The sequence below is a fragment of the Nonomuraea sp. NPDC050786 genome, assembly GCF_040654115.1.
Taxonomy (GTDB): domain Bacteria; phylum Actinomycetota; class Actinomycetes; order Streptosporangiales; family Streptosporangiaceae; genus Nonomuraea.
Window position 1 is genome coordinate 56,947 of record NZ_JBFAHJ010000004.1, and the last position, 55,853, is coordinate 112,799.

55 protein-coding genes (2 of these 55 only partly in view) are annotated in these 55,853 nt (G+C 70.8%); 29 read left to right on the forward strand and 26 right to left on the reverse strand.

The window, feature by feature from the left end; translation table 11 throughout:
- Window positions 1-20, reverse strand: partial view of a ferritin-like fold-containing protein gene (locus AB0H84_RS10215; RefSeq protein ID WP_357601129.1) — the 5' portion only. It extends 619 nt beyond the left edge of the window; 20 of the gene's 639 nt are visible here — the first part of the coding sequence; the start codon lies at window positions 18-20; its stop codon lies off the left edge, out of view.
- Between the two features lie 350 nt (window positions 21-370).
- Here AB0H84_RS10215 and AB0H84_RS10220 point away from each other — a divergent pair, with 350 nt between their 5' ends.
- The 3 genes from AB0H84_RS10220 (at window position 371) to AB0H84_RS10230 (ending at window position 4,231) form a co-directional block, all read left to right on the forward strand.
- Window positions 371-2,311, forward strand: coding sequence for a DEAD/DEAH box helicase (locus AB0H84_RS10220; RefSeq protein ID WP_357601132.1), 1,941 nt, complete (start codon window positions 371-373; stop codon window positions 2,309-2,311).
- A 104-nt stretch (window positions 2,312-2,415) separates the two neighbouring features.
- The gene (locus AB0H84_RS10225; protein ID WP_357601135.1) at window positions 2,416-3,306 is read left to right on the forward strand and encodes an alpha/beta hydrolase; all 891 of its coding nucleotides are present in this window, start codon (window positions 2,416-2,418) and stop codon (window positions 3,304-3,306) included.
- A gap of 13 nt (window positions 3,307-3,319) precedes the next feature.
- The gene (locus AB0H84_RS10230; RefSeq protein WP_357601138.1) at window positions 3,320-4,231 is read left to right on the forward strand and encodes an oxygenase MpaB family protein; all 912 of its coding nucleotides are present in this window, start codon (window positions 3,320-3,322) and stop codon (window positions 4,229-4,231) included.
- Here AB0H84_RS10230 and AB0H84_RS10235 read toward each other — a convergent pair.
- From AB0H84_RS10235 to AB0H84_RS10250, 4 genes are all read right to left on the reverse strand, one after another.
- A complete protein-coding gene (locus tag AB0H84_RS10235; protein WP_357601141.1) occupies window positions 4,182-5,357 on the reverse strand; it encodes an MFS transporter in 1,176 nt (391 codons plus the stop codon). The genes AB0H84_RS10230 and AB0H84_RS10235 overlap by 50 nt on opposite strands.
- A 171-nt stretch (window positions 5,358-5,528) precedes the next feature.
- Complete coding sequence (locus AB0H84_RS10240; RefSeq protein WP_357601144.1) at window positions 5,529-6,455, reverse strand: PD-(D/E)XK nuclease family protein; 927 nt, start codon at window positions 6,453-6,455, stop codon at window positions 5,529-5,531.
- 1 nt (window position 6,456) lies between these two features.
- A complete protein-coding gene (locus AB0H84_RS10245; RefSeq protein ID WP_357601147.1) occupies window positions 6,457-7,173 on the reverse strand; it encodes an MBL fold metallo-hydrolase in 717 nt (238 codons plus the stop codon).
- Window positions 7,174-7,216: 43 nt separating this feature from the next.
- Window positions 7,217-7,870, reverse strand: a complete 654-nt coding sequence (locus tag AB0H84_RS10250) for a DUF6758 family protein (protein ID WP_357601150.1) — start codon at window positions 7,868-7,870, stop codon at window positions 7,217-7,219.
- Between the two features lie 47 nt (window positions 7,871-7,917).
- On the opposite strand from AB0H84_RS10250, the gene AB0H84_RS10255 reads away from it, so the two are divergent.
- Window positions 7,918-8,313, forward strand: a complete 396-nt coding sequence (locus AB0H84_RS10255) for an NUDIX hydrolase (protein WP_357601153.1) — start codon at window positions 7,918-7,920, stop codon at window positions 8,311-8,313.
- Here the strand turns inward: AB0H84_RS10255 and AB0H84_RS10260 are convergent, their stop codons facing one another.
- Entirely contained in the window at window positions 8,314-11,235 is a 2,922-nt protein-coding gene (locus AB0H84_RS10260) for a hypothetical protein (protein ID WP_357601156.1), read from the reverse strand.
- Window positions 11,236-11,553: 318 nt separating this feature from the next.
- Entirely contained in the window at window positions 11,554-12,555 is a 1,002-nt protein-coding gene (locus AB0H84_RS10265; RefSeq protein WP_357601158.1) for a CPBP family intramembrane glutamic endopeptidase, read from the reverse strand.
- Between the two features lie 100 nt (window positions 12,556-12,655).
- Here AB0H84_RS10265 and AB0H84_RS10270 point away from each other — a divergent pair, with 100 nt between their 5' ends.
- Both AB0H84_RS10270 and AB0H84_RS10275 read left to right on the forward strand, forming a co-directional pair.
- Window positions 12,656-13,360, forward strand: coding sequence for a hypothetical protein (locus tag AB0H84_RS10270; RefSeq protein WP_357601161.1), 705 nt, complete (start codon window positions 12,656-12,658; stop codon window positions 13,358-13,360).
- Window positions 13,357-13,899, forward strand: a complete 543-nt coding sequence (locus AB0H84_RS10275) for a DUF6529 family protein (protein WP_357601164.1) — start codon at window positions 13,357-13,359, stop codon at window positions 13,897-13,899. Before AB0H84_RS10270 ends, AB0H84_RS10275 begins: the two co-directional genes overlap by 4 nt.
- On the opposite strand, the gene AB0H84_RS10280 is transcribed toward AB0H84_RS10275, so the two are convergent.
- Window positions 13,889-14,821, reverse strand: a complete 933-nt coding sequence (locus AB0H84_RS10280) for a CoA ester lyase (protein ID WP_357601167.1) — start codon at window positions 14,819-14,821, stop codon at window positions 13,889-13,891. The two genes, AB0H84_RS10275 and AB0H84_RS10280, sit on opposite strands and share 11 nt — an antisense overlap.
- 48 nt (window positions 14,822-14,869) lie before the next feature.
- On the opposite strand from AB0H84_RS10280, the gene AB0H84_RS10285 reads away from it, so the two are divergent.
- Window positions 14,870-15,238: a hypothetical protein gene (locus tag AB0H84_RS10285; RefSeq protein ID WP_357601170.1), complete on the forward strand. Its 369-nt coding sequence runs from the start codon at window positions 14,870-14,872 to the stop codon at window positions 15,236-15,238.
- On the opposite strand, the gene AB0H84_RS10290 is transcribed toward AB0H84_RS10285, so the two are convergent.
- The gene (locus AB0H84_RS10290; RefSeq protein WP_357601172.1) at window positions 15,222-16,181 is read right to left on the reverse strand and encodes an EamA family transporter; all 960 of its coding nucleotides are present in this window, start codon (window positions 16,179-16,181) and stop codon (window positions 15,222-15,224) included. The two genes, AB0H84_RS10285 and AB0H84_RS10290, sit on opposite strands and share 17 nt — an antisense overlap.
- Window positions 16,182-16,277: 96 nt before the next feature.
- On the opposite strand from AB0H84_RS10290, the gene AB0H84_RS10295 reads away from it, so the two are divergent.
- On the forward strand, window positions 16,278-17,489 hold the full coding sequence (locus AB0H84_RS10295) for a CBS domain-containing protein (RefSeq protein WP_357601175.1): 1,212 nt from the start codon (window positions 16,278-16,280) through the stop codon (window positions 17,487-17,489).
- A complete protein-coding gene (locus AB0H84_RS10300) occupies window positions 17,479-17,946 on the forward strand; it encodes a DUF1003 domain-containing protein (protein ID WP_357601178.1) in 468 nt (155 codons plus the stop codon). Before AB0H84_RS10295 ends, AB0H84_RS10300 begins: the two co-directional genes overlap by 11 nt.
- Here AB0H84_RS10300 and AB0H84_RS10305 read toward each other — a convergent pair.
- Window positions 17,930-18,391, reverse strand: coding sequence for a MarR family transcriptional regulator (locus AB0H84_RS10305; RefSeq protein WP_357601181.1), 462 nt, complete (start codon window positions 18,389-18,391; stop codon window positions 17,930-17,932). The genes AB0H84_RS10300 and AB0H84_RS10305 overlap by 17 nt on opposite strands.
- A 157-nt stretch (window positions 18,392-18,548) precedes the next feature.
- On the opposite strand from AB0H84_RS10305, the gene AB0H84_RS10310 reads away from it, so the two are divergent.
- A complete protein-coding gene (locus AB0H84_RS10310; protein WP_357601184.1) occupies window positions 18,549-19,682 on the forward strand; it encodes an Mrp/NBP35 family ATP-binding protein in 1,134 nt (377 codons plus the stop codon).
- 120 nt (window positions 19,683-19,802) lie between these two features.
- On the opposite strand, the gene AB0H84_RS10315 is transcribed toward AB0H84_RS10310, so the two are convergent.
- The 4 genes from AB0H84_RS10315 to sigE all read right to left on the reverse strand — a co-directional run bounded on the left by AB0H84_RS10315 (window position 19,803) and on the right by sigE (window position 23,420).
- Window positions 19,803-20,171: a sec-independent translocase gene (locus AB0H84_RS10315; RefSeq protein WP_357601187.1), complete on the reverse strand. Its 369-nt coding sequence runs from the start codon at window positions 20,169-20,171 to the stop codon at window positions 19,803-19,805.
- A gap of 212 nt (window positions 20,172-20,383) precedes the next feature.
- A complete protein-coding gene (locus tag AB0H84_RS10320) occupies window positions 20,384-22,099 on the reverse strand; it encodes a trypsin-like peptidase domain-containing protein (RefSeq protein ID WP_357601190.1) in 1,716 nt (571 codons plus the stop codon).
- A 167-nt stretch (window positions 22,100-22,266) separates the two neighbouring features.
- Window positions 22,267-22,788, reverse strand: a complete 522-nt coding sequence (locus tag AB0H84_RS10325) for a zf-HC2 domain-containing protein (protein WP_357601192.1) — start codon at window positions 22,786-22,788, stop codon at window positions 22,267-22,269.
- Window positions 22,788-23,420 (reverse strand): RNA polymerase sigma factor SigE, encoded by a 633-nt coding sequence (sigE, locus tag AB0H84_RS10330; RefSeq protein ID WP_185068462.1) that lies wholly within the window; start codon window positions 23,418-23,420, stop codon window positions 22,788-22,790. The genes AB0H84_RS10325 and sigE overlap by 1 nt, the downstream gene beginning before the upstream one ends.
- A 171-nt stretch (window positions 23,421-23,591) precedes the next feature.
- On the opposite strand from sigE, the gene AB0H84_RS10335 reads away from it, so the two are divergent.
- On the forward strand, window positions 23,592-24,230 hold the full coding sequence (locus tag AB0H84_RS10335) for an O-methyltransferase (protein ID WP_357601195.1): 639 nt from the start codon (window positions 23,592-23,594) through the stop codon (window positions 24,228-24,230).
- Here AB0H84_RS10335 and AB0H84_RS10340 read toward each other — a convergent pair.
- Both AB0H84_RS10340 and AB0H84_RS10345 read right to left on the reverse strand, forming a co-directional pair.
- Entirely contained in the window at window positions 24,227-25,630 is a 1,404-nt protein-coding gene (locus AB0H84_RS10340; protein WP_357601198.1) for a leucyl aminopeptidase, read from the reverse strand. The genes AB0H84_RS10335 and AB0H84_RS10340 overlap by 4 nt on opposite strands.
- A gap of 77 nt (window positions 25,631-25,707) precedes the next feature.
- Window positions 25,708-25,875 (reverse strand): DUF3117 domain-containing protein, encoded by a 168-nt coding sequence (locus tag AB0H84_RS10345; protein WP_020545024.1) that lies wholly within the window; start codon window positions 25,873-25,875, stop codon window positions 25,708-25,710.
- Between the two features lie 160 nt (window positions 25,876-26,035).
- Here AB0H84_RS10345 and AB0H84_RS10350 point away from each other — a divergent pair, with 160 nt between their 5' ends.
- Both AB0H84_RS10350 and AB0H84_RS10355 read left to right on the forward strand, forming a co-directional pair.
- The gene (locus AB0H84_RS10350) at window positions 26,036-26,833 is read left to right on the forward strand and encodes a PaaX family transcriptional regulator C-terminal domain-containing protein (RefSeq protein ID WP_357601201.1); all 798 of its coding nucleotides are present in this window, start codon (window positions 26,036-26,038) and stop codon (window positions 26,831-26,833) included.
- On the forward strand, window positions 26,830-27,606 hold the full coding sequence (locus tag AB0H84_RS10355) for an enoyl-CoA hydratase-related protein (protein WP_357601204.1): 777 nt from the start codon (window positions 26,830-26,832) through the stop codon (window positions 27,604-27,606). Before AB0H84_RS10350 ends, AB0H84_RS10355 begins: the two co-directional genes overlap by 4 nt.
- A 21-nt stretch (window positions 27,607-27,627) precedes the next feature.
- Here AB0H84_RS10355 and AB0H84_RS10360 read toward each other — a convergent pair whose 3' ends face one another.
- The 6 genes from AB0H84_RS10360 to AB0H84_RS10385 form a co-directional block, all read right to left on the reverse strand.
- Entirely contained in the window at window positions 27,628-28,182 is a 555-nt protein-coding gene (locus tag AB0H84_RS10360) for a DNA-3-methyladenine glycosylase I (RefSeq protein ID WP_357601207.1), read from the reverse strand.
- Window positions 28,179-29,027: a hypothetical protein gene (locus AB0H84_RS10365; RefSeq protein ID WP_357601210.1), complete on the reverse strand. Its 849-nt coding sequence runs from the start codon at window positions 29,025-29,027 to the stop codon at window positions 28,179-28,181. The genes AB0H84_RS10360 and AB0H84_RS10365 overlap by 4 nt, the downstream gene beginning before the upstream one ends.
- Window positions 29,028-29,097: 70 nt before the next feature.
- A complete protein-coding gene (locus AB0H84_RS10370; RefSeq protein ID WP_357601212.1) occupies window positions 29,098-29,682 on the reverse strand; it encodes a TIGR00730 family Rossman fold protein in 585 nt (194 codons plus the stop codon).
- An 11-nt stretch (window positions 29,683-29,693) separates the two neighbouring features.
- Window positions 29,694-30,491, reverse strand: a complete 798-nt coding sequence (locus AB0H84_RS10375; protein ID WP_357601215.1) for a TIGR00730 family Rossman fold protein — start codon at window positions 30,489-30,491, stop codon at window positions 29,694-29,696.
- Window positions 30,492-30,689: 198 nt separating this feature from the next.
- Entirely contained in the window at window positions 30,690-31,745 is a 1,056-nt protein-coding gene (dapE, locus tag AB0H84_RS10380; protein WP_357601218.1) for a succinyl-diaminopimelate desuccinylase, read from the reverse strand.
- Window positions 31,745-32,578 (reverse strand): 2,3,4,5-tetrahydropyridine-2,6-dicarboxylate N-succinyltransferase, encoded by an 834-nt coding sequence (locus tag AB0H84_RS10385; RefSeq protein ID WP_357601220.1) that lies wholly within the window; start codon window positions 32,576-32,578, stop codon window positions 31,745-31,747. Before AB0H84_RS10385 ends, dapE begins: the two co-directional genes overlap by 1 nt.
- A 38-nt stretch (window positions 32,579-32,616) precedes the next feature.
- Between AB0H84_RS10385 and AB0H84_RS10390 the strand changes: the two genes are divergently transcribed.
- The gene (locus AB0H84_RS10390; RefSeq protein ID WP_357601223.1) at window positions 32,617-33,435 is read left to right on the forward strand and encodes a hypothetical protein; all 819 of its coding nucleotides are present in this window, start codon (window positions 32,617-32,619) and stop codon (window positions 33,433-33,435) included.
- Between the two features lie 18 nt (window positions 33,436-33,453).
- Here the strand turns inward: AB0H84_RS10390 and AB0H84_RS10395 are convergent, their stop codons facing one another.
- The 3 genes from AB0H84_RS10395 to fdxA all read right to left on the reverse strand — a co-directional run bounded on the left by AB0H84_RS10395 (window position 33,454) and on the right by fdxA (window position 35,693).
- On the reverse strand, window positions 33,454-34,110 hold the full coding sequence (locus tag AB0H84_RS10395) for a DUF4178 domain-containing protein (RefSeq protein WP_357601226.1): 657 nt from the start codon (window positions 34,108-34,110) through the stop codon (window positions 33,454-33,456).
- A 93-nt stretch (window positions 34,111-34,203) separates the two neighbouring features.
- Window positions 34,204-35,274, reverse strand: a complete 1,071-nt coding sequence (gene dapC / locus AB0H84_RS10400; protein WP_357601229.1) for a succinyldiaminopimelate transaminase — start codon at window positions 35,272-35,274, stop codon at window positions 34,204-34,206.
- A 92-nt stretch (window positions 35,275-35,366) separates the two neighbouring features.
- Complete coding sequence (fdxA, locus tag AB0H84_RS10405) at window positions 35,367-35,693, reverse strand: ferredoxin (protein ID WP_357602017.1); 327 nt, start codon at window positions 35,691-35,693, stop codon at window positions 35,367-35,369.
- A 199-nt stretch (window positions 35,694-35,892) separates the two neighbouring features.
- Between fdxA and AB0H84_RS10410 the strand changes: the two genes are divergently transcribed.
- From AB0H84_RS10410 to AB0H84_RS10470, 13 genes are all read left to right on the forward strand, one after another.
- Window positions 35,893-36,030, forward strand: coding sequence for a hypothetical protein (locus tag AB0H84_RS10410; protein WP_357601232.1), 138 nt, complete (start codon window positions 35,893-35,895; stop codon window positions 36,028-36,030).
- A gap of 17 nt (window positions 36,031-36,047) precedes the next feature.
- Window positions 36,048-37,118, forward strand: a complete 1,071-nt coding sequence (locus tag AB0H84_RS10415; protein ID WP_357601235.1) for an ABC transporter substrate-binding protein — start codon at window positions 36,048-36,050, stop codon at window positions 37,116-37,118.
- Window positions 37,119-37,221: 103 nt separating this feature from the next.
- Entirely contained in the window at window positions 37,222-37,998 is a 777-nt protein-coding gene (locus tag AB0H84_RS10420) for a methyltransferase domain-containing protein (protein ID WP_357601238.1), read from the forward strand.
- Between the two features lie 112 nt (window positions 37,999-38,110).
- Entirely contained in the window at window positions 38,111-40,555 is a 2,445-nt protein-coding gene (locus AB0H84_RS10425; RefSeq protein WP_357601240.1) for a hypothetical protein, read from the forward strand.
- A gap of 4 nt (window positions 40,556-40,559) precedes the next feature.
- Window positions 40,560-42,377 carry a UvrD-helicase domain-containing protein gene (locus AB0H84_RS10430; protein ID WP_357601242.1) on the forward strand — a complete coding sequence of 606 codons (1,818 nt, stop codon included), beginning with the start codon at window positions 40,560-40,562 and terminating at the stop codon, window positions 42,375-42,377.
- A gap of 50 nt (window positions 42,378-42,427) precedes the next feature.
- On the forward strand, window positions 42,428-44,278 hold the full coding sequence (locus AB0H84_RS10435) for a sigma factor-like helix-turn-helix DNA-binding protein (RefSeq protein WP_357601245.1): 1,851 nt from the start codon (window positions 42,428-42,430) through the stop codon (window positions 44,276-44,278).
- Window positions 44,279-44,325: 47 nt separating this feature from the next.
- A complete protein-coding gene (gene cysS, locus AB0H84_RS10440; RefSeq protein ID WP_357601248.1) occupies window positions 44,326-45,681 on the forward strand; it encodes a cysteine--tRNA ligase in 1,356 nt (451 codons plus the stop codon).
- A 189-nt stretch (window positions 45,682-45,870) separates the two neighbouring features.
- A complete protein-coding gene (locus AB0H84_RS10445) occupies window positions 45,871-48,357 on the forward strand; it encodes a penicillin acylase family protein (protein ID WP_357602019.1) in 2,487 nt (828 codons plus the stop codon).
- Window positions 48,358-48,384: 27 nt separating this feature from the next.
- Window positions 48,385-49,215, forward strand: coding sequence for an NAD(P)H-binding protein (locus AB0H84_RS10450; RefSeq protein WP_357601250.1), 831 nt, complete (start codon window positions 48,385-48,387; stop codon window positions 49,213-49,215).
- Window positions 49,216-49,314: 99 nt separating this feature from the next.
- Window positions 49,315-50,181: a hypothetical protein gene (locus AB0H84_RS10455; protein ID WP_357601253.1), complete on the forward strand. Its 867-nt coding sequence runs from the start codon at window positions 49,315-49,317 to the stop codon at window positions 50,179-50,181.
- Window positions 50,182-50,254: 73 nt separating this feature from the next.
- Entirely contained in the window at window positions 50,255-51,160 is a 906-nt protein-coding gene (mshB, locus tag AB0H84_RS10460) for an N-acetyl-1-D-myo-inositol-2-amino-2-deoxy-alpha-D-glucopyranoside deacetylase (protein WP_357601255.1), read from the forward strand.
- 11 nt (window positions 51,161-51,171) lie between these two features.
- Window positions 51,172-51,594: a DUF6113 family protein gene (locus AB0H84_RS10465; protein ID WP_357601258.1), complete on the forward strand. Its 423-nt coding sequence runs from the start codon at window positions 51,172-51,174 to the stop codon at window positions 51,592-51,594.
- A gap of 18 nt (window positions 51,595-51,612) precedes the next feature.
- Window positions 51,613-52,107 (forward strand): flavin reductase family protein, encoded by a 495-nt coding sequence (locus AB0H84_RS10470; RefSeq protein WP_357601261.1) that lies wholly within the window; start codon window positions 51,613-51,615, stop codon window positions 52,105-52,107.
- Window positions 52,108-52,301: 194 nt separating this feature from the next.
- On the opposite strand, the gene AB0H84_RS10475 is transcribed toward AB0H84_RS10470, so the two are convergent.
- Window positions 52,302-53,297, reverse strand: coding sequence for a hypothetical protein (locus tag AB0H84_RS10475; protein ID WP_357601264.1), 996 nt, complete (start codon window positions 53,295-53,297; stop codon window positions 52,302-52,304).
- A 75-nt stretch (window positions 53,298-53,372) separates the two neighbouring features.
- On the opposite strand from AB0H84_RS10475, the gene AB0H84_RS10480 reads away from it, so the two are divergent.
- Window positions 53,373-53,795: a hypothetical protein gene (locus tag AB0H84_RS10480; RefSeq protein WP_357601267.1), complete on the forward strand. Its 423-nt coding sequence runs from the start codon at window positions 53,373-53,375 to the stop codon at window positions 53,793-53,795.
- Between the two features lie 95 nt (window positions 53,796-53,890).
- A protein-coding gene (locus tag AB0H84_RS10485; protein ID WP_357601269.1) for a prolyl oligopeptidase family serine peptidase crosses the window boundary here: on the forward strand, window positions 53,891-55,853 show its 5' portion. It continues 101 nt past the right edge of the window; 1,963 of the gene's 2,064 nt are visible here — the first part of the coding sequence; it begins with the start codon at window positions 53,891-53,893; its stop codon lies beyond the right edge, outside the window.

The window sequence follows — 55,853 nt, forward strand, 5'->3', positions numbered from 1 at the left end:
ACTCCTGGAGACTCCTTCATAGAAGGCAGCGTACTTCGGGGAATCTGCGGGAACATACGTAAGCTCGGCCAGCGTTGTGGTATCGAGTACACTGCTCTGTGAAAGTGCGACCGCACTGTGTAAATTCGAGGGTTTCCCCCGATTACCCCCACTTCCGGGTGCGCGGTCGCTGATGACGCGAGAGGGCTGGCTCTACCGCGAGGACCCACACAACGGGGGCTGTTTTCCGCCCGTCGGTCCCGGCAGGCCCGCCTTCATTTGAGAACTGAGGCAGGCCACGCTGACGACTTTCCGAGACCTCGGAGTCACACCAGAGATCGCCGATGCCCTCGAGACCGAGGGCATCGTCACACCGTTCCCCATCCAAGAGATGGCTCTCCCGCTCGCCCTGAGCGGCCAGGACCTGATCGGTCAGGCGCGCACGGGCACGGGCAAGACCTACGCGTTCGGCATCGCCATGCTGCAGAGCATCGGCAAGCCGCGCAAGAACCGCAAGAAGCCCCGCGGGCTCGTCGTCGTGCCCACCCGCGAGCTGGCCGTACAGGTCAGCGAGGACCTCGTCACGGCCGCGGGCAAGCTCGGCTCCCGGGTCCTGACCGTCTACGGCGGGCGCGCGTACGAGCCGCAGATCGAGGCGCTGAAGGCCGGCGTCGACGTCATCGTCGGCACCCCGGGCCGCCTGCTCGACCTGGTCAAGCAGAAGCACCTCGACCTGAGCCAGGTCACGACCCTCGTGCTCGACGAGGCCGACCGGATGCTCGACCTGGGCTTTCTTCCCGACATCGAGCGGATCTTCAAGCTGATCCCCACGGAGCGGCAGACGATGCTGTTCTCGGCGACCATGCCGGGCGAGATCGTCGCGCTGTCGCGCAAGTACCTCAACCGTCCGACCCACGTGCGCGCCGAGCACGAGAGCGGCGAGGGTGAGACCACGCCGCAGGTTCGCCAGATCGTGTGGCGCGCGCACCGGATGGACAAGATCGAGATCGTCGCGCGACTGCTGCAGGCCGAGGGCCGCGGGCTCACCATGGTCTTCTGCGAGACCAAGCGGGCCTGCGACATGGTCGCCGAGCAGCTCGACACCCGCGGCTTCGCGGTCGCGGCCGTCCACGGCGACCTCGGCCAGGGCCAGCGCGAGCAGGCCCTGCGCGCGTTCCGCAACGGCAAGATCGACGTGCTGGTGGCCACCGACGTGGCGGCCCGCGGCATCGACATCGACGACGTCACCCACGTGGTCAACTACGACTGCCCCACGGACGACAAGACGTACGTGCACCGCATCGGCCGCACCGGCCGGGCCGGGCGCACGGGCATCTCGGTCACGTTCGTGGAGTGGGAGGAGCTGACCCGCTGGAAGATGATCAACCAGATGCTCGGGCTCGACTTCGCCGAGCCCGAGGAGACCTACTCCACCTCGCCCCACGTCTACTCCGAGCTGAACATCCCCGAGGGCACCAAGGGCGTCCTGCCGCACGCGAACCGCTCGCGTGCCGGGCTGTCCGCGGAGCGCATCGAGGACCTCGGAGAGACCGGCAGGCCCCGCGGTCGTGGCGGCCGTCGCCGCGACGAGCGCGAGGAGCGCCCTGCCCGCACGCCGCGCCAGCGCCGCCGCACCCGTGGCGGCAAGGAGCTGGCGGAGACCGCAGCCGTCGAGACTCCGGAGGTCGAGCTCGTGGATGCCAAGGCGGAGGAGACCCCCGCGATCATCTCAACGGACGAGATCCAGGCGGCCACCGAGCCGAAGCGGACGCGTACGCGGAGGGGGGCTGCCTCCTCCGCCATCGAGCAGGCGCTCGCCGAAGCCCCTGAAGCGCCCGTCAAGGCCACGAGGTCGCGCCGGAGCGCCGACGCCGACGCCGACGCCCCTGAGGCGCCGGTCAAGGCGACCAGGTCGCGCCGGAGCGCCGATGTCGCTCCCGGGGCCGCTCCCGAGGCCGGCGCGCCGGCGGCGACCGAGGAGGCACCGGTGAAGAGCACCCGCTCCCGCCGTGCCGCCGCCAAGGCCGACGCCGTCACCGTCGCCGAGCCCCGGACCGCCGCCGAGCCCGTGGCCGCCACGGAGCGGGAGCCGGAGCCGTCCTTCCTCGCGAAGCCGGAGCCGGAGCCGGAGCCGTCCTTCCTCGCGACGCCGCCCCCGCCGGTGCGCAAGGAGCCGGAGCGGATCGTCCCGCCGAACCCGTTCACGGTGATCTTCCAGTCACCCGATCTGGCCACGGACGACGACGACATCGCCCCGTCCGCCGCCACCGAGCGCAAGCAGCAGCGCCGCCAGTCCCGGGGCGGAGGCGGCAACCGCCGCCGCACGGGCTGAGCACTGTATGGGATGGCGCGCACCCCGGCGGGGTGCGCGCCCTTTCACCCATGTAGTCCCCTCGACGGTGTCGAGCCGCTGACCTCTGGGTATTGTTGCCCCACGTGAGTACGCCGCGATTCCTCGATCTGCCTCCTGGCGTCACACCACAGAAGATCGAAACCCCGCAGGGCACGTTCGCCGCCCTGGACGCGCGACCGGTCAGTGGTGTGATTGAGCGCTGGCCCGCGCTCCTGGTCCCCGGCCTGACGGGCAGCAAGGAGGACTTCATCGCGGTCCTGATGACCCTGGCCCAGTCGGGGCGCAGGGTGGTGGCCGTCGACCTGCGCGGCCAGTACGAGACGCCGGGCCCCGACGATCCGGCCGCCTACACCTGCCCCGCGCTCGGCGCCGACGTCGACGCGCTGGCCCAGATCATCGGCGGTGGAGACCCCGTTCACCTGGTGGGCCACTCGTTCGGCGGGCTGGTGGCCAGGGAGGCGGTGATCGACGGGCGCACGCATTTCGCGTCGTTCACGCTGATGGGGTCGGGTCCCGCGGCCATCGAGGGCCGGCGGGCGATCAACGGCAAGAAGCTCATGGAAGAGGTACGGGAGTTCGGTCTGGAGCACGTGTGGCACCAGCGGCTCGAGCCCGAGGCGATGGCCGGCGACGTGTCGGACGAGATCCTGGCGTTCCTGCGCAAGCGCCTGCTCACCAACTCGCCGACCGGGCTGACGTGCATGGCCCAGCAGGTGCTGAGCATGCACGACCGTACCGACGAGCTGCGTCAGATCGAGGTGCCCACGCTCGTGCTGTACGGCGAGCACGACGACGGGTGGCCGCCGGAGATGCAGGCGGAGATGGCGGCCAGGCTCGAGGCCGAGTGCATGGTCGTGCCCGGCGCCGTCCACTCCCCCAACGTCGAGGCGCCGGAGACGACCGCGGCGGCGCTGGTCCGGTTCTGGAACGCGGCGGAGAAGCACTACTTGGACACGAAGTCCAATATTCTGTAATTATCCACTTACTATGGCGAACATCGAAGACATCGTCGTCCAGCCGCCGCAGAGCGCGACCTGGCAGGTCCATCTCGACCGTTCGATGTGGGTGGGCGGCGTCCGCGGTCTCATGCTGCAGGCGCTGCACCCGCTGGCCATGCGCGGCGTCTGGCAGAACTCCAACTTCCAGGAGGACCCGTTCGGGCGGCTGCGCCGCACGGCGGACTTCGTGGGCCGGGTGACGTTCGGCAGCCCGGAGGAGGCCGACGAGATCGGCCGCCGGGTGCGCGGCATCCACAAGGCGCTGCGCGTCCATGACCCCGGCACCGGCAGGGCGCACCGGGTGGACGACCCCGAGCTGCTGCTGTGGGTGCACTGCGCGGAGGTGTCGTCGTACCTGGCGGTGGCCAGGCGGGGCGGGCTCGGCCTCACCGAGCGCCAGGCCGATCGCTACCTGTACGAGCAGCGCAAGAGCGCCGCCTACGTCGGCCTGCACCCCGAGGACGTGCCCGGTTCGTGCGCGGAGATGGACGCCTATTTCAAGCACGTACGTCCCAGCCTGCGCGTCACCGAGGAGGCGGCCTCGACCGTGCGCTTCCTGATGTGGCCGAGGCTGCCGCACGAGCTGAGGCTGCTGTCCGCCGGCAAGCCCGCCTACTTCCCGTTCGGCGCGCTCTGCTACTACACGCTGCCGGAGTGGGCCAGGCGGATGTACGGGGCGCTGCCGGAGGTGCCTCGCGCGACCGTCACGGCCGCGCTCAAGGCGTTCAGGCTGGCTCTCAACTCGCTGCCTGAGCCCGTGCACGACCGCGCGTTCATGCCGGCCACGAGGGAGATGCTGCGGGCGTCCAGGGAGCGGCTCGGCGCGGCGGGTTACGACGTGAGCAAGGGGCTCAAGGGCCTGACCGATCCCCGCCGCTGGCCGTCGAAACCGGCCGCCTGACCGGCAGGAGCGACCCGGCCACCAGCACGACGGCCGATACGGCCGCCATCGTCCATCCGCTGCCGGTCATGCCCTTCCCGTCGAACAGCACGCCGAGCAGGGTCGACGCGGTCGCGGCGCCGACGTACCTGGACGACTGGAAGAAGCCCACCGCGACCCCCGTGTCCCGGCGGTCGGCGTGCACGAAGACCAGCGAATTGAGCCCGAACTGGCTGAGCGCCGACGCGACCCCGAGCAGCGCCGCCACCGCCGGCACCAGCCAGACGGGCCCCACTCCGAGCAGCAGGCAGGAGCCGCCGAGCAGCAGCGTCGCGCTGGCCACCAGGACCGTCCGCATCCCCGCCCGGGCGGCCAGCGCCACCGCGACCGGGGTCATGACGATCGCCAGCCCGGCCATGGGGAGGACGAGCAGCCCGGCGATGTGCGCGGGCACTCCCGCCGAGCGCTGCGCCCAGAGCGGCACCACGAAGAACGCCGAGTAGAAGACCACGTTGACCAGGGCGAACTGGCCACAGGTAGCCAGCAGTTGGGGCCTCAGGCGGGGCAGCAGGGCCTGGCTCCGGCCGTCCACGCGTACCTTGGGCAGCCAGCGCAGGGCCGCGACCAGCGCGACCGCCGCGAGCGGGACGTTGACCAGGAAGATCGCCTGCCAGCCCCAGAACGAGACCAGGAACCCGCCGAGCACCGGACCGGCGGCGGCGCTGGCGGTGAGCACCATCGAGATGGTGGCGATCACCCGGGGCGGCGGCCTGCCGTCCTCGCCGGGCATCACCGCCTGCACGATCGCCATCCCCGCAGGCATCGTCGCGCAACTCCCGAACGCCTGCAGCAACCTGACCACGACCAGCGCCGGGAAGGACGGTGCCAGCGCGGCCAGCACGCCCGTGACGGCCATCGTGACCAGTCCGGCACAGAACACCAGCCTCGGCGCCAGCCGGTCCGCCAGCGTGCCCATCACGGGCGGGACCATGATGCCGGTCAGGTAGAACCCGGCGGCCAGCCAGGTCACGGCCGCGATGCCGACGTGGAACTCGGCCTCGATGTGGGCCAGGGCCACGGCGATCATTGAGGAGTTCAGGGGGTTGAACAGCGATCCCAGCGCCACCGCCGCCGGCAACCGCCCCACATGAGCCACCTGTCGGTCATAACCCATTGTTTCGCCGGGGAAACTACCCGGCTTCGCGACCGGGCGTGGGCTGGGACGGCGCTGGAGCCTGCGCGCTGCTCGCATGGCGCGGTTCCGTCGAGAGGCCGCTACGCGCCAAGGCCCGCCGGTGGGGCGGGCCTTGGGGGTGCGTCAGTCGGCGAGGCCGTCCCATGGGCGGCGGTCTGGGGCCACGGCCTGGCCCTCGGGGCAGTGGCGGCGGAAGTCGCACCAGGAGCAGATCGGCCCCGGATTGGGCGCGAACAGCTCGTCGATCTCGTCCGGCACCGCAGCGGGCCTGACGAGCGGCCGCTCCCCCGGCGCGGAGGCGCCTGGCCCCGAGCGGGAGCCGGCGCCTCCCTTGGCAGGCGGGCCGATGAGGGCGCGGTAGCGTTCGTCGGCCTCCGACGCCTCGGTCGCGAGCTCCTCCGCACGCCTCAGATGGCGGGCGAGGGACTCCTCGGTGTGCCGCCACTCCAGGATCTCGCCGGTGGGCAGGTGGTGGAGCTCGACCGTACGGCAGGGCGTGCGCATCATCGTGGAGGCGGCGGCCGCGTACACGGCCAGGGCGAGCGACGAACGGGCGTCGTCCTGGGTGAGCGGGCGGCGTCCGGTCTTGTAGTCGACCACGACCAGCTCGTCCCCGCGCCGGTCGAGGCGGTCGATGCGGCCGGAGACGGCGATGACCTTGGTACGGGTGGCGACCGTGCGCTCGACGCCCACCGGGTCGTCAGCGGGGTCTAATGTCGCGACATATCCGGACACGAGGTCGCGTGCCCGGCCAAGCCAGTGCCCCGACTGCTCGGCGTCCCTGAAGCCCTCCGTGATCCACCCGTTGGTGAGCAGGATGGCGGCCGTCAGCGGGGTCCGGCGCTCGTACGGCTCCCGCCACCACCCCGCCAGGGCGTTGTGCACGCTCGCGCCGACGCTGTTGTGCGCCCACGCCGGCCCCTTGGATGGCTGCGGCCGGTCCAGATAGCTGAACCGGTAGCGGCGCCGGCAGTCGAGCCAGGCGTTCAACCGCGACGGCGTGCACGAATAGAGCCGCCGCGGCATCCCTTCGAGCGGAAGCTGCTGCACCCTAATTGTCGTCCGGGTTGAGCTTGATCCCGGAGATCCTGGTGCCGTCGCTGAGCGGGCCGTCCTCGTCGCCCGAGGAGGCGTCGCGGGTCAGCGAGCCCGACACCCAGTCGTCGAAGTGCGGCTCCAGGTCGCCGATCGTGACCTCGTCGCCGTGGGCGGCCAGCACCCGCGTGTCGCCGGGCAGCGTGAACAGCCGCCCGCCGATCGAGGTGAGCTGGTCGGCCAGGGCGGGGTATTCGCCGCCCAGCTTGCCGGGGCCGTCGGCCTGCAGGGCCTTGCCGGTGAACACGGCCCCGAGCGCCTCGCAGTAGAGCGAGACGCCGCCGGGCGTGACGCCGGGCGTCTCCAGGACATCGAGCTGGACGTCGGCGACCTCGAAGACGCCGTCGTCCTCCATGTCGATGTCGGGCCAGGTCTCGCGCCAGGTCTCCCGCCACAGGGGCTTGTCCTTGGGGTGCAGGGCGACCACGGCCTCGTCTCTGCTGGCCACCTCGATGGCGGCGGAGACGTGGTCGGGCAGGCCCGCCGTGCAGATGACGGCGAGCACTTCACGCTCGCCCACCTGCTCCAGGATCTTCTCGGCGTCACGCGCCGCGTCGACAACGATCACTTCGTCGTCGTCGCCGACGATCCAGGTGTTGTTCTCGACCTTGTGCTCGGTGCCGTCTATTTCGACGACGCCCTCGGTCACCACTCGCTCGATACGCGCTGTCACGCTTCCGAACTTTAGTCCGTCTGCCTCAGAGCGCGAATCGAGCTCAGTCCTCGAGTCGCGGCGAGAACGCGCCAAAGGGGACATCCAGGTCGTGATCCCGTACGTCGAGCAGGGACAGCTCGGCGAGCGCGATCATGCAGCCGGCGTCGGCGGGCCAGGCGATGGCCCACAGCCAGTTGCCCATCGCCTCTCCCGCGTAGACGGCCCGGTCATCGGCGCCGCCCACGCACCAGAGCGCGGTGGGATGCCCGAGTACGTCGATCTTGGCGTTCGGCGGACCCGAGTCGAACCCCTCGCCGGGGTCGGGGCCGTCGAGTCCCGCGAACGCCGCGCCGAGCCCGACGCCCGGCTCCTCCGCGATGACGAGGAGATCGGCGGGTCCTTCCATGAGCGAGGGCCCCGTCAGCGCCACCACGCTGGCGCGGGCACCGGTGCGCTGGTCGCCCACCTCGCCGAACCCGGTCACCAGCCAGCCGGCGGGCAGTGGCCAGGGCAGCCACACGGGCACCACCGCGCTCTTGCGTATGGCCTCCAGCGCCGTACTGGTCGGCGGCCAAGGAGGCTGATACGGCAGGACATCGCCGTGCGTGTCGCATCGAAACGCGCTCGACCACGCACTCGGCCCGTGAAGCGGGCCAAAACACCGTGGACAGGTTGGAGCCGCTCTCACAACTACCCACGGTGCTTTCTCCGGCACCGGCCCGTCAAGGGCGCTTCTCGTTGTCTCGTCGTAATCTTGGTCATGTGCGCGTAAATTGTGTCGGCGCGATTATTTTCGATGCTTCTGACCGGCTGCTTCTCGTCAAACGAGGGCGGCCGCCCGGCATGGGCCTGTGGTCCATTCCCGGCGGCCGGCTGGAGCCCGGCGAGAGCGACGCCGACGGCCTGCGGCGCGAGGTCCTGGAGGAGACCGGGCTGCGGGTGGACGTGGGCCGCCTGGCCGGCACGGTGGACCGTCCCGGCCTCGGCGGGGCCACGTACGTGATCCGCGACTACCTCGCCAGCGTGACGGGAGGGGTCCCGGCCGCCGGTGACGACGCCGCCGACGTGCGCTGGTGCGACATGGAGGAGCTGGTACGGCTGCCGCTCTCCGAAGGGCTCCTCGAGTCGCTGACCGGCTGGGGCGTGCTCCCCCGCTGACTATCTGTTCGAGGTGAGGCTGGAGGTCCACAGGATCAGGTGATCGGCGTTGTACGTCGTGGACCGGCCGAGCGCCACCACCTCCGACCCCGACACCGCCACGGCCGAGAGCCACTGCGCCCCCTGCCCGGCCAGCCGGTCCTTCGTCAGCGCCATGCGGTTCCACGACAGCCCGTCCTGCGAGGTCCAGGCGGCGCTGTCGCCTTCGCCGGGCACGCCGTGCCAGCCCACCGCCACCAGGCCCTCATCGGCCGCGGCCAGGTCGTACACCGCCGCCGCCTGATCCGCGGGCAGCCAGGCCGTCTGCCAGCTCGCGCCGTCGTCGTCCGAGACGGCCGCGAACGCGCGGCGGGAGCCGCCCGTCACGGCCGTGCCGATGGCCACCAGCTTGTCCTGATAAGTCGTGATCCGTCGGAGTCCGGCCGCGGTGGCGTCCGGTGGCGTCACGCGCTTGCGCGAGCTCCAGTTCACGCCGTCCGGGGAGTACCAGACCACGCTGCTCTCCTGGTCGGCGCCGCCCGAGCCGCCCACCGCCACGTAGCCGTCCCCGGTGGCGACGGCGTCGTGGATCCGCACCCCGGAGCCGCCCTGCGGCAGCTTCTTCGACCTGGTGAACTTCCGCAGGTCAGGCGTGAACCACAGGGCGGCGCGCGTGGCGCCCGCCTGGTCGCTGGACTCGCCCGCCAGCACGTACCCCTTCTTCCCCGCCGTCACCACGTGGGTCTCCAGGTAGGGATCGTTCGGGTTGCGGGCCAGATCGCCGGTGACGTTCACTCGCCGCCAGCTCTCGCCGTCGTCGGAGGCGACGAGGAGGGGGTCGGTGACGGAGACGTTCGTCTCGGTGGAGCCGACGGCGAGCCAGCCGCGGCTGCCGTGTGCCACGTCCTCCAGCGACTGCCTGCCGGGGCCGCCGAGGCTCATGGACTTCCAGCTCCGCCAGTCCCTGATCGTCCACAGGCCGGCGTCGCCCGAGGCCGAGCCGACGGCGACGTACCTGCCGGCGTAACTGGCCAGCGCGGTAGTCTCGCGCGCGATCCTGGTCAGGCCCTCCACCTGGCCGAGCTGCACGCGCGAGGCGTTGCCGCGCGGGGGCGAGGCCACGAGCACGAGCTGGTTGTCGACGTCGGAGGCCGCCTGGTCGCCGCCCGCGAACAGGGTGCCGCCGTCGGAGATCGTGAACCCGCGCAGCGTCGCACCCGGCAGGTCGCCGAGGTCGGTCCGCTTGGCCCACTGGCGCCCGTCGGCGCTGGTCTGCACGGAGTAGCGGCCGAGGCTCGCCTGCGAGACGGCCGCGACGCCCGACGGGTAGGAGATCAACGTCTCGACGCCGGGGCTCTCGCCGCTCAGGCCGGCCATGGAGCCGCACTGCGACCACTGCGCCCCGGTCGGGGAGCAGTAGACACGTACGTCGCCCGCGGGCGTGCGCGTCCGCCACGGCGCCAGCACGAAGCCCTTGGGCAGCACGGCCACCGTCCCGGTACGCGGCATCGCCTCGAGGAGCAGGAAGTCGGTCGCCTGCCAGTCGCGTCCGCCGTCTGCCGAACGGAGCACCCGCGATCCCTCGCCGACCGCGGGGGCTCCGATGGCCACGACGGTGTCGCCCTTGGCGACGACCGCCTTGATCTCGCGTACCTCCAGCTCCCTGGTCTCGACCCGCTCCCAGGTCCTGCCGTCGGCGGAGCGCCAGGCCGCCGGGCCCGTCCCGCCGTCGTCCCCTGTCGTACGTCCCACCGCCACGAAACCGGACGCCGTCCTGGCGATGTCGTTGATCTGGTCACCGGCCCTGAACGCGGCCAGCCCGGACGCCTCCACGGCCGTCCAGCTGAACCCGTCGGTGCTGGTCCACAGGCCGCGCTCGGAGCCGCCGTCCCCACCGGCGGCCAGCCAGCGCCCGTTGCCGCCGACGACCCGCTGGACCGTGGGGGTGGAGGCGCCGTTGACCTGGCCGAGCTGCCAGTTCTTACCGCCGTCCGGGGAGAACAGGAAGAGCGGGCGCGGTGTCGGGTTCGTCGTGTCGCTGCCGACCGCCACCACCGCCCGGCCGACGGAGGTCATGTCGTTGAGCTTCTGGTTGACGCCGTCGCCGGCCGCGGGAACGGTGAACAGGTCGTCTCCGGACCGCCCGGTGCCCGCCTCCAGGCGCAGGCCGGGGGCCTCGTCCGTGGTCCACTGCCACACGAGCACGCCCGCGGCCACCAGGACCGCCACGGCCAGCGTGAGGACGACGGGGACGGCCCTGCTGCGGTGGCGTACGGGGCTGGACCTGCGTACGGCGGCCGGGGCCGGGCCTCTGTGGTGCCTGCCGCTCGAGCCCTGCGGGCGGGGCGGGCCGGTGGCGACGAGAAGGTCGGGCCGCGCGGGCCGCCCGGCCGGGGGCCGCCCGACCCGCCGCACCTCGGGCTCGCCGTCCTCGAACTCGCTGTACTCTCCGTGCCGCCGCTCGAGCTCGCCGCCCTCGTCGTGCCGCCGCTCGAGCTCACCGTCCTCGTCATGCCGCCGCTCGAGCTCACCGCCCTCGTCATGCCGCCGCTCGAGCTCACCGTCATCTCTGTGCCGCCGCTCGGCCCCGGACGGCTCCTCGTCCTGCTCCGGAGCCGTCCGCTCCACCGGATACACCAGCCGGTACGGAGGCTCGCTCCGAGGCGCGGCGGTCTCCCGTTCCCCAGCCTCAGATGAGGACGCGGGCTCGGGCTCGGGCTCGGTTGGCGGCGCGGCGTCCACGTGCGGCTCGTCGCGACGGGCCGTCTCCTGTGGCGGATGGACGGGCGCGCCGGCCACGAGCTTGTCCGGCCGGTTGACCACGCGCCGGGTGCGGCGGCGCGGCTCGGCCTCGGGCTCCGCCGTCGGAGAGCTGTACGGCCGGCGCCCCTTGGGCGGCTCCTGCGGCTCGTCCTCCGGGACGGGGGCGGCGAAGGGCGGCATGCCCCAGGGCGAGGTCAGCGGTAAGCCGCGCGCCCGATCGTCGGTGGGACCCGGGGGTGAATGGCGGATCCTCGGCTCTTCCGAGGTGTGCGGTTCAGACGCGCCCTCAGGACGCGGGTCGTCGTCACCCGGCGGTCGCCGAGGCGGTTCGCTGGGGCCGGAGGCCACGCGCCGTACCTCCTGTTGGTCGAACTATTGGTCGAACTCGTCGTACGGGTGGAATCAGGACGCTGTCCCGTTCCACAGGAACCAGACCAGCATGACTCAGCCGGAATAGCGAGACCTCTCTAGCGAGATTCCCGGCACCTCACACCCGATTCATCCGGAAACGTTGGCAATTGACCGCTTCTTGGCTATATACAACACACCAAACGCATACACCCCGAGCTGCACCACCGTTCCCGACAGCGCCTCCCAGGGAACCGGCATCGCCCCCTGGCTCAGCGCGTCCTGCAGCTTCCCCGCGGCGGCGGCGAGGCCGAAGGCCAGCAGGTTGTTCAGGACGTGCAGCGCGATCCCCGCCTCCAGCCCGCCGGTCCGCACCGTCAGCAGGCCCATGACAGCCCCGAACCCGAACACGTCGACCAGCCCGGCCCACGAGTACCCGTGCAACGACATGAACAGCGCCGAGCCGAGCAGGATGGACCAGACCGGATTACGCACGTGCACGCCCATCGCCTGCACGAACCACCCGCGGAAGAAGTACTCCTCCGCGGCCGCCTGGAACGGCACCAGCAGGACGATCACGACGAGCGCGGGCAGGAAGCCGGACCACCCCGCCCAGCCGAACAGATCGGCGTCCTCGCCGGACAGCGTCAGCACGAGAGCCTGCGTGCTCTGCCCGAGCACCAGCGCCAGCAGGGCCAGCCCGAGGCAGCTCAGCAGCCAGGACCAGCGCAGCCGCCCGGCCACGGACGAGAGCGTTCCCGGGCGCCTGCGCTGGACGAGCGCCGCCGTGCCCTGCACGAGCAGGATGACGGGCGCCAGCGACATCAGCAGCACGGCCAGCGAGAGCACCGGGTCGCCGAACAGCGCGCCCTCGGCGTGGAGCGGCGCCGGGACGCGCAGGAACGTCGACACCGCCCAGCCGATCCCGAGCATCACCACGCTGAGCAGGAGGTATCCCGCGGCGATGATCAGCGTGCCCCCGATCGCCCGCCAGGGCTGCGCGGCGGCGGTCCTGGCGAGGTGGTCGTAACGGACCCCTCGAGGTGTCGGCAGGAACCAGGACGGCGGCGGTGGCGGCGGCTCGTACGAGTGGACCGGCGACTGAGGGCCATGGCCGTACGGAGGCTGCTGCCCCGGGAAATTCTCCTGCACCCATCCATTCTGTCCGCCTGATGCGCAATAGTTCACAGACGGTCCTCTGATTTAGGCGGATGCTCGGAGTCGTACGGCATTTCGACCCTGGGAGCAGTCCATGTCAAGGCTGGGACCTGTCATCACCCTCACGGCGGGGGCAGTGCTCGCCGTGGGGCTGGGTGTCGCCAGCGTCATCGCGACACCGGCGGCCGGAAACGAGGCCGCCAACACCGCCGCGGAGGCACCACCCGCTGCGGAAGCCACCGGCGAGAGCACGACGGAGACACCGACCGCCGCACCAACCGCGGAGCAACCGGCGCCGAAGAAGATCCCCAAGGCGGACTACGGAGGCTACGTCAAGGGCAACGGCGGCCTCATCGCGCTCTCGGTCAGAGACGGCAAGGCCATCGGCTACTTCTGCGACGGCAAGGCCGAGGCCTGGTTCAAGGGCACCGAGTCGGACGGCGAGCTGCGGCTGACCGGGTTCGGCGGCGCCAGGGTCACCGCCGCTCTGGGCGGCGGCCGGGCCAAGGGCTGGGTCGCGGTCGGTGATCACAAGTGGAGCTTCGTCGCGCCCACGGTGGTCAAGCCGTCGGGCCTGTACCGGGCCACCGCGCTCGTCAGGGGCGCCAAGCTGAGGGCCGGCTGGATCGTGCTGAAAAGCCCGAAGGGCGGCTTCACCCAGGTCGGCGCCGCGTTCGAGGGCGACACGCAGGTGCCGATCCCGCAGTTGCGGGGCGAGCGGCCCACGGCGCCCGTGACAGTCGACAGCACCACGGTCTACCCGAAGGACGTGGACGGCTTCATCGAGGAGATGCCATGACCGCCGTACCCCAGCCGTCGCGCAGCCTGACCCCGCTCCTCGTGCCGCTGCTGGCCGGCGGCCTCGCGGCACTCGCGCTCGGCGTCTACGGGCGGGTGCACACGCCCACCGGGTTCGCCGTGGGCGTGGCCGGGTTCTCCGCCGCGCTGCCGATGAAGGCGTGGCTGACGACGGGCGCGTTCGTCCTGGCGATCGTGCAGGTCGTCTCGGCCCTGTCGATGTGGGGCAGGCTCGGGATCAGCATCCCGCCCGCCGTGCACCGCTGGTCGGGGCGGCTGGCGTTCCTGCTCACGATCCCCGTCGCCTTCCACTGCCTCTACGCCCTGGGCCTGCAGTACGACGTGCCGCGGGTGCTCGCACACTCGTTGCTCGGCTGCTTCTTCTACGGCGTGTTCACCGCGAAGATGCTGGCGCTGCCCAAGCGCGACGCGCCCGGCTGGACGCTGCCGGTGCTCGGCGGGCTGGCGTTCACCGCGCTGGTCGGGATCTGGCTGACGTCGTCGTTCTGGTTCTTCACCGCCATCGGGCTCAAGGTGTGAAGCTCTTCGTCCGCCTCAGCCCGGCGGCCCGCCCCTTGGCCGCCACGACGAGCGCCATCTTGCGCGAGGCCTCGTCGATCATCTCGTCGCCCAGCATGACCGCGCCGCGCTTCTCGACCGTGGTGTAGTGCTCGTACGCCTCCAGGATGAGCTCGGCGTGGTCATAGTCCTCCTGCGACGGCGAGAACACCTCGTTGGCCGCGTCCACCTGGGAGGGATGGAGCACCCACTTGCCGTCGAACCCGAGCGCCGCCGACCTCCTTGCGGCCCGCCTGAAGCCCTCGACGTCCTTGATCTGCAGGTAGGGGCCGTCGATGACCTGCAGGTCATGCATCCTGGCCGCCATGAGCAGGCGCATGAGGATGTAGTGGTAGGCGTCGCCCTCGACATAGCCGGGCGGCTGCTCGCCGACGACGAGCGTGCGCATGTTGATCGACGCCATGAAGTCGGCCGGGCCGAACACCAGGGTCTCCAGGCGCCTGGACGAGCCCGCGACGGCGTCGGCGTTCACCAGGCCGCGGGCGTTCTCGATCTGCGCCTCGATGCCGATGCGGCCGACCTCGTACCCCATCGTCTTCTCGATCTGGGTGAGCAGCGTGTCGAGCCAGACCACCTGGGTGGCGTCCTGCACCTTGGGTAGCATCACGCAGTCGAGGAACTGCCCGGCCCCCTCGACGACCTCGATCACGTCCCGGTACGTCCACTGCGTCGTCAGATCGTTGACCCTGACCACCCGCGTCTTGCCGGTCCAGTCGCCCTCGCGCAGCGCGGTCACGATGTTCGTGCGCGCCTCCTCCTTCGCCATCGGCGCGACGGAGTCCTCCAGGTCGAGGAAGACCTCGTCGACGGGCAGGGTCTGGGCCTTCTCGAGGAAGCGGGGGTTGCTGCCTGGCACGGCGAGCACCGAACGACGTGAACGCATGCGCCCACGCTAGCGCCGAGGTGCGGTGGGGAGGGCTACAGTCGAGCTGTGACCGACAACGCCGCGGCCATAGAGGAGGGCGCCAAGAAGTCCGGCATCCTCTGGCTCACGCTCGACCGTCCCCGCCTGGCCTGGCACGCCTGGCACGACGGGGCGATCTACCTCGTGACCGGTGGCGGGGAGCAGGAGCTGCCCGGTCTGGAGGCGCTCGACCAGGTCCACGTCACGCTGCGCAGCAAGGACAACGGCGCGCGGCTGGTGGAGTTCGAGGCGGCCGTCTCGGTCGTCGACCAGGCCGCGGCGGCCGACGCCGTGGCGGTGCTGGCCAAGGAGCGCCTCAACGCCCGCGACAGCGAGCACCTGACCGAGCGCTGGGCCCGCGACTCCACCGTCCTTCGCCTCACCCCTGGCGGCTGACCCCGAGGGGCTGCTCTTCTGGCTCCACCACCGGTGACGGCTGGGCGCTCCCGGTCGCGGTCTGGGCGAGCAGCGCGCCGGAGAGCACGAGCAGGCCCCCGACGATCTGGAAGACTCCGAGCGTCTCCCCGACCAGAGCCCAGGCCAGCACCGCGCCGCCGATCACCTCCAGGGACGCGACCGTGGCGCCCACGGCGGCCGACAGCCGCCGCACGGCGTTCACCCCCAGGATGTACGCGAGCACCGTCGCGACCACCACCATCCACAGGTACGCGCCCAGCACCGGCAGCGACCGGCCGCCGTCCGGCGTGGCGGTGGCCGTGAAGGCGTCCCATGGGATGTCCCACGGCCGGGCGAACGGGATCAGCACCACGGCGGCTCCCGCCATCCCCCAGGCGATCAGGCCGAGCGGGTCCACGTCGTCGCCGAAGCTATCGTTCATCAGGAAATATCCGGCGCAGCAGGCCCCGGCCAGCAGCCCGAGCAGCAGGCCCAGCGCGTCCAGCCGCATCCCCTGCCACGCCTCGACGACGATGGCGAGGCCGACGACTGCCACGACCGCCCCGATGTAGGCGGCGCGCGCGAGCCGTACCTTCCGTACGAACCGCACCCAGGCCACCACCATCACCGGCGACATGAACTCCAGCAGCAGCGCGATCCCCACCGGCAGCCGGGTGATCGCCACGAAGTACAGCGACTGCACCCCCGCCACCGCCATCACCGCGTACAGCGCGAAGAACGGCAACCTCGACCGGGGAATGCGCAGGGCCCGCGGCTTCACCACGGCCAGGACGGCGAGCAGCAGCAGCCCCGCGCCCGCCATCCGGGCCCACACGGCCTCGATCGGCGTCAGCCCGGCCGCGATGAGGTACCTGGCCATCGGACCCGAGAACGCGAAACACCACGAGGACACGAACGCGAGCCCCAGCCCGGCATATCTCATAGCTCACTACCTGCCCAGTAATTACCGTTAAGCACGTTGGATACTGACATGTGAGGCGTCGGGGGCGCAATGGAGGACCACTGTTAGCCTGAGCCCGTGCAGATCTTCGTGGCCCGGCTGCCCGGCACCCCGGTCTTCGACCCCGCTGGAGATCAGATCGGCCGGGTCAGGGACGTCGTGGTCGGCCTGCGCATCGGCCGCCGGCCCATCGTGCACGGCCTGGTGGTGGAGGTGCAGCCGCGCCGCAGGGTGTTCCTGCCGATCACGCGGGTACGCCGCATCGAGGCGGGAGCCGTGGTCTTCACCGGCCGGCTCAACATGCGCAGGTTCGAGCAGCGCGCCACCGAGACCCTGGTGGTCGGCGAGATGCTGGACCTGGCCGTGGAGGTCAACGGCGAGCCCATGACCGTCTACGACGTGGCCATGGAGGAGCTCAAGCCGTCCACCTGGGAGATCATCAAGGTCGCCCTCTACAAGGGCAGGCGGCGCGACCCCAGGATCGTCGCCTGGGAGGAGGTGTCCGGGTTCGACAAGCTGCAGAAGGATCAGGGCGCCGCCGGGCTGATCGCCGCCTTCGAGTCGCTGCGCGCCGCCGACATGGCCAGCGCGCTGCACGAGCTGCCCAGCAAGCGGCGCATCGAGATCGCCCGCGCCCTGAACGACGTCCGGCTGGCCGACGTGCTGGAGGAGCTGCCGCCCGACGACCAGATCGGCATACTCGGCACGCTGGAGCCCGAGCGGGCGGCGGACGTGCTGGAGGAGATGGGGCCCGACGACGCCGCCGACCTGCTGCACGACCTGCCGGAGGAGCAGGCGGCCAGGCTGCTGGCCCTGATGGAGCCGGACGAGGCGGAGCCGGTCCGGCGGCTGCTGACCTATCCGGAGACCAGCGCGGGCGGCGTGATGACCAGCGAACCGGTGATCCTGCCGCCCACCGCCACGGTGGCCGAGGCCCTCGCCCACATCAGGCAGCAGGACCTGACACCCGCCGTCGCCGCCCAGGTCTACGTGACCCGGCCGCCCACGGAGACGCCCACGGGCACGTACCTGGGCGTCTCGCACTTCCAGCGGTTGCTGCGCGAGCCGCCCTCCACCCTGCTCGGCGGCGTCATCGACCCGTCGATCGACCCGATCAGGCCGGAGTTCTCGCTCCGTGAGGTCACCTACTACCTGGCGAACTACAACCTTGTCGCCGCCCCCGTCGTGGACGAGCTGGGCCGGCTCGTCGGCGCGGTGACGGTCGACGACGTGCTCGACCACATGCTTCCCGAGGACTGGCGCGAGAGGGCCGACGAGAGTGACGACTGAACGACTGGACCAGCCGCGTGCCCTGCGCCGCACGTTGCGGCCGCACTACGACCCTGAGGCGTTCGGCCGGCTCTCCGAGCAGATCGCCCGCTTCCTCGGCACCGCGCGCTTCATCGTCTACATGACCGTGTTCGTGGGGCTCTGGGTGGTCTGGAACGTGGTCGCGCCGCCGAACCTCAAGTTCGACCCGTATCCGTTCATCTTCCTCACGCTGATGCTGTCGCTGCAGGCCAGCTACGCCGCGCCGCTGATCCTGCTGGCCCAGAACCGGCAGAGCGACCGCGACCGCATCCAGTACGAGCAGGACCGCGAGGCCGCAGAGCGCAACCAGGCCGAGATCGAGTACCTGACCAGGGAGATCGCCGGGCTGCGGCTCGCGCTGAACGAGGTGGCCACGCGCGACTACCTGCGCACGGAGCTCGGGCGGCTCCTGGAGGAGCTCAAGGAGCGGCGGTGACGTCGAGCTTGGCGACCATCGAGCGGATGCGGGAGATGTCGCCGGCACCCAGCGGGCCGAGGAAGTGGGCCCTGATGCCGCGCAGGTAGGTCGGCGTCGCCTCGGCCAGCCGCGCCGCGCCGCGCTCCGTCAGCACGGCGAACAGCCCGCGGGCGTCGTCGGCGCACGCCTCGCGCGAGACCAGCCCGTCGCGCTGCAGCCGGTCGATCAGCCTCGTCAGGCCGCTGCGGGAGAGCAGCACGCGGTCGGCGAGGTCGTTCATGCGCAGCCGCCGCGCCGGCGCCTCCGCCAGCTGCATGAGCACCTCGTACGAGGCCAGCGGCAGGTCGTGGGCGACGAGCAACTCCGCCTCGAGGTGGCGGGTGATGCGCACCTGAGCGCGCTGCAGCATCCGCCAGACCGCCAGCTCCTCGGCGGTCAGGCCGTCGTCGCGCAGAAGAGTCACGGAGTAACCTTAAGACGTTGTTGCACAGACATCTAACAGCACGGATTAACTCAGCGAGGCCTCCGGTTCATACCATGGAGGGGCACCCTCACTGGCGTCCCGCGCCTACACATATACCGACTAAGGAGGGACGGCACTCCCTCGTGCCGAGACTTCGATGGCACTAACCCAGGAACAGGTGACGGCCGCCCTCGCCACCGTCATCGACCCCGAGATCCGTCGGCCCATCACGGACCTCGACATGGTCAAGAGCATCGATATCGCTCCCGACGGCGTGGTGCGCGTGGGCGTCTTCCTCACCGTGTCGGGGTGTCCGCTGAAGGACACGATCCGCCGTGACGTCACGAACGCCGTCGCCAGGCTGGACGGCGTGACGGGCGTCGAGATCGAGCTCGACGTCATGAGCACCGAGCAGCGCAAGGCCCTCCAGACCAAGCTGCGGGGCAACCGCGGGCCGGAGAAGGAGATCCCGTTCAACCAGCCGGGCTCGCTGACCCGCGTCTTCGCGGTCGCCAGCGGCAAGGGCGGGGTCGGCAAGTCGTCCGTGACGGTCAACCTGGCCGCCGCGATGGCCGCGGGCGGCCTGAAGGTCGGCATCGTCGACGCCGACATCTACGGCCACAGCGTGCCGCGCATGCTGGGCGCCGACGAGCTGCCCACCAAGGTCGAAGACATGATCATGCCGCCGGTGGCCCATGACATCAAGGTCATCTCGGTCGGGATGTTCAAGCCGGAGGGCAACACGCCGGTGGTCTGGCGCGGGCCGATGCTCGACCGGGCGCTCCACCAGTTCCTGGCCGACGTCTACTGGGGCGACCTCGACGTACTCCTCCTCGACCTGCCTCCGGGCACCGGCGACATCGCGATCTCGGTGGCGCAGCGGCTGCCGACGGCGGAGATCCTGGTCGTGACGACGCCGCAGATGGCCGCCGCGGAGGTGGCCGAGCGGGCAGGCTCGATCGCCGCGCACACGCACCAGCAGATCGCCGGGGTCATCGAGAACATGGCCTGGCTGCCCTGCCCCCACTGTGACGAGCGCATCGCGGTGTTCGGCGAGGGCGGCGGTCAGACCGTCGCCGACGCGCTGACCCGCACGCTGGGATCACGCGTCCCGCTGCTCGGCCAGGTCCCGATCGACCTCCGCCTCCGCGAGGGCGGCGACGAAGGCAAGCCCCTGGTCCTGACCGATCCCGACTCGCCGGCCGCCGCCGAGCTCCGCAAGATCGCCTCCACCCTGACCAAGCGCTCCAGCAGCCTCAAGGGCCTCCACCTCAACCTCTCCCCCCGCTGAACGGCTCCGGCCCTCTGAATCGGCCGACTCGGGTCGCCATTCAGAGGGCTGTGCGGGCCTCAGAGGGCCATATGGGCGGTTTTGGGCCACGGTGGGCATAGAGGGCTGCTGGGGAGTGCGTCAGGTCGCCTCTGAGTCGTACGGGGGCACTTCCCCGTAGCCCAGCTGCTCCACCACCGGCTCCGGCGGGTACGGCGCCATGGTGGCGGGCTCCAGCTCGCGGGACTTGCTGTTGCTCCAGTCGTCCTCGAGGTCGTCGAGGAGATGCTTGCGGACGAAGTTGCGCGGGTTGAGGTCGGCCGGGTCGAAGTTCTGGAACTCGGGGCCCAGACCGGCCCGCAGGTCGTCACGTGCGTTATTGGCCATCCGCCGCAGGTTGCGCAGCGTCTTGCCTGCCTGTGAGGCGGCCTGAGGCAGCTTGTCGGGACCGAAGACGAGGAGCGCGATGACGATCAGCGCTCCGATCTCCATCCACCCGAGATTGAACACCGTGAGCTCCTACCGCAAGTCCAACCCGCCGAGGACACCCCCGGCCTATCCACAGACTAAGGGCTTCTCCGGGTAGGTCGGTCGTCCCCCCTCGGTCATATCACCGACATCCCCGCCGTACAGCCCCTCCCGCCCAGACGGCCGGGCGGGTCCGTTACGGCGGCGCACAGGGGAAGCCCCTGGAAGGCCGGTCACCCACGTCGATGGGGTGCTCAGGACGGAGTGGGTGTGGGCTCGTCTTCGGAGGTGACGGTGAGGGTGGCGGTGTGGTCCTGGCCGGCGCGCTGGTACTTGATGGTGATCTTGGATCCCGGGGCCTTGCTGCGGATCAGGGCGATCAGCTCGTTCCCGTCCTGCAGGGTCAGCCCGTCGATCTCCAGGATCACGTCGCCCGCCTTCAGGCCGGCCCTGTCGGCGGGACCGTTACGGTCCACCGGCTGGCGTCCCCCGCTCGGCCCAGAGGCGATCTTCACACCCTGGCCCTTGTACTCCTTGTCCAGGACGATGCCGATCCTGGGCCGCTTGGCCTTGCCCGTCGTGATCAGCTCCTCGGCCACGCGCCGCGTCTGGTTGACCGGGATCGCGAAGCCCAGGCCGATGCTGCCGCTCTGGCTGCTCTCCGAACGGCCGAGGGTGGCGATGGCCGAGTTCACCCCGACGACCTCGCCCTTGCCGTTCACCAGCGGTCCGCCGGAGTTGCCGGGGTTGATGGCAGCGTCGGTCTGGATGGCGCTGATGTACGCGGGCTCCTCGGTGCTGGTGCCGGACTCGTCGCCCGCGATGACCGGGCGGTTGAGCGAGCTGACGATGCCGGTCGTCACCGTGCCGGTCAGGCCCAGCGGGGAGCCGATCGCGATCACCGGGTCGCCGACCACGACCTGGTCGGAGTTGCCCAGGGTGATCTCCGGCGTCCCGAACGTGTCCTCCGGCTTCACCACGGCCAGGTCGGAGCCGGGGTCGCGGCCCACGATGCGGCCCGAGGTGGTCTTCCGGTTGTTGAACATGATCCGGATCTCGCCGCCCTTGGCGGCCAGGGCGACGACGTGGTTGTTGGTGACCACGTAGCCGTTCTTGATCAGGAAGCCTGATCCGGTCGCGCCCTCGGTGGCGGTGCCGGCCTCGATCGAGACCACGCTGGGCAGCACCCGCGCGGCCACGCCCGCCACCGACCCCGGCTCCCGGTTGGTCGCGCCGGCCGTCGGCAGGGGGCCGAGGCTGTAGGAGGGGTCGTTGCTGTCGCTCGTCCTGGTGAGCAGGTACGTGCCGACGCTGGCGAGCAGCGAGGTCACCAGAGCGATGGCCACGGCGGTCGAGACGAGGAAGACGGTGCTCGGTACGCGCCTGGGACCGCGAGAGCCCGGCGCGCCCGGGGGCGGTGGCGCCCACGCCGCACCCAGGGGAAGCGCCTGGCGCGGCGGTGGCGGCGGTGTTCCGCCACCTGAGGGGCCGGACGGAGGCGGCCCGCCGAACATCGGCGCCTCGTAGGCGCGCGTCCCGTTGTCCGGGCCACCGTAGACGCGCGTCCCGTGGTCCGGGCCACCGCCGAACGAGGGCCTCTCATAGGAGCTCGAAGGGCTCTCGTAGGAACCGCCGTACGAGGGGCTCTCGTAGGAGCTGCCGTACGACGGGTTCTCGTAGGAGTTGCCGTACGAGGGGCTCTCGGGGGAGGCGGGAGCGCTGAACGAGGAGTTGGCGAACGACGGGGCGCCATAGGAAGGGCCGCTCGGCGGCGACCCCCCGTACGGCGGCACTCCCGGGGAGGAACGGCCCGATGGATCACCCCAGGAGGTGCCGAACGAGGCGGGCGGCTCCGGCCGCGGGCTCGGCACGTCGAGGGAGTCGTCCGCGGGCAGGAAGTCCGGCCGCCCCTGTGGTTCGGGGTAGTCCGACGGCGTGCGTCCTTCGGTGGGGCGCGTCTCGTCGGTCATCTAAGTTCACCACTCCTTGGCTCGGCCACCGCAATCCTCGCTCTTGCGGCATACGAGGGTTATAAAGCATTTGTCAGGAATCGCTCATGACAAATCCTGGAACCAGATCGTATGCCCCATGAGCTGCCGAGTACGCCAAGTCCCGGTCTCCCAGGCATAGCCGAAGGTCAAGGAGTGGCGGTCGAAGGCACGCCGGCCGGCGTCGTCCGCGGCTGCTGGAACAGCTCCACCGGGGGCGCCGGATTGTTCTGCCCGACGCCGGTGGCCGCGAAGAAGGTGCCGAGCGCGACGGCCGCGGAGACCACGCCTACCGCCACGTAGGTCGAGCGCCGTCTACCGCGTCCAGGGCCCGTAGCCCCACCGGTGGCGTCCCTGCGCGGGCGGTTGTCCAGCGGAGCGATGGTGTGCGGCCCAGGGATGGGCACCCCGCCGAACGTGCGGGTGGGAAAAGGGCGCTCCCTCGGGGGCAGCGGCCCTCCCGGCTCCCCCATCCGGAGCAGGGACATCGTCAGGTCGGCCGGCATCGCCGGCCCGTCCAGCGAACGCAGGCGCGACTTCAGCGCCCGCATCGAGTCGACCTCTTGCCTGCAGTCGGCACAGAAGGTCAGGTGTGCCAGCGCGCGTTCGCGCTCGGTGTCGTTGAGCTCACCGTCCACGAGCGCCGAAACGCGTTCTCCAAGATGCGCCATCAGACTTCCTCCCCACGGATCACGGTCGGGGGGAGTTGGGAATTACGGGGGGCTCGATGATCGAGTGCTTCCCGCAACTGCGCCCGGCCACGGTGAATACGGCTTCGGACCGTACCCAGCTTGACGCCGAGCGTGGCCGCGATCTCCTCATACGACAGGCCCTCGATGTCACACAGCACGATCGCGGCCCGGAACTCCGGGGCGAGCGCGTCGAGGGCGGCCTGGATGTCCGGCTCCAGGTGAGCGTCGTCGAACGCCTGCGCCGGCGACGGCTCCCGGCCGCGCAGCCGCTCAGCGGCGTCGTCGGCCAGCCCCTCGAACCTGATGCGCTGCTTGCGCCGCGCCATGTCGAGGAACAGGTTCGTCGTGATCCGGTGCAGCCACCCCTCGAACGTGCCGGGGGTGTAGCTCGACAACGATCTGAAGACCCGGACGAAGACCTCCTGAGTCAGGTCTTCGGCATCGTGGACGTTGCCGGTCAGCCGGTACGCCAGCCGATACACGCGTGCGGAATGCGTCCGCACGACTTCCTCCCACGTAGGAGGAGTCCAGTCAGACGACACGGGAGTATCCGCCTGGTGGTCGCTTTCGTCCACCAGAACTCCTCTCTTTGGGACCACCGCTACCGCCATAGTGCCTGGTTTCGTCCCTTCGTGCGCACTGCTGCCTTCGGACCGGCAAAGCCCGTTTAAACCTGCAACGCCTTAGGACCCTCCTGAGTTCCCGTCCTGGCGCGTCTCCCCTAGGCTGCGATCGGTGCCAATCACGCGGACCAATCGCACGAAAGTGGGGGGAGGCGGCCGATGACCAGTCCGGTGGAGGCCACTCTGGCCTATGCGGAGCAGTTCCATCAGGAAGACGACATCCTGCATGCGGCGCGACAGCGCGGGCTGGAGATGGGGGCCGCACCCATCCCTCCCGGCAGCGGGGCGGCCCTGTGCTTCCTCGCCACCGCCGTCAACGCCAAGTCGGTCGTCGAGATCGGCACGGGCTGCGGCGTCTCGGGCCTGTGGCTGCTACGCGGCATGCGCACGGACGGCACGCTGACGAGCGTCGACGTCGAGCCGGAGCACCAGCGGCTGGCCAGACAGACGTTCGCCGAGGCGGGCTTCTCCGGCGGGCGGGTGCGGCTCATCTCGGGCCGGGCGCTCGACGTGCTGCCGCGGCTGTCGGACGGCGGCTACGACCTGGTGTTCGCCGACGGCGCGCGGCAGGAGTACGCCGACTACCTGGCAGAGTCGATCCGCCTGCTGCGCGTGGGCGGCGTCGTGGCCTTCGGCAACATGCTGTGGCGCAACCGGGTGGCCGACCCGGCGCAGCGTGACGCCGACACGGTCGCGCTGCGCGAGGTGCACAAGCTGGCGCAGTCGGACGACCGGCTCCGCTCGGTGCTCATACCGCTGGGCGACGGCCTCCTCGCCGCGATCAAGATCGCGGACTAGGCGCGGGTCAGCCACTCCAGGAGGAGGCGGACGCCGAACCCGGTGGCGCCCTTGGTCAGCGTGCCCTCGTCCACCGTGCTGCGCCCGACCCCGGCGATGTCGAGGTGCGCCCACGGGCGCCGCCCCGCGAACTCCCGCAGGAAGAGCGCCGCCGTGATCGACCCGGCCCCGTACCTCGAGCCGGACTCGACGTTGGCGAGGTCGGCGATCGACGACTCCAGCGCGGGCTTGTACTCGTCGATCAGCGGCATCCGCCACAGCCGGTCGTCGCTGCCGTCCGCGGCGTCGAGGAGCTGCTTGGCCAGCACGTCGTCGGAGGCGTAGACGGCCCCGACGTTGCGGCCGAGCGCCACCGTGATCGCGCCGGTGAGCGTGGCGATGTCCACCACCGCGTCGGGGTCGAGCACGGCGTCGGCGTAGGCGAGCGCGTCGGCCAGCACCAGCCGGCCCTCGGCGTCGGTGTTGAGCACCTCGACCGTGCGCCCGCCGTAATGCTTGATCACGTCGCTGGGCCGCTGGGCCGTGCCGGAGGGCATGTTCTCGGCCGCGGCGATCAGCCCGGTGACGCGTACGGGCGCGCCCAGCTCGGCCAGCGCGCCGAGCACGGCGATCACGACCGCGCCGCCCGCCATGTCGGTCTTCTGGGTCTTCATGTTGTCGGTCGGCTTGAGCGACAGCCCGCCCGAGTCGAACGTGATCCCCTTGCCGACCAGCACCACGTGCCGGTCGGTCGGCTCCGCGGGCGTGTAGGAGAGCTGGATGAGCCTCGGCGGGCTGGCCGAGCCCCGGCCGACGGCGAGGATGCCGCCGAACCCGTCGGCCTGGAGCTGCTCCTCGTCCCAGACCCGCACGGGCAGCCTGCACTCAATGGCGCGCTCGGCCAGCCAGGCGGGGTTCTTGACGGAGGACGGCGTGTTGGCCAGGTCACGCGCGAGCGCCACCGCCTGCGCCACGACCTGCGCGCGCCGCACCTGCGCCGCGTCGGCGCCCGCGAACGCCAGCGCCCGCACCGGCTTCTTGCCCTCGCTACCGATCTTGAACGAGTACGCCGCCAGCAACGCCGCCTCGGCGAACGCCGCCACGTCACCCTCGGGAGTCACCACGGTCAGCGTGTCCCTGCCCTTGGCCCTGCGGGTCAGCGCGGCACCGGCCTTGCGCAGCGCACGTGCCGAGCCGTCGCCCACACCGTAGAGCAGCACCCGGCCCACGCCGTCGGCCCGCGCCACCGGAACCTCGACGATCTCCCCCGCCTCGCCCTTCGCCTCGTAATGGGCCAGCAGATCGCCCACCGGCAGGTGCAGCTCGACCTCGGGGCTGAGGTCGGAGCCGTAGGGCACGGCCAGTAGCTCGGCGCCGTCGGGAACCTCGGCGACCACCGAAGCAGTGGTCTCAATGGGCACGGGACCTCTCCTCAAAACGTCAGCGACCCTGGCGCCGGATTACGCCAGGGTCGTGGATCAAACTCTTTCGGGAACTCTCAGCCGACGACGTTCTTCAACGCCTCGCCGAGCGCCTTTGCCTCGTCGGCGGAGATCTCCACGACGAGCCGGCCGCCACCCTCCAGGGGGACCCGCATGACAATGCCGCGCCCTTCCTTGGTGACCTCGAGCGGACCATCGCCGGTCCGCGGCTTCATCGCCGCCATGCGTGCATCCCTTCCTGCCTTGGGCTCCCGCGGCCCGCGATTTCCGACCGCCCATGGGGGGTGGTCGGCGCATTCACGTCTTCTGTGATGTCCTATTCTCCCGCATCGAGAGCGCTCATGGGTAACGATCTCCTCCCAGAATGCGTTGTCGAGATGTGCGTTGACGTCCAAACTGGACTTCGTGCACGCTCGCGCCGCTCTGTTCGATCTCTACGGAGACCACCTGCGCTCGCGCGGTGGACAGGCGTCCGTCGCCGCGCTCGTCAGGCTCATGAAGCCCCTGGAAATAGCCGCTCCCGCCGTCCGCACCGCCGTCTCACGCATGGTGCGTCAGGGCTGGCTGCGGCCGATCAGGCTGCCTCAGGGGGCCGGCTACGGGCTCACGCCGAAGTGCGTCAGGCGCCTTGACGAGGCTGCGCTGAGAATTTACCGAGCCGGGACATTGACTTGGTCCGGCCGGTGGCACCTGATCGTCTTCGAGCCGGTCAAGGAGCGGCCGCGCAGGGAGCGGCTAAGGGCCGACCTGGCATTCCTCGGGTACGCGTCGCTGTCGGAGACGACGTGGATCGGTCCACGCTCGTCGATCGAGCTGGACCACCTGCTGGAGACCGAGGGCGTGCGGGCCGACCGGTTCGACGCGGCGCTCGAGGGCGACCCGCGGGAGCTGGTGGCCCGGGCCTGGGATCTGGACGCCATCGGCGAGGCGTACGAGCGATGGCTGACCGAGGCTGTCACGCTGATCAGCACACTGCCCGAGAGGTCTCCCGCGGACCGGGTCTTCGCCACCAGGAGCAGGCTCGTGCACGGCTGGCGCAACTTCCTGTTCCGCGACCCGGGACTGCCGCCCGAGCTGCTGCCCGCGGGGTGGCCGGGTGAGAAGGCCAGGGCCTACTTCGAGCAGGAGGCCGCCCGGCTGCTGCCCGCAGCCGCCGCGTTCGTCGACAGGGAGCTGATGTGATCCGCTATGACGTGGCCGACGCCGTCGCCACCATCACCCTCGACCGCCCAGAGGCCATGAACTCGCTGACCACGGCGGCCAAGGACGGCCTCCTCTCCGCGCTGCGCAGGGCGGCGCAGGAGCGCGAGGTCAGGGCGGTCCTGCTCACCGGCTCGGGCCGCGCCTTCTGCGCCGGCCAGGACCTGCGTGAGCACGCCGACAACCTGGAGGCAGGCCGCGGCCTGGCCGACACGGTCCGCGAGCACTACAACCCGATCATCGAGCTGATCACCACCATGCCCAAGCCGGTGGTGGCCGCGGTCAACGGCGTCGCGGCCGGGGCGGGCGCGTCCCTGGCCTTCGCCTGCGACCTGCGGGTGGCCTCGGAGAAGGCGAAGTTCGCGCTGGCGTTCTCCGGCATCGGCCTGGCCCCCGACTCGGGCGCGTCGTGGACGCTGCAGCGTCTGGTGGGCCGGGGCCGCGCGGCCGAGCTGCTGCTGCTCGGCGAGCCCGTCGACGCGGCCCGCGCGCTGGAGCTGGGCCTGGTCACGCGCGTGGTCCCCGCCGACGACGTGCTGAAGACCGCCCAGGAGCTGGCCGTACGCCTCGCGCAGGGCCCCACCCTGGCCTACGCCGCCACCAAGCGGGCGCTGGCCTACGCCGCGACGCACTCACTGTCCGAGGCGCTGGCCGTGGAGGCCGAGCTCCAGGACGAATGCGCCGCCACCCTCGACCACCAGAACGCCACCCGCGCCTTCCTCGCCAAGGAACGCCCGACGTTCCGCGCCGAGTGACGTGCGCCCGCGTGGTGGGCCTCAGCGCGAACGGGCCACGCAGCCCTCGATGTGGTCGTTGACCAGGCCGATGGCCTGCATCAACGCGTAGGCCGTGGTCGGGCCGACGAACCTGAAGCCGTGCTTCTTCAGCTCCTTGGCCAGCGCCTTGGAGCCCGGGGTGGTCGCGGGCACGTCGGCCATCGACCTCGGCACGGGCGCGTCGGGGTCGGCGAAGCGCCACACCAGGTCCGACAGGCCCTCCGGCAGGTCCATGGCGGCCCTGGCGTTGTTGATCGCGGCCTCGATCTTGGCGCGGTTGCGGACGATGCCCACGTCGCCGAGCAGGCGCTCCACGTCCTGCTCGGTGTAGGAGGCCACCTTGGGGATGGAGAAGCGGTCGAAGGCGGCGCGGAAGTTCTCCCGCTTGCGCAGGATCGTCAGCCATGACAGGCCCGACTGGAACGCCTCCAGCGCCACGCGCTCGAAGACCGCGTCGTCGCCCCTGAGCGGGCGGCCCCACTCGTCGTCGTGGTAGGCGATGTACATCGGGTTCGCCGCCATGCCCGTCCAGGTGCAGCGGATCGGCTCGGTCACCGGCGCTCGTCCCCGTCCTTGCCCTGCGCGAGGCGTACGGCCTCGTCGTCGCCCTGCGGCTCGCCGTCGCCCGTCTGGAGGTCGCTCTCGCCGCTCTTCGCTTCCTCAGGTTGAGGCTCGGCGGGCTCGCCGTCGGAGGACTCGTCCACGGGGGCCTCCGCGTCGGCGACAGGCTCATCCGCGGCAGTGTCCGGACCGGCGACGGGCTCAGCGGCGGGCTTGTCGACAGCCTTGGCGACGGGCTCGTCGACGGGCTCAGCGGCGGGCCTGTCGTCGGGCTCGTCGGCGGGCTTCTCGACGGGGGCATCCGTCTCGGCGCGCTCGCTCTCCGCCACGGCGGTCACGGCGTCGTCCGGCGGGAGCCGCCACTCCGGGTCCTCCGGCGGGCGCCGCAGGTCGGCGGTGCCGTCCCAGGAGACCGTGGTCCCGCTGGACGACACGGGGTCGCCCGACTCCGGCAGCTCCCGGGCGACGGCCGGCGCCTCGGGCGAGTGCTCGGTACGGGGCCCGGCCCCCGGCGCGGCGTACACCTCCTGGCGCGCGTGCAGCCGGCTGGCCAGCAGCTCCGAGACGCGCTGCTCCAGCACCGCGATCCGGGTGTCACGCGCGCTGATGGCGTTGGCGGCCCTGCGCAGGGTCTCGTCGACGCTCGCCGTGTGGTATCCGACCAGATTGACCGGCAGTTGGAGCGCCATGAAGTCGACCGCTGTGAGCTGTCCCGGCTCGGGGAGGTCGAGCGGCGGCACATCAGGCGGGAACGCGGTCAGCTCTCCGCCCCTGCCGATGGAGACCAAGACCACGCAGGCCAGGATGGCGATGGCGGCGATGGCGAGTATGACCAGCACATTGGCATCGTACTCACACCATCGTGGCACTTGCCCCAGCCTGTGAAGTCCCGGACGGTGAGCACGCAGGTCAGCCGGTGGCCTCGCCCAGTTCGGCGACGCTGGGCCTGACCGGCTGCGGGCGCGACTCCAAGTGGGCGAACGCCTCGTCCACGGTGGTGGTCCAGGAGATCGCGTCGAAGACGTCGGGCCGGGTGAAGCCCTCGTCGTACAGGTGGCTCATCAGCTCCTTGAGGGAGGCGTACAGGCCCCAGGGGTCGAGGATCACCAGGGGGCGGTCGTGGATGCCGAGCACCCGCGCGGTCCAGATCTCGAAGAGCTCCTCCAGGGTGCCGATGCCGCCCGGCAGCACGAGGAAGGCGTCGGAGTGGGCGTCCATCACTCCCTTGCGCTCGCGCATGTCGGCGGTGACGATCAGCTCGTCCGACTCCTCGTCCGCCACCTCGATGTCCACCAGCACCTGCGGGATCACGCCGATCGTGCGCCCGCCGGCCGCGCGCACGGCCGAGGTCACGGCGCCCATGCAGGAGACCGTGGCGCCGCCGCTCACCAGGGTGTGGCCCCGCTTGGCGAGCTCGGCGCCCACGTGTGCGGCCAGGTCGATGTACTTGGGGTCGATGTTCAGGCTGGAGGCGCAGAAGACGCAGATGTTCACATCGAGGAAGCCTATTGGGGCTCGGCGTACTGGGCCTCGGCGGCCTCCAGCTCCTCCTCGAGCTTCTTGGATCGGGCCCGGTCGGCGTCCACGATGATGCGCACGGCCTCGTCCGGGTCGTCGGTGACGGTGATCAGGTCGAGATCCTGCGGAGCGATCTTGCCGGTGCTGAGCAGGGTGCCCTTGATCCAGTCGAGCAGCCCGCCCCAGAACTCGCTGCCCATCAGCACCACGGGGAAGGACGTGACCTTGCGGGTCTGCACCAGGGTCAGCGCCTCGAACAGCTCGTCGAGCGTGCCGAAGCCGCCGGGCAGCGTGATGAAGCCGCACGAGTACTTGACGAACATCGTCTTGCGCACGAAGAAATAGCGGAACTCGATGCCGAGGTCGACGTAGTCGTTCATGCGCTGCTCGAACGGCAGCTCGATGCCGAGGCCGACCGACATCGCGCCGTCCACCTCGCTCGCGCCGCGGTTGGCCGCCTCCATGACGCCCGGCCCGCCGCCCGTGATCACCGCGTAGCCCGCCTCGGCCAGCGCCCGGCCGAGCGCGCGGCCCATCCGGTATTCGGGCGTCCCCTCCGGCGTGCGGGCGGAGCCGAAGACCGTGACCGCCTGCGGCACCTCCGCGAGCTGGCCGAACCCCTCCACGAACTCGGCCTGGATCCGCAGCACCCGCCACGGGTCCATGTGGACCCAGTCGGACGGCCCCTGGCGGGCGAGCAGGCGCTGGTCGTGGGTGGAGCTGGGGACGAGGTGACCGCGGACGACCGCCTGACCCTGACGGCGTTCAGGACGTGACTGTTTCATGCTCGCCACGGTAGTCCTCTTGCGCGCGGTAGGCGCTCCGACTCCGAAACCCCTGTTCAGCCGGGAGATGCAGCGCTCTAAAAAATCTTGAAAAAAGCAGGGAACCGGATTTCGACTGCCCTGCGTCTAACTGCCGAGGGTGCTGCTCGGGACTGAAAGTGGTCTTCCCCGCCAAATGGCCGGCGAGGAAGGCCACTTTCATTTTGTCAGCCAGTCGAGCAGGGCCCGCTCGCTCTCGACGATCTTCGAGAGCGAGACGTACTCGCCCTGCTGGTGCGCCAGATTCGGATCTCCCGGACCGTAGTTGACGGCGGGCACCCCGAGCGCCGAGAAGCGGGCGACGTCCGTCCAGCCCAGCTTGGCGCGGGGCGTGCCGCCGACCGCCGCGGTGAAGGCCGCCGCCACCGGATGCGTCAGCCCCGGCCTGGCCCCGGGCGCGGCGTCGACGAAGGCCACCTCGAACCCGTCGAACACCTCGCGTACGTGCTCCTGCGCCTGCTCGATCGTCAGATCGGGCGCGAACCGGTAGTTGACGCTCACCACGCAGAGGTCGGGGATGACGTTGCCCGCGACCCCGCCCCGGACGCCGACCGCGTTCAGGCCCTCGTGGTACTCGAGCCCGTCCACCACCGGCAGCCGCGCCTCGTACGCGTTCAGCCTGGCCAGCACCGGCTCGATCCCGTGAATGGCGTTGACCCCGAACCACGACCTGGCGCTGTGCGCCCGCTTGCCGCGCACCGTGATCTCCGCGCGCAGCGTGCCCTGGCAGCCGCCCTCGATCACGCCGTCGGTCGGCTCCATCAGCACCGCGAAGTCGGCGGCCAGCCAGTCGGGGTGCTCCCTGGCCACGCGGTTGAGGCCGTTCCGCTCGGCCTCGACCTCCTCGCAGTCGTAGAAGACGTACGTGACGTCCCTGTTGGGCGCGGGCACGGTGGCCGCCAGCTTGAGCGCGACCGCCACGCCGGCCTTCATGTCGGAGGTGCCGCACCCGTACAGCAGGTCGCCCTCCACGCGGCTGGGCAGGTTGTCCGCGACGGGGACGGTGTCGAGGTGCCCGGCGATCAGCACGCGCTCGGACCGGCTCAGCTCGGTGCGGGCGACGACCGTGTCGCCCGATCTGTCCACCTTCAGGTGCAGCAGCGCGGACAGCGTCCGCTCCACCTCGTCGGCCAGCGCCCTTTCGCCGCCGCTCACCGACTCGATGTCCACGATCGCGGCGGTCAGGGCGCGTACGTCCTGGGTCAGGTCAAGCATCAGGTGTCCACTCCGTGTTCGCGCAGCACCTCGTTGAGCGCCGCCTTGTCGTGTCGCTGCCCCGGCTCCAGGCGCTTGAGCACCAGCACGCACGGCAGGCCGAACGTGCCGCCGGGGAACTCCTTCTGCCGGGTGCCGCCGACGGCCACGCACCAGGCGGGAACGCGGCCACGGGCCAGCTCCTCGCCGGTCTGCACGTCGATCACCGGGATCGAGCCCGACAGGATCGTTCCCGCGCCGATGACCGCGCCCTCGCCCACCCGGGCACCCTCGACGATCATCGATCTGCTGCCGATCAGCGCGCCGTCCTCGACGACGACCGGCGCCGCGTTCGGCGGCTCCAGCACGCCACCGATGCCGGCCCCACCCGACAAGTGCACATTTTTCCCGATCTGGGCGCACGAGCCGACCGTGGCCCAGGTGTCCACCATGGTCCCTTCGTCGACGTACGCGCCGATGTTCGTGAACGACGGCATCAGCACCACGCCGGGCGCCAGGTACGAACCCCAGCGGGCGATCGCACCCGGCACCACGCGCACCCCCTCGAACGAGCTCTTGAGCGGGATCCTGTCGTGGTGCTGGAAGTCGCCCACCTGCGAGCGCGCCATGCCGAGCACCTTGAAGCTGAGCAGGATGGCCCGCTTGGCGCGCTCGTCCACGACCACCTCGCCGCCCACGACGCGCGCGACCCTGGCCGCACCCCGGTCCAGCAGGTCCACCGCGCCGACGATCACCTGGCGCGCCTCCGCATCGGCCGGCGACAGCTCCGCGCGACGCTCCCACAACTCGTCCACCACCGCTGAGAGCGGCGAGGAGCTGCTCAGATCACTCATGGCCAGGGAGCTTATCCGGGCCGGGTAGGTTCTTCAGGGTGCGCCTGCGCTTCTCCCGTGGAGTCATCACCATCGCGATCATCGTGATCGTGCTCGCCGTCGGCATTTCCGTGGGCCTCTTCCACCTGCTGAAGAAGACCACGCCACTGGCGGTCCCGGAGGCGCACTGCACCGTTCGCACCCCGCTCGGCGAACGCTATCTCGACCCCGAGCAGGCTGAGATCTCCGCCACCATCGCGGCCGTCGCGGCCCGGCGCCGGCTGCCCGAGCGGGCCGCGGTGATCGCGTACGCCACGGCGCTGCAGGAATCCAAGATCTACAACCTCGCCTGGGGCGACCGCGACTCGGTGGGCGTGTTCCAGCAGCGGGCGTCGCAGGGGTGGGGCACCAAGAAGCAGCTCATGGACCCCGTCTACGCCACGAACAAGTTCTTCGCCGCGCTGGTCAAGGTCAAGAACTACCGCAAGATGCCGCTGGCCGACGCGGCCCAGGCCGTGCAGCGCTCGGCGGGCGGCTACGCGTACGCGCAGCACGAGGAGGAGGCCAAACTCCTCGCCGCCGCCTTCACCGGGCGTGTCCCGCACGCCGTCCACTGCTGGTACCCGCCGGGCAAGAAGACCCCGGCCCCCCAGCCCCGGACCGCGGAGGCCCGCAAGCAGCTGGCCAGGGCGCTGGGCAGCACGGCCGTCACCTCCGAGCGGCGCGGCTGGCTGATCGCCGCCTGGTCGGTGTCCCACGCCCAGAAGTACGCGCTGCGTCAGGTCGGGTACGCGGGGGCGACGTGGAAGAACGACATGACGCTCGAAGGCTGGCAGACCGGCGGCAAGTCCACCGCGACCCAGGTGGATCTCTCCTGAGGAGCGGAGATCAGCGGGTCACGACGCGCGCCGGACGATGGCGATCGAGCCGGGCGGCAGGGGTTGGGCGTAGCTGGCCGTCCAGGAGTGCCCCTGGATGCGTTCGAACGACAGCAGCCGTCCGTCGGAGGCGCGGTAGTCGGCGAAGTCCAGCAGCCCCCGCTCAGGGTGCCCCGTGTCGCCCTCGCTGCGGAAGGCCGCCGTGCCCCGCTCGATCGGGAAGAACTCCACGCCTTCCATGATCAACATGCTCTTGGCCGGCACCATGCCCTGCGTCGGCACGTCCGTCCAGAGCTTCACCTCCAGGTGCGGCGGGTCGCCGGCGTGCACCGCCACCGACAGCCATTGGAAGCGCCGCGTGCGGTCACGGAGGAGGTATTCGGTCCACTCGTGCCCCTGCCACGAGATGTGCATGGCGCCGAGCACCCGCGCCGGGGACCCGTGCACCTCGATCCGGTCGCCGACCCGGATCGTGCGAGGGTCGGTGTAGTCGGTGCCGGCATACCCGGGCTCGCTCACCGGCGCCGGCAGCGGGGTCTCGACGGGAGCGACCTCAGCCGGCGGCGCGCTCGTACGGCCCTTCCCGTCTCGTCGCAGGGTGGCCAGGAAGGCCCCCAGCAGCAACAGGACAGTGGCGATGCTCAGCCCGAGTACGACCATGGAGGTCATGCTCATCGATCAGCTCGCTCCACTCGCGGTCTGCCTCGGCAAAAGCCCTTATCAATTTATGCGTTTCAAGCCCGTTCGGCTGGCTTATGACGGGCGATCCTACTGGAGGCGGCGCACCGCCGCACCGATCCGCTCATCAGTCGCCGTGACGGCGATGCGGATGTGCCGCTCACCTGCCGATCCGTAGAACTCTCCCGGCGCGACCAAAATGCCGATTTCGGAGAGCTTGGCCACCTGGTCCCAGGCGCTCTGCCCGTTCGACGCCCAGAAGTACAGTCCGGCCGTCGAATGGTCGATGTGCCACCCGGCCCGCTCGAGCGCGGGCCGCAGCAGGGCGCGGCGGGCGGCGTACAGCTCGCGCTGCCGGTCGGCGTGCGCGTCGTCACCGAACGCGACCGTCATGGCGGCCTGTACGGGCTGCGGCATGAGCATGCCGGCGTGCTTGCGCGTCTCCAGCAGCCGCTTGACCAGGACGGGGTCGCCCGTCACGAACCCGGCGCGGTAGCCGGCCAGGTTGGAGCGCTTGGAGAGCGAGTGGACCGCGAGCAGCCCCTCGTGGGAGCCGCCGCAGACGTCGGGGTGGAGGATCGAGACGGGCTCTTCCTCCCAGCCGAGCTCGATGTAGCACTCGTCGGAGGCCACGATCGTGCCGCGCTCGCGCGCCCAGGAGACCACCTTGCGCAGGTGCTCGGTGGGCAGCACCCGGCCCGTGGGGTTGCCCGGGGAGTTGACCCAGAGGAGGTCGACGCGCTCGGGGCCGAGCGCGAGCGTGCTGTCGGAGGCCGTGCCCACCGCCCCGGCCAGCCGGGCGCCCACGTCGTACGTGGGGTAGGCCAGCTCGGGGAAGACGACCCGCCTGGCGCCCAGGTAGGTGGGCAGCCAGGCGACGAACTCCTTGGAGCCGATCAGCGGGAGCACGTCCTGCTGGCCGACGGTGACGCCGTGCCTGCGGCGCAGCCACCCGGCCGCGGCCTCGCGCAGTGCCTTGGTGCCGTGGGTGAAGGGGTAGCCGGGGCTGTCGGCCGCCTGCACGAGGGCGTCCTGGACGATCTGCGGCACGGGATCGACCGGCGTGCCGATCGAGAGGTCGACGATGCCGTCGGGATGCGCGAGCGCGCGTTCCTTGTACGGCTCCAAACGGTCCCAGGGGAAGTCGGGCAGCTTGTTCACACGGTTCTCCAGGGTTGTCGCCGTACTCAGGAGCGCACGCCAACGGGGCGCATCCGGCCCGGATGCTCCCCGTGCGACGTGGGCAGGAGCGGTTAGTGCTCCTCACCCTGCGGCGGCAGGGCTGCCACCACCGAGTGGTCCTTGTCTATCTTGCCGACCTTCGATGCGCCACCCGGCGAGCCGAGCTCCTCGAAGAACTCCACGTTCGCCTTGTAGAAGTCCTTCCACTGCTCGGGAAGGTCGTCCTCGTAGAAAATCGCCTCGACGGGGCATACAGGCTCACAAGCGCCGCAGTCCACGCACTCGTCGGGGTGGATGTAAAGCATGCGCTCGCCCTCGTAGATGCAATCGACGGGGCATTCCTCGATGCACGCCTTGTCCAGGACGTCCACGCAAGGCTGCGCGATGACGTAGGTCACCTCGAGCTCCTTCTTCTCCAGCACCATGGCATGACTCTGACCGCGGTTTGCTACGCCCTAGTATTGCCGTGCTTGCCGGCTGGCCGAAACGGAGGGTGGCAAAGTCGTGGCGGCACGCCTCGTCATCGCGATCACAAGTCAGGATATAGGCGCACGGATCACCACCCGCAGGCGCGTTCCAGAGGGATTTCGCGATGCGGTGGGCATCCTCGTGTCGTGGGAGGACGGACTACTAAAAGTTCGCAAAAAGGACGGCACTCTGGTGGAGATCCCTGAGGAGACGCTGGTGGCGGCCAAGGTCGTACCGGCCGCGCCTCCTCGACCTGGGCGGACGTAGCAGTAAGTATTCGTTGTGTGACCGTACGTACCTGCGCCGCCGCAGCAGCAGCCATTCTCGCCAGCGCCGGATGTGGCGCGTCGTCCACAGAGCAGCCCTCGACTCAGAAGAGCCTGCCGCCGATCAACGTCCAGGCGGGCTCGATGAAGGCCGGCTTCACGACCATGGACCGGCTCGTCGAGGCCGCCAAGCACGAGGGCCAGCTCAACGTGATCGGGCTGCCCCGTGACTGGGTCAACTACGGCGAGGTCATCGACACGTTCACCGACAAGTACGGGATCAAGGTCAACGAGCTGGAGCCGGGGGCGAGCAGCAAGCGTGAGCTGGACGCCGCCGCGCAGCTCAAGCCCGACGTGTTCGACCTGACCATGGACATGGCCGTCGCCGGGGCCGACCGGTTCGCCCCGTACAAGGTGCAGGGCTGGCAGGACCTGCCCGACGACGTCAAGGACCCCTCCGGCGCCTGGTACGCCGGGTACGGCGGCTACATGTCCATCGGGTACGACCCGCGCGCGGTCAAGCCGCCCGCCTCCTTCGCCGACCTGCTCAGGCCCGAGTACCGGGTCGCGCTCGACGGCGACCCGCTGCGCTCGGAGGGCGCGTTCGACGGCGTGATGGCCGCCTCCATGCAGGCGGGGACGCCCCGTCCGGAGCAGGGGCTGGCGCTGTTCGCCAAGCTCAAGCAGGCCGGGCGGCTCACCGATCCGGCCAAGGCCAACGTGGTCGTGGCCTGGGACCACCTCAACGCCGCCCGCAGTGCCGCCCACCCCGACGCCTGGAAGGTGACGATCCCGCGGGACGCGCCGCTCGGCGACTACCACATGCTGGCCATCAACAAGGCGGCCCCGCACCCGGCCGCGGCCCGGCTCTGGGAGGAGTTCGTGCTTTCGGACGAGGGCCAGAACCTGCTCCAGAAGGGCTTCGCCCGCCCCGCGCGCGGCGAGGCGATGCTCATGAAGGGCACCCTCGACGCGGAGCACGCCGCGAAACTTCCCAAGGCGCCCGGCCGTCCGGTCCTCATGACGATTCCGCAGGCAGACGCGGCGAAGGAGTATCTCAAGCGGGAATGGACCAAGAGTGTCGGATGAGTCCCTTGTGACTTGATATGTCGTAGGGACGTTCAGGCTCTAAAGTGAGCAGACAGCACGGCCACGGGGGCCCCGATGTCTGATCGAATGTGAGCTGATCGTCTTGCGATACGACACACCGAGTTTGGAGCGGTGGAACAGTCGCGCCTACGACAGCAGCTTCGGCTACGTCTCGACGCAGGGCGCGCCGCTCGTCGATCTGCTGGATCCGCGGCCCGGCGAGCGCGTGCTCGACCTCGGGTGCGGCACCGGCGTGCTCACCGCGCAGATCGCCTTCAGGGGCGCCGACGTGCTGGGCATCGACGGCTCGCCGGCGATGATCGAGAAGGCCCTCGCGCAGTATCCGGGGATCAACTTCATCGTCGGCGACGGGCACGACTTCACCATCGTCAACCCGTACGACGCGGTCTTCTCCAACGCGGCCCTGCACTGGATGAGCCGCGACCCCAGCGCGGTGATCGCCAACGTGCGCGAGGCGCTGACCCCTGGCGGGCGCTTCGTCGCCGAGATGGGCGGGGCGGGCAACTGCGCCGAGCTGACCGCCGCGATGCTGACCGCCTGGCGCGAGTACGGCCTGCGCGAACCCGACCTGCCCTGGTTCTTTCCCACGCCTGCCGAGTACGCCCACCGCCTCGAGCAGGAGGGGTTCGTGGTCAGGTTGCTGGAATACTTCGACCGGCCGACCCCGCTCGACGAGTGCCCCGGAGGCGCCGCCGACTGGGTGCGCATGTTCGCCGCGCCGGTGCTCGAAGGGCTCCCGCCCGAGATCGTGGAGCCCTTGCTCCATCGCGTGAACGAGTTGGCCGCGCCCGCGCTCCGCAGGGAGACTGGCTGGATGGCCGACTACGTGCGCCTACGCTTTGCCGCTGTTCGGCGTTGATGCGTTGTACATGATGCGTAGGGCTGTTTTGCCGGACTATGGTCTGTTCCGTGGGCGGCGAGATTATGGCTGCACCGCTGCGGCGGCGTGAGGGGCTGGTGAACGGAACGGGATGAACTTCTGCCTGAGCGACCTCGTACCACCGTTGAGGTGGAGCGACGCCTCGACGATCACGCTGCTCACCGGGCAGCCGGAGCTGCCGGACGCGTGGTGGCGCAGCCTGCCCATGCCGCACGTCCTCACGGCGATCGGTCCCGAGGCGTTGGGCGAGCTGCTGACGGAGATCGCCCTGGAGCACTGGCCCGCCGCCGCGGTGGGCGACGTCCTGCCGGCACTGCACGTCCTCGACCCCGAGGAGGCGGACGAGCCCGCCGTCGCGATCGCCCTCGACCGGGCCGGATCGTGGGCCGGGCTGCTCTCGCTGACCAGCAGGGAGCTGGTGGACCAGCCCTTCATCCAGGCGCGGCCGGTGCTGAACACGCTGTTCTCGGCCGTCCTGGTACGTCTCGCGCACCCGCAGGTGGCTCCGCCCGCACCCCCCGCGCCGGTCGCCGCCGCGCACGAGGCGGCGATCGAGCCGTCACATGCCGTCGCGCCTGACCCCACGCACGCCGCCGCGCCTGACCCCGCACACGCCGCCGCGCCTGAGGCCGCACACGATGCCGCGCCTGAGGCCGCGCACGCCCTCGAAGAGCCGTCGCCTGCGGCTGTGGGGCCGGCGCACGCCGCCGAGGAGCCCGAGCCCGTGGCGCACGAGGCGACCTCCGATCCGGTGGCGGAGCCTGACCCCGTGCTCCGGTTCGCCGCCGCGGGGTCGGTCATCGACGAGCCCGAGCCCGCCGCGCACTTCCCCTCCACCGGGTCCGTCATCGACGAACCCGAGCCCGTGGCCACCGCCGACGAGGACGAGGACGAGGCGGCGGCGGCCGAGCACGCCCACGTCGCCCCGCAGCCCGCCGACGAGGGGGTCGCGGCCTCCCACGAGGGCGCGCCCGAGCGCGTGGAGACCGGCGAAGGAGAGCCCGGCGAAGAGGAGTTCGCCGAGCCGCACGAGGCCGCCGGTGACGGCGAGCCCGTCCGTGAGGGCCAGCCCACCGGCGAAGGCGGGCCCGTCGGTGCAAGCGAGTCCGTCGGCGCAAGCGAGCCCGTCGGTGCAAGCGAGCCCGTCGGCGCAGGCGAGTCCGTGCCCGCCGAACCGGTGCTGGACGCCGACGCCGAGCCGGTCTCCGACGAGACGTCCGAGCCCGAGCCCCAGCCCGTGCTGGACGCCGCAGACGAGCCCGCCCCCGATCCGGCGGCCGAGGAGGCGGCGGCCCTCGAGGCCGAGAGCGCCGAGAAGGCCCAGCAAGCCGGGAGCGCCGAGAGGGCGGCCGAGGAGCCGGAGTCCGCGCAGGAGCACCAGCCCGCAGCACAGGAGCACGAGAACGCAGGGCAGGAGCGCGCAGGGCAGGAGCACGCAGCAGGGCAGGGGCACGAGCCCGCACGCGCGCACGAGAACGGCGCGGCGCCCGTGCAGGGGCTGCCTGAGCTCATCGAGGCGGCGTTCGCCGGTCTCGACGACAAGAGCTGGGCTGTCGCGCAGAACCGCGTCTTCACCGACGAGCCCTCCGCCGTGGACCAGCTCGCCAAGCTCTTCGCCGTCCCCCCGGCCGAGATCTCCGCCACCGAGGACGAGTTCCGGGACCGCCTCGACGACTGGCTGGCGAGCGACGAGGCCGCCCCGTACCGGGCGTATCTGGACGAGCTACGCAGAACGCTGGGCCCGGCGGTCCGCAAGGAGCAGCTCATCGGCGCGGCCGACTGGCACAACGTGGAGATCCGCGCCCTGGAGGTCCCCGCCTGGCAGTTCGTGCTGGCCACGCTCACGCCCCAGCGCGAGGCCCGGCCGGAGCCCCAGCTCCAGCAGCAGCTCCAGCCGCAGTCGGCGTTCGGCCCGGTCGAGATGCCGCCCCCTCCCCCGGGCCCGCCGCAGTTCCAGGCGTTCAACCCGGCCGTCCCCCAGGCGGAGGAGGCGAACGGCGAGGGCGAGCACAAGCCGTACCAGCCGCTGAAGGACGTCTCCCAGACCAGGCGCTGTTTCAGGCAGCCCGACGGCCGGTGGTGGCTGCGCATCGACGTGACCGCCGAGCAACTGGGCGGGGGCGAGTGCACGCTGCCGACGGGGTTCGCGTCGTACCTGGGCCTGTCACCCGGCGAGAGCAGGACGGTCAGGAGCGCCGCCGGCGAGCTGACCATGACCTGGCACGGCAGACCGGTGCTCGAGTCCATCGAACGCCTGCTGGTGGACGTGGGCGCGCGCGAGGGCGGCCACCTGTTCCTGACGCTGTCGGACGAGGGCGTGCTCAGGGCCAGGCACCTCCCGGTGGCCGCCCAGGGCGCCGAGAAGATCACCAAAGCGCTCCGCCTGGTCGGCTACACGGCCCCGGGAGGCACCCGAGATCAGGCGGCCCGGGTGATCGCCACGAGGATCGGCATGACGGGGCCTGTCGCGCTCCCTGACCTGCTCACCGGGCTCCGCGAACGCGGGGACCGCGATCTGCTCGAACTCCTGGACTGAGCCGGTGCCGCGGCTCGCGATCGGCCCTGAGTTTCCCAGGGAGCTCAGCGCACTGGCCCAGCCGGTGCGCAGGGACGCCGTGGTCGCGCTGCGCCGGTTCATGCTGAACGTGGCCGGCGCCCCGCACCCCGAGCGGGTCAGGGGCGGCCGGGACCCGCGGGTCGCGACGCTGCGGCTCGCCGAAGGCCATCGCGGGGTGGTCGTGCGGCAGCGGGAGGTGTACTGGCTGCGCACGGTCCTGCCGGACCCCGACGCCTGGTCATACGCGCGCCGCCACAGGTACGGCGTCAACCCCGTGATCGGCGTCGTCGAGGAGTGGGACGCCGAGGCGCTCGAACGCGTCGAGCCGGCGTTACGCAGGTCGGCCGGCTCCTCCGGGTTGTTCGACCCGATCTGCGACGGCGACCTGCTGGGTCTGGGCCTGGACGTGCACGCGCTGCCGCTGTTCCGGCTGATCACGACCGAGGCCGACGTCGCCGCCCTCGAACCCCTCCTCCCGCCCACCCAGCACGGCCCGCTCGCCGTGCTCGCCCGGGGCGGCTCGCTCTCCGACGCGTGGCGCGAGCTGCAGACCTGGCGCGCGACCGGCGAGGAGAGCGGTCCCATCGACCCCGATGACCTGCACGCGGCGCTGCGGCGCAGCCCCGACAGGGCGGTGTTCGTCGCCGACAAGGTCGAGCTGGACCGGGTGCTCGACGCCCCCGGCTGGTGCACGTTCCTGCAGCCGCCGCAGCACCGGCTGGCCAGGGCCGGCCGCTACGACCAACCGGTGCTGGTCGTGGGCGGCGCGGGCACCGGCAAGACGGTCGTCGCCCTGCACCGGGCCGCCCATCTGGCGGCGCACGGATCGGGCCCCGTGCTGCTGGTGACGTTCTCGCAGGGGCTGGCCGACGACCTGTCGGCCAAGCTCGACCGGCTGATCACTGACGAGGTCATCCGCAAGCGGGTCGAGGTGGACAACGCCGAACGCCTGGCCCTGCGCATCGTGGCCGACGCCGAGGGCCGCCGCCCGGCGCTGGTCGGCCCGGGAGCGCGTACGCTGGCCCAACTGACGGACGAGGCGCTGAGGCTGCTCTCGCTGGCCACGGGCGATCTGCTCGACGACGTGGATCCCGGGCGCAAGCCGTACCGTCACGTCGTCGTGGACGAGGCGCAGGACGTCAGCCCGGCCCAGTGGCGGCTGCTGCGCGCGGCGGTGCCGCGGGCGCCCGACGACCTGTTCGTGGTCGGCGACCCGCACCAGCGGATCACCGACACGCGGGTGACGCTCGGCGCGGTGGGCATCCCCGCCGTGCAGCACACGCTCCGGATCTCCTACCGGCTGCCCCAGGAGCTGCTCACCTTCGCCGTACGGATGCGCGGCGCCCCGGCCAGCGGCCTGGTCAAGGGCATGACCGACATGTACGGCCTGCGCGCTACCCGCAACGGCGACCGCCCGATCATCAGGGTGTACGACACGCCGGAAGCGGAGCTGGCCGGGCTGCGCGGCACGATCGAGTCCTGGCTGGCGGACGGCGTGCCCGCGAATGAGATCGCCGTCGGGGCGCGCAACTCGCGGCTGGTGCGCGCGGCCAGGCGGGCGCTGAGCGGCCTGGACGTGCAGGCGTCGGCGTTCCAGCATCTCAAGGGGCTGGAGTTCGAGCGGGTGGCGCTCATCGGCGTGGCGGAGGGCGTGGTGCCCGAGCCGCCGCCGGAAGAGCCTGACGCCAGGGCTCGTGCCCTGCAGCGCGAACGGAGCATACTGTTCGTCGCCTGCACGCGTGCGCGTGCGATGCTCTATATCTCCCATTCCGGAAGAGGAAGCCCGTTTTTGTCAGCTTAATCACATAGTCTGAACTGCGGATATATGTTCCCATTGCCGGTTGGACCTCAATGAACCTCAGCCTGAGCGACCTCGCGCCACCTCTGCGATGGACCTCCCCTGGTCAGATCGCGCCGATCGTGGAGGAGCCACAGCTGCCCGAGGCCTGGTGGCAGGCGATCCCGCTGGATCGCGCGTGCGCCATCGTCGGGACGCAGACCGTGGCCGGCCACCTGGCCGACCTCGCCGTGGCCTGCTGGGGTCATCTGATGGTCGGCGACATCCTTCCGTTGCTGCGCTTCTCCGACCCCGCCGAGTCCGAGCGGACGCCGGAGATGCTCGGCAAGGACGTCGTGCAGAAGCTGTTCAGCGGCGTGTTCGACCGGCTGCTGGAGCCCGCGCCCGAGGCGCTGCCGGTGTCCGCGCCGTCCAGGCCGGAGCGGCCGCTGCCCGAGCTGGTCGACGAGCTGTTCGGGGCGCTGGACGACCGGCAGCGGGCCATCGCCCGCGACCGGCTCTACGCGGCGCAGCGGGCCACCCTCGACGAACTCGCGCAGCGCTTCTCGGTCACGCGGGAGCGGATCAGGCAGATCGAGCGCGACCTGCGCGATCACGTGGAGGCCTGGCTCGGCAAGCCGGAGGCGGCCGCCCTGGTGGCGCACGTCTCCTGGCTGCGCGGCCGGCTGGGCTCCGCGGTCCCGGCCGACGACCTCCAGGTCGCCGTGCCGTGGCACCGCACCGAGCTGCGCTCGCTGGGGATCCCGGTGTGGCGGTTCGTGCGTACGCTGCTGACCGGCTACGAGCAGGCCGACGGGTGGCTCGTGGCGGGCGGCGCGGACGAGCTGAGGGAGAAGACGCGGCAGCTGTTCACCGACGGGCCGCGCCCGCTCGGCGAGGCGGTGGCCATGGTCGCCCAGCTCGGCGTGCGCGAGGACGTGGCCGAACGGTGGATCCTGGCCGTGCCGCAGCTGCGCGTGCTCGGCCAGCACGTGGTGCCGTGGCCGCGCAGCATCAACGAGAAGGCCGAGGCGGTGCTGGCGGTGGCGGGCACGCCGCTGTCGCCCGAGGAGATCCAGGAGCGCATCGGCGAGGACTACAGCCTGGTCGGCATCCGCAACCAGCTCACCGCCGACGAGCGCTTCCGCCGGGTCGACAGGAACAAGTACGGCCTGACACGGTGGGGCGGCGACGAGTACCTGGGGATCAGGGAGATGATCGCCAGAGAGATCGAGCGGGCCGGGGGCGAGGCCTCGGTGAGCACGATCGTGACGAACCTGACCTCGAAGTACGACGTCAGCGAGAGCTCGGTGCGCGCCTACTCGGGCGGTCCCGGGTTCGAGCGCACGCAGCGGGGCTGGATCAGGGTGGCGGGCACCTCGCCCGGCGGAGAGGCGGAGCCGTACCAGCCGCGTAAGGACGTGTCGGAGACGCGGCGCAGCTTCCGCTCCCGCGACGGCCGCTGGTGGCACCGGGTGGACGTCAACGCCGAGCACCTGCGCGGGTCCGGTTCGCCGCTGCCCACAGGCTTCGCCGCCTACCTGGGGATGGCGCCGGGCGGGCAGCTGACCGCCTCGACACCGTCCGGCGACGTCGTGATCAGCTGGCACAACCAGCCGACCATGGGCTCGATCCGGAACGTGCTGGCCGACTTCAAGGCGAGCGAGGGCGACCACGTGTTCCTGACCGTGTCGGACGGCGGCGAGCTGCTGACCCGCTATCTGCCTGCCGCGCCGGTCGGGATGCCGCCGGTGAACCGGGCACTCTACCTGATCGGCTACACCGCGCCCATCAGCTCGGAGATGGAGGGGCTGCGGCTGATCGGGGCCAGGATCGGGCTGCCCAACACGGCCACGCGCGAGGAGGTGCTCGGCAGGCTGCGCGAGCGCGGCGACCGGGACATCCTCGGCTTCCTCGGGGCTTGAGCACCTCGTCAGAGGTCGCGCTCCTCGTCGAGGGTTAAGCTCGGAGGATGCTCCGGATCTACGACACTCGCGCCAGGCAGGTCGAGGAGATCGCCGCGGGGCGGGCGTTGCGCATGTACACGTGCGGTCCGACGGTCTACCGCCACGCCCACGTCGGCAACCTCCGTACGTACGTGCTGTCCGACCTGATCAGGCGGGTGCTCGAACGGCGGCGGGTACGCGTGCTGGCCTGCCAGAACATCACCGACGTCGGCCACCTGACCGACTCGGGCGCCGACAAGGTCCTGGAGCAGGCGCAGGCCGAGCGGCGCTCGGTGCGCGAGCTGGCCCGCTTCTACGAGGACGCCTTCAAGGACGACACCGCGGCGCTCAACATCCGGCCGCCGGAGCACATGCCGCGGGCGACCGAGACCATCGACGTGATGATCGAGTTGATCGCCAAGCTGATCGAGCAGGGTCACGCGTACGTGGTGCCGGACGGGTCGGTGTTCTTCGACGTACGAACCTTCCCCACTTACGGCGATATTTCTGGAAATCGACTGGATGAGCTGAAGCCTGCCCACCGCATCGACAACGTGGACCCCCGCAAGCGCTTCCACGCCGACTGGGCGCTGTGGAAGCCGTTCTCCGGGGAGCTGACGTGGGACTCGCCGTGGGGCCGCGGCTTCCCCGGGTGGCACGTGGAGTGCTCGGCCATGTCCCTGCGCTTCCTCGGCTCACGCTTCGAGGTCCACGTCGGCGGCATCGACCTGCGGTTCCCGCACCACGAGGACGAGCGGGCCCAGTCCGACTCCGCGGCCGGGCACGAGGTGGTCCGGCACTGGGTGCACGGGGAGCACCTGCTGTTCGACGGCCGCAAGATGGCGAAGTCCACCGGCAACGTGGTGCTGCTGTCGGACGTGGTCGCGGCCGGTCTCGACCCGCTCGCGACGCGGATGGCCTTCCTCGAGCATCGCTATCGGCAGCAGATGAACCTCACCTGGGACACGTTGCGGGCCGCGGACCGTACGGTGCGGCGGTGGCGGGCACGGGTCGCCGAGTGGTCGGAGTCGCCCAGCGCGCCGATGGCCTCGGAGTACGCGCAGCGGGTCGAGTCGGCCTTCGACGACGACCTGGACACGCCGTCCGCGCTGCGGATCCTCCGGGAGCTGGAGCGTGACCCGTCGGTGGCGCCCGGGGCCAAGTTCGAGACGTTCCTGCATGTGGATCAGGTGCTGGGGCTGGATCTCTCCACGGAGATCGGCAAGGCGCGGGTGCTGCCTCCTGGGGCCGGGGAGCTCCTTGAGTCGCGGGCCCGGGCGCGGACGGCCGGCGACTGGGGAGAGTCCGATCGGCTGCGGGATCTGCTGGCGGAGATGGGGGTCCGCGTCTCGGACACCCCCGAGGGCCAGACCTGGTCATGAGACCCGGCCCGTACTGAGGCCCACGCGCTTCATACCGCACGGCGGGTGAGGCGGTCGTTCTCGACCGTAATCACCGTCCGAAAAGTCCTCTGCCGAGGGTTCTGAAGTCGTCCGGAGGAGTGATCCAGGACTGACAGACTTAGTGCCAGTTCGGCAGAGATGGAGGTGTCGGTGAGGCCCTACGCGTGGATGCCGCGTCCGTTGCGGTGGTTCGCACGTGTGTTGACCGTTCTTGTCGCACTGGCTCTGGTGCTGGCAGGAGTTCTCGTCTACACGGTGCGGAAGTCGTTCCCGCAGGTGGACGGGTCGCTGCGGCTGCCGGGCCTAAAAGGAAATGTAGAGATTTATCGGGATAAATCAGGAATCCCGCACATCTACGCCGACACCGCCGCGGACCTGTTCATGGCACAGGGGTTCGTCCACGCCCAGGACCGCTTCTACGAGATGGACTTCCGCCGCCACCTGACCTCCGGCCGCCTCTCGGAGCTCTTCGGCAAGGCCACGGTCGAGAACGACAAGGCCATCAGGACCATGGGCTGGCGCAGGGTCGCCGAGCAGGAGCTGCCCGAGCTGTCCCAGGAGACCCAGGACTACCTGAACGCGTACGCGAAGGGCGTGAACGCCTGGCTCAGCGCCAACCCCAACGCCTCCGACCGCAGCCTCGAATACTCCATCCTGAAGATCCAGAACGGCGGCTACCAGCCGGAGAAGTGGACCGCGGCCGACTCGGTGGCCTGGCTGAAGGCCATGGCGTGGGACCTGCGCTCCAACATGGAGGACGAGATCGACCGGGCGCTGGCGCTGACCAAGCTGCCCAGGGAGCGGGTCGAGCAGCTCTACCCCGGCTACCCGTACGAGCGCCACTCCCCGATCGTCACTGAGGGCACCGTCGAGCAGGGCCGCTTCGACCAGCACGCCGAGCCGCGCATCCGCGCCCCCCGCGCGCTCTCGCAGGCCGCCAGAACCCTGGACGCCGTGCCGAGCACGATGGGCACCGCGGACCGCGAGGGCGTCGGGTCGAACTCGTGGGTGGTCTCCGGCGAGTACACCAAGAGCGGCAAGCCGCTGCTGGCCAACGACCCGCACCTGTCGCCGCAGATGCCCTCGGTCTGGTACCAGGCGGGGCTGCACTGCCGGAAGATCACGGAGGAGTGCCCGTACGACGTGACCGGGTTCACGTTCTCGGGCGTTCCGGGCGTGGTCATCGGGCACACGGACAAGATCGCGTGGGGCTTCACCAACCTGGGGCCCGACGTGGCGGACCTCTTCCTGGAGAAGGTGCAGGGCGACACGTACCTGTACCAGGGCCAGCAGGTGAAGCTGGAGACCAGGCAGGAGCAGATCAAGGTGGCGGGCGGCGCGCCGGTCACGATCACCGTCAAGAGCACGCGGCACGGCCCGCTGATCAACGAGGTGATGGACGACGCGCGGCCGAGCGGCGAGGCCAACGCGGTGGCGCTGCAGTGGACGGCGCTGACGCCGGGCAGGACGGCCGACGCCGTCTTCGCGCTGAACAAGGCGGCCGACTGGGGAGAGTTCAAGGCCGCGGCGGCGCTGTTCGACGTGCCCGCCCAGAACCTGATCTACGCCGACACCACGGGCAAGATCGGCTACCAGGCCCCGGGACGCATCCCCGTACGGGAGAAGGGCGACGGCACCTGGCCGGTCCCGGGATGGACGGGCGAGTACGAGTGGAAGACGGCCCCCATCCCGTACGACCAGTTACCTTCGGTGGAGGACCCGGCGGACGGGTTCATCGTCACGGCGAACAACGCCGTCATCGACCCGAAGCGCTACAAACCCCTGCTGACCAAGGACTGGGCGCACGGCTACCGTTCCGAGCGCATTCGCGAGCGCATCAAGGAAGCGATCAAGAAGGGCCCGATCGACGCGGCGGACATGTCGGCGATCCAGCAGGACACGTACAACGGGTTCGCGGACACGCTGGTGCCGGCCCTGATGCGGGTGGACCTGGCGGGGCCGAGCGGCGAGGCCAGGCAGCTGCTGAAGACGTGGGACCGTACGCAGGGTCTCGACTCCACCCCCGCCGCCTACTTCAACGCCGTCTGGCGGCAGGTGCTCATGCTGACGTTCGACGACGACCTGCCGGCGGGCGCCCGGCCCGCCGGAGGCGACCGCTGGTATGACGTCGTCGGACGCCTGCTCGACTCTCCGGACGACCCCTTCTGGGACGACGTGACCACGAAGAACCGCAAGGAGACCCGCGACGACATCCTCCGCCAGGCGCTGGCCTCGGCGTACCAGGAGCTCTCCGACCGGCTCGGACCGGAGGTCAAGTCCTGGCGCTGGGGTGACCTCCACCGGTTGGAGCTGGTCAACGGCTCCCTGGGGACGTCGGGGATCGGGCCGGTCGAGGCGCTGTTCAACCGCGGCCCGCTCTCCGTGGCGGGGAGCAAGGACGCCGTCAACGCCACCGGCTGGAACGTCCAGAAGGGGTACGAGATCACCGCCGTGCCGTCGATGCGCATGGTCGTCGACCTCTCCGACATGAACAAGTCCCAGTGGATCAACTTGACGGGCGCGTCGGGGCACGCCTTCCACGAGAACTACTGGGACCAGGCGGAGGCGTGGGCGCGGGGCGAGCTGCTGCCGATGTACTCGAAGCCCGAGTCGGTCAAGAAGGCGGCCGTCCACACCCTCAAGCTGACCCCCTGACCAGCCGCCTTTGAAAGGAATCCCGAAATGATCTTTGTTGCGGGCGCCACCGGCAACGTGGGCTCGGAGCTCGTGCGCGCGCTGGCCGCCGCCGGCACGCCAGTACGGGCGCTGGTACGCGACCCGGACAACGCCCGGTTGCCCGAGGGCGTCGAGGCTGTGACCGGGGACCTCAACCGGCCGGAGACCCTGACGGGTCCGTTGACGGGCGTGCGCGCCGCGTTCCTGCTCTCCGGATATGCCGACATGCCGGGACTGCTGGCCGAGATCCGCCGGGCCGGCGCCGAGCACGTCGTGCTCCTGTCGGGCGGCTCGGCCGCGAGCGGCGACATGACGAACGCGGTCACGCGGTACATGGCGCTGTCCGAGGCGGCCGTGCGGGAGTCGGGGGTGCCGTGGACGTTCCTGCGGCCGAGCGCGTTCATGTCCAACGCGCTGCGGTGGCTGCCGCAGATCCAGGCCGGGGACGAGATACGCGTCCCGTTCCCGGACGTGGCGACGGCGTGCCTGGATCCGTTCGACCTGGCGGCGGTCGCGGCGCGGGCGCTGCTCGACGACAGGTACCAGGGCGAGATCCTCGAGCCGACCGGGCCGGAGGCGCTGCTGCCCGCGGACCAGGTCGCCGTCCTCGCCGGGGTGCTCGGCCGTGACCTGCGCGCCGTAGGGCTGTCGAACGATGAGGCCCGCGCCGAGATGACCGCCGCCATGCCGGTGGAGTACGTCGACGCGTTCTTCGACTTCTACGTGAACGGCTCGCTCGACGAGTCGGTCGTCCGGCCGACCGTGCTACAGGTCACCGGCCGCGCGCCCCGCACCTTCGCGGACTGGGCGAACGCGCACGCCGACGACTTCCGCTGACAGGGCCACAGGATCCGCTGACCGTACGACCACGGTTGTAGACGCGATCCAAACCCTGAGCCGACGCGCCGCCCCCCGCCTTCTTGCCAGCATGGCGCCATGAATCGCCTCTGGTACCTCATCGGAGTCCTGCTGGTGCTCGCGGGCCTCGTTCACCTGGGCGTGTTCGTCGTGGACGGCGGGCCGTGGGAGGGCGCGGTGTCGTGGCGCAAGCCGTTCACGTTCGGCGTGTCCTTCGGGGTGAGCGTCCTGACGCTGGCGTGGGTCTCCCGGTTCGTCCGGCTCCGTGTCCGCGAGCTCCTCGTCGGCGCCTTCGCTGCGGCGTCCGCTTTGGAGGTGGCGCTGATCACCGTCCAGGCGTGGCGAGGCGTCCCTTCCCACTTCAACATGGAGACCGCCTTCGACACCACCGTCGCGAGGACGCTGGCGGCAGGCGGCGGCGTCCTCATCGCCATCGCGATCACCATGACCATCGCCGCGTTCCGCCCTCATCCGGGCGTCGCGCCGAGCATGCTCCTGGCCGTACGCGCGGGCTTCGCCACTCTGCTCGCCGCCATGGCCTTCGGCGCCGTCATGATCGCCCGTGGGGTCCTCGAGGTGGTGACGGGCAACCAGCAGCTCGCGTACACGGTCGCCACCACGCTCAAGCCCGCCCACGCCGTGTTCATGCACGGCGTCCTGCTCCTCCCGGCCCTGGCCTGGCTCCTGTCCCGCACCCTGCCCTCGGAGGCCGCCCGCCTGCGCTGGATACGCCTGGCCACCTGGATCTACGTGACCGTGGCCGTGGCCGTCTCGGCGCCGGCCTCGGCAGGCGTCAACGTCGTCTCGCCATCCACCGCCTCCCTCCTGTGCGCCGCCGCCGTCTCGGGCCTGGGCATCGCCGCACTCGCCCTGGGCACGCTGAAGGCGCCGCCAGGGCGGACACCGAGAGTGCCGAGCAGCCCAATGCAGGGGTTACCCGGCTGACACCCGCCCGGTCGTGCAGCGAGAAGCAGCTCCGTCCAGGTAGGCGGAGGGGGCGCTGTTACGCTCTAGCCCCATGATTGACCGACGGCTGCTCCTCGTGCACGCCCATCCGGACGACGAGTCGATCGGCACCGGCGCCACCATGGCGAAATACGTCGCCGAGGGCGCCCACGTCACCCTGGTGACCTGCACGCTCGGCGAGGAAGGCGAGATCATCCCCAAGGATCTCGCCCATCTGGCCGCCGACCAGGACGACGCGCTCGGGCCGTACCGGATCGGCGAGCTCGCCGCCGCCTGCCGGGCGCTCGGCGTCGAGGACCACCGCTTCCTGGGCGAGGCCGGGCGCTGGCGCGACTCCGGGATGATGGGGGCGGCCACCAACGACCACCCGAACGCGTTCTGGCGCGCCGACCTCGACGAGGCCGCAGGAGAGCTGGTCAAGGTCATCAGAGAGGTCCGGCCCCAGGTGCTCGTCACGTACGACGACAACGGGTTCTACGGGCATCCCGACCACATCCAGGCCCACCGGGTCTCGCGCCGGGCGTTCGAGCTGGCCGCCGACCCGGACTTCGGCGAGGGCGAGCCGTGGCAGATCGCCAAGTTCTACCACACGGCCCTCGCCCGGTCCGTCATGCGCCGCACGGTGGAGGCGCTGCGCGAGGCCGACGTCGACTTCCTGGTCGAGGAGGTGGACGACATGCCGTTCGGCACCGCCGACGCGGACATCACCACAGAGATCGACGCCCGCCCGTGGCTCGGCGACAAGATGGCGGCCATGCGGGCGCACGCCACGCAGATCAGCGTGGACGACCCGTGGTTCGCGCTGTCCAACAACATCGGCCAGGAGATCCTGGGCGTCGAGCACTACACGCTGGCCTTCGGCGTGCCCGGCCCGCCGGTGCCCGGCCCGCCCGTCGAGGCCGGTGGGCTGGGTGAGCCGCACGACCGCGAGAACGATCTGTTCGCGGGCATCGACTAACCTCATTCGACATGGAACATCGCAGCCAGGCCGAGTCGGCCCTCGGCGGGGCGGCGTACGGCATGCTGTTCGTGCTCGGTGTCGTCATGGGGGTCGTGGGCGGCTTCACGCATCCGGTGCTGCTGTGGCGGGCCGAGCCCGTCCCCGTTTCCGCGATCGGGTGGGTCCTGGCGCTGCTGGGGGTCTGCCTGGGGGCGGGCAAGCTGATGCGGGCCAGGCTCGGTGCCTTCGTGACGGCGCTCGGATGGCTGCTGGTGACGATGCCGTTCACACTGAAGATGGGCGGGGGCGACCTCGTGATCGCGGAGGGCGCGCCCGGGTACGTCTACCTTTACGGAGGGTTGGCGGCCGTTGTCGCCGCCTATTTGCTTTCGCCCACGTCAAGGGGTGGATCGTGGCTCTTGCATGGGTACCCTCAGAAGAACTCTATGTAGCGGCATAAAGTAGCGTTCGTGCATTCGATCGAGCGGCCGGTGGACCCGGCAACGTACCGCAAGGTAGTCGGCCGCTTCGCCACCGGAGTCGCGATCGTCACAACCAGGGTGGGCGACATCGATCACGCGATGACGGTCAACTCGTTCACCTCCGTCTCCCTCGATCCGCTCCTCGTGCTGTTCTGCGCGGAGAAGGTGGCCCGCTTCCATGACGCGGTGATGGAGGCGGGGGTGTGGGGGGTCTCCGTGCTGCCCGCGTCCATGGAGGACGCCTCGCGCTTCTTCGCCCACCGGGGAAGACCGCTGGACGGGCAGCTCGCGCGGTGGTCGCATCGTCGGGGGGCCTCGGGGGTGGCGTTGTTCGACGGTGCCCTCGCCACGATCGAGTGCGCTACGACGGCGGTGCACGATGGCGGGGATCATTCGATCGTGGTGGGCGGGGTGACGGCGCTGGACACCCCCTCGGACGGGGCGCCGCTGCTGTATCACGACGGGCGGTACAGAACCCTCTGACGAGGGACTCAGGTGCCGACATGGAGCGGGCCGGGCGGGCGTACGGGCGCGTGTGGCGTGGGCACCGGTTTGGGGCGCGCAGCCGTACTCCGGGCATGAAGCGGGACGGGCAGCTGTGCGAATGGACGTGCTCCCGGCGTGCGAGCGGGCCAGGCGCTCGGCCTGGCCCGCTCGTCGGTCGCAATCCCGTGACGTTACTGGGTGGGAGTGCCAGCCGATTCCGATGCCGTCGCGGTCGGGCTCTCGGAGGGGGTCTCCGTCGGGACGCCGCTGCCGGTGGGCGCTGCCGTGTCCGTCGGGGTCTCCGAGGGGGCCTCCGTCGGCGACTCCTCCGCCGGCGGCGGACAGGTGGGGATCTCCGAGGAGGTCTCCGTCGGGGTCACGCTGTCGGTGGGGGCGTCGGTCGGTGTGGTGGTCGGAGTCTCAGTCGGAGCGTCGGTCGGAGTCTCAGTCGGAGTGTCGGTCGGGGTTTCGGTCGGGGTTTGCGCGGGAGTTTCGGTCGGGGTGTCAGTCGGAGCCGGTGCCGAGGTGTCGGTCGGGGCCGGTGCCGGGGTGTCGGTCACCGGGGGCGAATCCGTGGTCGTCGGTGTCACCGTTTCGGTCGGGACGCTCGTCGGCGTGACGGTCTCCGTCGGCTCGGCGGCAACCGGCTGACAGGTGAATGTCACTGTCTCGGTGACCGTCGGACCGGGTTCGGTGACCGTGACGGTCGGGCCGGGCTCCGTCACCGTGGCCGTCGGAAGCGGCGTCACGGTGACGGCCGGCTTGCCGCGTTTCTTGTACGCGCCCCATCCCAGCCTCTTCGTGGACTCTCCCGAGCCCTCGTTGACCAGGACGTTGATGTTGGCCGTCCGGCACGACCTGCCTTTGCACACCTTCTGTTTGACCGAGAAGACGGCGGCCTCCGCATCCGTGACGGACACGTCGAGGAAGGAGACGCCACGGCTCTTGACTACCTTCGTCGTGACGGTGTACTCCCCGGTTGTGGGGCTATCCGTCGGCGTAGGACTCGTGGTCGGGTCGGTCGTTGTCGGGGCGGTCGTTAACGCCACGTTCGCGCCTAGAGCGCCTAGCGGGTTGTTGTCAGTGGATCGTAGGGGATCGGACGCTGACGTCTGGGTGATCGCGACTCCGCCGGCTCCTGCCAGTGCGACGGTGCCGAGCAGCGCGCCCAGGATGGAGAATCTCATAATCCTGCTCTTTTGGGAGATTTCAGGACGTGGGCCATTATTCCGACTTGTCAAGAATGGTCAAGGGTGGGACGCATGAAGAGGCGCTTCCGGTTCCGCCGCGCGGCGAACTACCTCAATCTCGCCACTCCGCTCGGTCTGCTGATCTCGGTCATCGGTGGCGCGACCCGGCAATCAGGCCCCAACGGGCTCATCCTGGCCTTCGGCTACCGCTACCGCTTCCCCATCGCGGGGGCGTTCACGGTGGGTAACGTCGTCCTGACCAAGTGGAACGCGCTGGACGAACGGCTCATCCTCCACGAGGGCCGCCATGCCACCCAGTGGGCCTGGTGCGCCGGCCTCCCCATGCTCCCGCTCTACCTGCTGTCGATGCTCGGCTCGGTGCTGGTCTGCGGCAACCAGGCCTCGTACAACGTCTTCGAGCGGCTGGCCGACCTGGAGGACGGCGGCTACCCCCGGGCGCCGCTGTGGTGGCGCCGGCCGAGAGGCGCGTCGTGAGCGACGAGGGCCCCTGCGTGTGCGTCCGCCCTGGTCGAGCCGTGAGCTCCCGGGTGACGACCGAGTAGTGACTCCCCAATGGCAGGATTGGGGCCATGAGCGAGAGCTTCCCGCGCCTGTCTGCCAGGACCCGCCGCTTCACCCTCGGGGTGCCCAGGGGCTTCACGATCTCTCCGGACGGCGGCCGGGTGGTCTTCCTGCGTACGAAGTCCGGCACCGATCCGGTGACCTGCCTGTGGGAGCTCGACACCGACACCCACGTCGAGCGCCTGGTCGTGGATCCGCGTACGCTCCACGGCGACGAGGAGGACCTGCCCCCCGAGGAGCGGGCCAGACGTGAGCGCAGCCGGGAGGCAGCGGGGGGCGTGGTCGCGTACGCCACCGACCAGGACGTGACGCGGGCCTGCTTCGCTCTGTCCGGCGCTCTCTACGCCGTGGAGCTGGCGAGCGGCCAGGCGCGGCGGCTGGACACGCCCGGCGCGGTCGTCGATCCCCGGCTGTCGCCTGACGGGCGGCATGTCGCTTACGTCACGGGCGGGGCCCTGCGCGTCCAGGACCTGCTCACCGGCGAGGACCGCGCGCTGGCCACGCCGGAGTCGGAGACGGTGACGTACGGGCTGGCCGAGTTCATCGCCGCCGAGGAGATGGACCGGATGCGCGGCCACTGGTGGGCGCCGACGAGCGACGCGCTGCTGGTCGAGCGCGCCGACGAGGCCCCGGTCCGGGTCTGGCACATCGCCGACCCGGCCAACCCCGACCGTCCGGCCGCGGCCCAGCGCTATCCGGCCGCCGGCACGCCCAACGCCGTCACCGAGCTGTTCGTGCTGGGGCTCGACGGGTCGCGGGTCGCGGTGCCGTACGAGGAGGAATACCTCACGACGGCGGCCTGGGACTCCCACGCGCTGTCGATCGTGACCCTGACCCGCGACCAGCGGACGATGCGGCTGTTCACGGTCGATCCGGCGACCGGCGCGACCACGCTCGTGCGCGAGGACACCGATCCGGCCTGGGTCGACATCGTCACCGGCGTGCCCGCGCACCTCGACGACGGTTCGCTGGTGTGGGTGGCGAGCTCCGGGGGCGGCAACCGGCTCTTCGTGGGCGACCGCGCGGTCACGCCGCCCACGCTGCAGGTGCGGGCGGTGCTCGACGTCGATCACGACAGCGTGCTGTTCAGCGCGAGCGGCGACCCGACCGAGGTCCATCTGTGGACCTGGGACGGGCATTCGCTGCTGCCCGTCTCGACCCGTTCCGGGGTGTTCTCGGGGCGGATGGCGGGCGGGGTCGGCGTGCTGACCGAGCAGAGCCTCGACGCCGAGGGCGTGTCGACCACGGTGGTGCGGCGTGACGGCATGGCGGTGCCGATCCCGTCGTTCGCCGAGCGTCCCGGCCTCGACCTGCGCGTCTCGCTCGGCCGTTCCGGCCGTCGCGAGCTGGCCACCGCCGTGGTGCTGCCCTCGTGGCACGAGCAGGGCTCGCGGAGGCTGCCGGTCCTCATGGACCCGTACGGCGGCCCGCACGCGCAGCGGGTGCTCAACCGGCGCGGCGCGTTCCTGGAGAGCCAGTGGTTCGCCGAGCAGGGGTTCGCCGTCGTCGTGGCCGACGGGCGCGGCACGCCCGGCCGGGGTCCGGAGTTCGAGCGGGCCGTGCTGAACGACCTCGCGACCCCCGCGCTCGAGGACCAGATCGACGCCCTGCAGGGCGTGGCCGAGCAGTACCCCGACGACCTCGACCTGACGAGGGTGGCCATTCGCGGCTGGTCGTTCGGCGGATTCCTGGCCGCGCTGGCGGTGCTGCGGCGGCCGGACGTGTTCCACGCGGCGGTGGCGGGCGCGCCGGTGACGGACTGGCGGCTGTACGACACCTGCTACACCGAGCGATACCTGGGCCACCCGGACGAGCAGCCCGAGGTGTACGAGAAGTCCTCGCTGTTCGGGGACGCCGCCAAGCTCGAACGCCCGCTGCTGCTGATCCACGGCCTGGCCGACGACAACGTGGTGGCCGCCCACACGCTGCGCCTGTCCTCCGCCCTGCTGGCGGCCGGGCGGCAGCACAGCG

Excerpts from the sequence above, each read along its gene's own strand:
- AB0H84_RS10220 (WP_357601132.1), top strand. The coding sequence starts at position 371 with ATGGCTCTCCCGCTCGCCCTGAGCGGCCAGGACCTGATCGGTCAGGCG.
- AB0H84_RS10230 (WP_357601138.1), top strand. The coding sequence starts at position 3,320 with ATGGCGAACATCGAAGACATCGTCGTCCAGCCGCCGCAGAGCGCGACC.
- AB0H84_RS10260 (WP_357601156.1), bottom strand. The coding sequence starts at position 11,235 with ATGCCGCCCTTCGCCGCCCCCGTCCCGGAGGACGAGCCGCAGGAGCCG.
- AB0H84_RS10270 (WP_357601161.1), top strand. The coding sequence starts at position 12,656 with ATGTCAAGGCTGGGACCTGTCATCACCCTCACGGCGGGGGCAGTGCTC.
- AB0H84_RS10275 (WP_357601164.1), top strand. The coding sequence starts at position 13,357 with ATGACCGCCGTACCCCAGCCGTCGCGCAGCCTGACCCCGCTCCTCGTG.
- AB0H84_RS10280 (WP_357601167.1), bottom strand. The coding sequence starts at position 14,821 with ATGCGTTCACGTCGTTCGGTGCTCGCCGTGCCAGGCAGCAACCCCCGC.
- AB0H84_RS10290 (WP_357601172.1), bottom strand. The coding sequence starts at position 16,181 with ATGAGATATGCCGGGCTGGGGCTCGCGTTCGTGTCCTCGTGGTGTTTC.
- AB0H84_RS10310 (WP_357601184.1), top strand. The coding sequence starts at position 18,549 with ATGGCACTAACCCAGGAACAGGTGACGGCCGCCCTCGCCACCGTCATC.
- AB0H84_RS10320 (WP_357601190.1), bottom strand. The coding sequence starts at position 22,099 with ATGACCGACGAGACGCGCCCCACCGAAGGACGCACGCCGTCGGACTAC.
- AB0H84_RS10325 (WP_357601192.1), bottom strand. The coding sequence starts at position 22,788 with ATGGCGCATCTTGGAGAACGCGTTTCGGCGCTCGTGGACGGTGAGCTC.
- sigE (WP_185068462.1), bottom strand. The coding sequence starts at position 23,420 with ATGGCGGTAGCGGTGGTCCCAAAGAGAGGAGTTCTGGTGGACGAAAGC.
- AB0H84_RS10335 (WP_357601195.1), top strand. The coding sequence starts at position 23,592 with ATGACCAGTCCGGTGGAGGCCACTCTGGCCTATGCGGAGCAGTTCCAT.
- AB0H84_RS10345 (WP_020545024.1), bottom strand. The coding sequence starts at position 25,875 with ATGGCGGCGATGAAGCCGCGGACCGGCGATGGTCCGCTCGAGGTCACC.
- AB0H84_RS10375 (WP_357601215.1), bottom strand. The coding sequence starts at position 30,491 with ATGAAACAGTCACGTCCTGAACGCCGTCAGGGTCAGGCGGTCGTCCGC.
- dapE (WP_357601218.1), bottom strand. The coding sequence starts at position 31,745 with ATGCTTGACCTGACCCAGGACGTACGCGCCCTGACCGCCGCGATCGTG.
- AB0H84_RS10385 (WP_357601220.1), bottom strand. The coding sequence starts at position 32,578 with ATGAGTGATCTGAGCAGCTCCTCGCCGCTCTCAGCGGTGGTGGACGAG.
- AB0H84_RS10395 (WP_357601226.1), bottom strand. The coding sequence starts at position 34,110 with ATGAGCATGACCTCCATGGTCGTACTCGGGCTGAGCATCGCCACTGTC.
- AB0H84_RS10425 (WP_357601240.1), top strand. The coding sequence starts at position 38,111 with ATGAACTTCTGCCTGAGCGACCTCGTACCACCGTTGAGGTGGAGCGAC.
- AB0H84_RS10435 (WP_357601245.1), top strand. The coding sequence starts at position 42,428 with ATGAACCTCAGCCTGAGCGACCTCGCGCCACCTCTGCGATGGACCTCC.
- cysS (WP_357601248.1), top strand. The coding sequence starts at position 44,326 with ATGCTCCGGATCTACGACACTCGCGCCAGGCAGGTCGAGGAGATCGCC.
- AB0H84_RS10445 (WP_357602019.1), top strand. The coding sequence starts at position 45,871 with ATGCCGCGTCCGTTGCGGTGGTTCGCACGTGTGTTGACCGTTCTTGTC.
- AB0H84_RS10450 (WP_357601250.1), top strand. The coding sequence starts at position 48,385 with ATGATCTTTGTTGCGGGCGCCACCGGCAACGTGGGCTCGGAGCTCGTG.
- AB0H84_RS10455 (WP_357601253.1), top strand. The coding sequence starts at position 49,315 with ATGAATCGCCTCTGGTACCTCATCGGAGTCCTGCTGGTGCTCGCGGGC.
- mshB (WP_357601255.1), top strand. The coding sequence starts at position 50,255 with ATGATTGACCGACGGCTGCTCCTCGTGCACGCCCATCCGGACGACGAG.
- AB0H84_RS10465 (WP_357601258.1), top strand. The coding sequence starts at position 51,172 with ATGGAACATCGCAGCCAGGCCGAGTCGGCCCTCGGCGGGGCGGCGTAC.
- AB0H84_RS10475 (WP_357601264.1), bottom strand. The coding sequence starts at position 53,297 with ATGAGATTCTCCATCCTGGGCGCGCTGCTCGGCACCGTCGCACTGGCA.
- AB0H84_RS10480 (WP_357601267.1), top strand. The coding sequence starts at position 53,373 with ATGAAGAGGCGCTTCCGGTTCCGCCGCGCGGCGAACTACCTCAATCTC.